Below are 57,671 nucleotides of genomic sequence, written 5' to 3'. Positions count from 1 at the left end.
ATCCAGGACGCCATAGGCCTCCTGCATGTCGTGGGCGATCCCCGAGCGCGGGCATTCCAGACCGATGGCTTTCATCGCTTTATCGAAACGCGAGCGGTCCTCAGCCTTGTCGATGGTGTCGGCATTGGCACCGATCATCTCGACGTTGTACTTCTCCAGCACGCCATGCTTTTCCAGATCCAGCGCGCAGTTCAGTGCCGTCTGCCCACCCATGGTCGGCAACACCGCATCCGGGCGCTCCTTCTCGATGATGCGCGCTACTGTCTGCCATTTGATCGGCTCAATGTAAGTGGCATCAGCCATCGCCGGATCGGTCATGATGGTCGCAGGGTTGGAGTTGACCAGAATGACCCGGAAGCCCTCTTCCTTCAGTGCCTTGCAAGCCTGGGCACCGGAGTAGTCAAACTCGCAGGCCTGGCCAATGACAATCGGACCAGCGCCGATAATCAGGATACTTTTGATATCTGTACGTTTTGGCATAGTCGTCTAAAAATCCTAAGTGAACCGGCGGCTTAGCGGCGTTTGGCCATGGTCTCGATGAAACGATCGAACAGCGGAGCCACATCGTGCGGGCCCGGGCTGGCTTCAGGATGACCCTGGAAACTGAACGCTTCTCTGTCCGTCAGCTCGATGCCCTGCAGCGTGCCGTCAAACAGGGACTTGTGTGTCGCCCGCACGTTGCTCGGCAGGGACGATTCATCCACCGCAAAGCCGTGGTTCTGGCTGGTGATCATCACTTCGCCGGTACGTAAATCCTGCACCGGATGGTTGGCGCCGTGGTGCCCGCTGGGCATCTTCACTGTGCGCGCGCCCACTGCAAGAGCCAGCAACTGGTGCCCAAGACAAATGCCCAGCATCGGCGTGTCGGTCTTCAGCAGCTGCTGAATCGCCTCGATTGCATAGTCGCAAGGTGCCGGATCACCCGGTCCATTGGCCAGCAGGATGCCATCGGGCTTCAAGGCAAGCGCATCCGCGGCAGTGGATTGAGCCGGCAGGACCGTCAAACGGCACCCGCGTGCCACCAGCATGCGCAGGATGTTGTATTTGATACCGTAATCGAAGGCCACTACGTGGTAAGGCAGCTCACTTGCTTCGATCTCTGCGTGACTATTGCTTTCCAGGCACCACACACTTGAGCGCCATTCGTAACCTTCCTTGACACTCACTTCCTTGGCCAGGTCCATGCCGTTCAGCCCCGGGAACTCACGAGCCAGCTTGAGCGCGCGCTCTTCAGTAGCGTCTTCGCCGGCAAGAATGCAGCCATTCTGCGCGCCCTTCTCTTGCAAAATGCGCGTGAGACGGCGCGTATCGATTCCGGCGATGGCGACTGTACCGTTCTCGACCAGATACGCGTCCAGCGGCTGGGTGTTACGCCAGTTACTGGCCAGAAGCGGCAGATCACGGATGACCAGGCCGGCGGCCCAGACCCTGAACGATTCGCTATCGTCCGCCACAGTCCCGGTGTTCCCGACGTGCGGATAGGTCAGCGTAACGATCTGGCGCGCATAGGAAGGATCAGTAAGGATCTCCTGATAACCGGTCATGGCTGTATTGAAAACAACCTCACCTACGGTCTGACCGTCGGCCCCGATGGACTCGCCACGGAAAATGCTGCCGTCGGCAAGGGCGAGAATGGCTGGCTTGGACAAGAAAACCTCCGAAAAGAGCGGACAAGTTTTACTAAACGCGGGCTGCACAAAAGCGGGAACGAGGTGTTGGACACTTCATCCCGTTTACATTTTGAGCATTGTCAGATGCGCGCTGGATAGACAGATTAGCCCGGCATTCTAAGGGATCGCTCGACATATATCCAGACCGAAGGATCGCAGCGTCCCTCAAGCCGGCACCGAACCGTCGATCTATTTCGCTCAGGACACATTGGCAATTTGTTCCATATGCTGTAGCAGTTGTGTTAAAACAACTGTGAACGGATACAGCCCAGCCACTGATGCTGTGAAGCGCAGGAGCTGTGACAATAAAAAAAGGACCGGAGAGACCCCATGATACCGCGCCTAAGACGCTATATGGTGTTGGCACTGCTCAGTGTCGCGCCCATGATACATGCAGCAGAACTTCAAGAACTGCAAGACCTCCACGAATTCCGCAGCGATGGGTATGTTACCGGCACCTACGTGCTGATCGACAATAACCTGTTCGAGCGCGTGCGCGAACCCGGCAATCGCGAGACCTACAACAACGCATTGAAGAACATGGATCAGCTGCTGCGCAAAATGGGCAACCCTACCGAGCTGCGCAGACCCTATGACGCACTGGTAGCCCTGATTCGTCAGCTTGAAGGCCAGTCAATCGAAGAAGCTCATTATCATCTGGCGACAGTCAACCAGATCATGATGGCCCACGCGGAACTGGACAAGGCCGTAGCGGCCGAATACGACTTGCTGGCCAAGGACGCTCCAGAGGACCTTCTCGCCCTGCACCGTCAGAGCCTGGAAACCAATCAGATTCTGCTGCTCTATCAGAACAGCATGTTCAGCTCCATCGGCGTCTATTTTGTTGAAGCCAAAGAAGGCCTGTTCAACGAAATGGATGCTCGCATTACCCAGCGCGCGAATGAATTGCGCGAGCTGTTTCCCGAGTTGAACGCCACCTTCGATCAACTGGAAAAACAGTACGAATTCATCAAGCCGCGACTACTGGATCACCGTGCGGACTGGGTGCCAACCATCGCTGCGTTCTATCTGCTACGTAACACCAGCACCCTCAACAACCTTTCCCGCGACGCCCTCAACCGCGACGCCTGAGACCGGTCGGTCCGGGTCCGGATGTAGCGCCTTGGCTCTTGCCGAGCACAGGCGCTACCAAAGCCTGCAGATGGATCAGTATCACGAGCCGTCCCGGCTCTATCTGCAGGCGGCGTCAATCACGCAGGGATAACACATCCTGCATGTCATATAGCCCGGCCTTCCGTCCGGCCAACCAGATAGCCGACCGCACCGCACCCTTGGCGAACGTCATCCGGCTTGAAGCCTTGTGCGTGATTTCCACGCGCTCGCCTTCGGTAGCGAACAGGACGGTATGGTCGCCCACCACATCACCGGCCCGGACCGTGGCAAAACCAATGGCCTGGGGATCCCGCGCTCCAGTTTGGCCTTCGCGCCCGTACACGGCCACTTTCTGCAAGTCACGACCGAGCGCCTTGGCGACGACTTCACCCATACCCAGGGCGGTACCGGAGGGTGCGTCAACCTTATGTCGATGATGTGCCTCAATAATCTCGATATCAGCTTCATCGCCCATGACCCGTGCAGCCATATCCAACAGCTTGAAGCACAGGTTGACCCCTACGCTGAAGTTCGGCGCAAAGACGATCGGAATATCCTGCGCCGCCTCGGCAATGACGGCCTTCTGCGCATCAGAGAACCCGGTAGTACCGATAATCATGGCCTTACCGGCATCACGGCATAGCGCCAGGTTAACCATAGTGCTGGTCGGATGAGTGAAATCGATCAGCACATCAAACTCATCGAGCACATCCTCTAACGCGCCACTTACCGCGATCCCCAACCGGCCTACGCCAGCCAGTTCGCCGGCGTCAGCGCCGATCAGCGAACTGCCGAGCCTTTCGATTGCGGCAGTCAGAACAGCCGCACCCTCGGCCTGACTGACCGCTTCGATCAGCGTTTTGCCCATGCGGCCGGCAGCACCGATTACCGCTACGCGCCTCATTTCTGCCCCAGTCAAAATTTCATGTCCTCGAAAAAGTTTTTCACCCCTTCAAACCAGCTTTTTGCCTTCGGAGACTGGTTGCTGCCTTCTTCTTCGAGACTGTCGCGCAGCTCTTCAAAAAGCTCGCGCTGGCGTCTGGTCAGATTCACAGGTGTCTCGACAACAACGCGACACAACAGGTCGCCGGCCGAACCACCGCGTACAGGCGTTACGCCCTTGCCGCGCAAACGGAACAGTTTGCCGGTCTGCGCGCCTTCCGGGATTTTCAGCTTGACGCGGCCATCCAGCGTCGGCACTTCCAGCTCACCGCCCAACGCGGCGTCAGCAAAATTGATCGGCACTTCGCAATACAGATTCTTGCCATCACGCTGGAAGATCTTGTGCTCGCGAACCGAGACCACAACATACAGATCGCCAGCAGGTCCGCCGTTGACACCCGCCTCGCCTTCACCTCCCAGCCGGATGCGATCGCCCGTGTCGACGCCCGCAGGAACCTTGACCGACAGCGTCTTCTGTTCTTCGACGCGGCCCTGGCCATGACAGTCATTACAGGGATCAGCAATCATCTGGCCCGTGCCATGGCAACGAGGGCAGGTCTGCTGCACCGAGAAGAAACCCTGCTGCATGCGCACCTGGCCATGGCCACCGCATGTAGTACAGGTTATCGGCTTAGTACCCTTCTTGGCGCCGCTGCCTTCACAGGTCTCGCATGCGACCAGAGTCGGCACACGGATAGTGACCGAAGTGCCCCGCACCGCCTCTTCCAGATCAAGCTCCAGCGTATAACGCAAGTCGCTGCCGCGCTGCACGTTGGAACGACCACGACCGCCTGCTGCGCCGCCGAAAATGTCGCCGAACACATCGCCAAAAATATCCGAGAAATTGGCACTGCCGCCGCCGAAGCCACCAGGCCCGCCACCCATGTTCGGATCAACCCCAGCGTGACCATACTGATCATAGGCTGCGCGCTTGTTGGCGTCGGTAAGAACTTCATAAGCCTCGTTGGCTTCCTTGAATTTCTCTTCTGCGGTCTGATCGTCCGGGTTACGGTCCGGATGGAATTTCATTGCCAGGCGGCGGTAAGCCTTCTTCAGCTCGGCATCGCTGGCGCCGCGCTCTACGCCCAGCACTTCGTAATAATCACGCTTGGCCATCGTTTTTACCCATTCCTTCATTCAAAGCTCTGTTGACGTTTCACAGCTGCAGGCTGCGAAACGTCAACAGACCCGAGGGTCCGTTACAAACAGCAACGCGGGAATAGCTCCCGCGTTGCCTGCAGTCAGTCGTCAAGCCGTTCGATCAAGGCCTTATTTCTTGTCCTTGACCTCTTCGAACTCGGCGTCAACCACATCATCCGCACCTTCCTGGCCGGCATCTGCTTCCGACTCGCCGCCCTGGGCAGCCTGCGCCTGCTCGGCGTACATCTTCTGCACCAGCGGACCGGACGCTTCGGACAGGGCATTGATCTTGGCTTCGATATCGGCCTTGTCATCGCCCTTGATTGCGGTTTCGAGATCAGCCAAAGCAGTCTCGATTGCAGTCTTCTCTTCCTCAGTGGCCTTGTCGCCGGCTTCGGTCAGCGTCTTACGCGTCGCGTGAACCAATTGATCAGCCTGGTTTCGGGTAGTGACCAGCTCCTCGAACTTGCGGTCTTCTTCGGCATTTGCCTCGGCGTCGCGCACCATCTGATCAATCTCGTCATCGCTCAGGCCCGAAGAAGCCTTGATGATAATCGACTGCTGCTTGCCGGTCGCTTTGTCCTTCGCGGACACGTTCAGAATACCGTTGGCGTCGATATCGAAGCTCACTTCGACCTGCGGCACGCCACGCGGAGCCGGCGGAATGTCTGCGAGATCGAAACGACCGAGCGATTTGTTCTGCGATGCCTGCTTACGCTCACCCTGCATCACGTGAATGGTAACCGCGGTCTGGTTATCATCAGCAGTCGAGAACACCTGCGACTTCTTGGTCGGGATGGTGGTGTTCTTCTCAATCAGCGTGGTCATCACGCCGCCCATTGTCTCGATACCCAGAGAGAGCGGCGTAACGTCCAGCAGCAGCACGTCCTTGACATCGCCAGCCAGTACCGCACCCTGAATCGCTGCACCTACGGCAACGGCTTCGTCCGGGTTTACATCCTTGCGCGGATCCTTGCCGAAGAACTCGGCAACGGTGCGCTGTACCAGCGGCATGCGCGTCTGACCACCGACCAGAATCACTTCATTGATGTCGGACACGTCCAGGCCGGCATCTTTCATCGCTACGCGGCAAGGTTCGATGCTGCGCTTGACCAACTCTTCTACCAGCGACTCCAGCTTGGCCCGGGTCACCTTGACATTGAGATGCTTGGGACCCGATGCGTCTGCGGTGATGTACGGCAGGTTAACGTCCGTCTGGTTGCTGGAAGACAGCTCGATCTTGGCTTTCTCGGCAGCTTCTTTCAGGCGCTGCAGGGCCAGTGGATCGTTGTGCAGATCAACACCGTTTTCTTTCTTGAACTCGTCGGCCAGATAGTCAATCAGGCGCATGTCGAAGTCTTCACCACCCAGGAACGTATCGCCATTGGTAGCCAGCACTTCGAACTGATGCTCACCGTCGACTTCGGCAATTTCGATTACCGAAATATCGAAGGTACCGCCGCCAAGGTCATACACCACGATAGTGGAATCGCCACGCGACTTGTCCATACCGTATGCCAGCGCAGCGGCAGTCGGCTCGTTGATGATCCGCTTGACGTCGAGGCCAGCAATACGACCCGCATCCTTGGTAGCCTGACGCTGACTGTCGTTAAAGTAAGCAGGCACGGTGATGACCGCTTCGGTCACCGGCTCGCCCAGGTAATCCTCGGCGGTTTTCTTCATCTTTTTCAGCACTTCGGCAGATACTTGCGGAGGCGCCATCTTCTCGCCCTTCACTTCAACCCAGGCGTCACCGTTGTCGGCCTTGACGATCTTGTAAGGGACCAGCTTGATGTCTTTCTGTACAACATCTTCTTCAAAACGGCGACCGATCAGACGCTTAACCGCGTTAAGCGTGTTCTGCGGGTTGGTTACCGACTGACGCTTCGCCGACTGGCCGACCAGAGTCTCGCCGTCGTTGGTATAGGCCACGATCGAAGGAGTGGTGCGACCGCCTTCAGCATTCTCGATTACCTTGGCCGTACCGTTTTCCATGATCGCTACGCAGGAGTTGGTAGTTCCCAGGTCGATACCGATTATCTTGCCCATCTAAATTCTCCGAATCTGTGTGCCGCGTGATACCCGCGGCGGGATTGTCTACTGATGAACCCTTAGTGGGGTCACTCGATTCAATTTCAAGCCTGTTCGTCGATCGAAGGCGATGCCGGCTTGTCAGCGGGAGCCTTGCTCACCACCACCATCGCCGGACGCAGAAGGCGACCACTGAGCGTGTAGCCTTTTTGAAACACCCGGACCACGGTGTTGGGCTCCATGCTGTCCCGCTCCTCTGTGGTCATTGCCTGATGGAGCTCGGGATCGAAGGGCTCACCTTCAGGGTGTACCGCTTCGATCTGATGGCGTCCCAGGGTGTCGGCAAACATTTTCAGTGTCAGCTCCATGCCTTCACGCATCGGCTTTAGCGCTTCATCACTGCGGTCAGACAATTCGATACCTCGCTCGAGACTGTCGAGCACCGGCAGCAAATCGTTGGCAAAACGTTCGAGTGCAAACTTGTGCGCTTTTTCCACTTCCTGCTCGGCGCGCCGGCGCGCGTTCTGCACATCAGCGGCCGCGCGCAAAGCCTGATCCTGCGCAGTAGCCAGCTGCTCTTCAAGGTTGGCCACCTTTGCAGCCAGGTCCTCCGCATCAGTGCCTTCCAGCACCTCTTCGACTTCGGGGTCCTGATCGTTCAGGTCCTGCTTCTGTTCGTCCGCCATGAATCTCTCCTGTCGATAAATAAGGGTACCTAGCCGGCCTGCTGACGCTGCGGAGCATTGTCGCTGCGATGCCGCATCAATAGACTTTCGTCTCTGATCCCATATATGGGGACAGCCGCCTGCGATTCAAGCCCCTCGATCTCGCCGATAAAAGGATCGCGGGAGGACTTGAACGTAAAAGACAGACTACTGTATAAATAACCAGACCTATTATCCGGGAGCACGGCGATGCTGGTACATCTTGCGGTGAACAATTACGCCATTGTCGATCACCTCGAACTGGAGCTGGCCAATGGCATGACGGTCATCACTGGCGAGACGGGGGCGGGCAAATCAATCATGCTCGATGCGCTGGCGCTGACCCTGGGTGATCGGGCAGATAGTGGCGCTGTGCGTCCCGGTGCCAGCAAGGCTGATTTACTGGCGACCTTTGATATCAGCGACATTCCAGAAGCTGTCGCCTGGCTGGAAGAGCGCGATCTCGCAGGCGAAGATCAGCACGTCATTTTGCGCCGCGTGGTAACAGCCGAAGGCCGCTCGCGTGGATATATCAACGGCAGCCCCTGCCCGCAGCAGCATCTCAAGGCGCTGGGCGAAATGCTAATTGATATTCACAGTCAGCATGAGCACCAGTCACTCCTCAAGACCGACACTCACCGCCGCTTGCTGGACAATTACGCGGGTGCCAGTGAACTGGCGCGCCAGGTGCAACTGGCTGCACAACGCTGCCGGCAAACCGAGCTGGCTCTTGTGAAGGCGAGCCAGCGTGGCGACGAACAAAGCTCGCGCCTGCAATTATTGACCTATCAGCTGGAAGAGCTGGATAACCTCAGCCTGCAGGACGGTGAACTCGATCAACTGGAAAATGACCAGCGGCAATTAGCCAACGCCGAACAGATCCTGCATTCATGCCAACAAGTGATCAACCTCTGCAGTGAAAACGACAGCGGTAGCGTGCTGCAGTCGCTGACCGCCAGCCTGCAACGCATGGGCAGTCTGCAGGCAAATCATCGCAGTCTGGAAGAAGTCAACACCTTACTTGCCAGTGCCCAGATCCAGGTGGAAGAGGCGGTTGGCGAACTGACCCGCTACCTGGACCATTTCGAAGCCGACCCGGTGCGTCAGCAGCAGATTGAAGAGCGCCTTGGCACCATTTATGAGCTGGCCCGCAAGCATAAAGTCAATCCGGACGAACTGCCGGCCCTGCAACAGACACTTATAGACGAACTCGAGAGCATCCAGCAAAGCCACGCCGATTCAGGCCAACTGGCCGAAGAGCTCGACGCCTTTCGTGTTCATTATCGGGAGCTCGCGGGTAAGCTCACAAAGGCGCGAAAGAAAGCCGCCGACAAACTGGCTCAAGCGGTCACCCGGGAGATTCAACAATTAGGCATGCCCGGCGGCCAGGTTGTGGTTCAGCTGATAGCAAACAAAGCGGACGAATACTCGCCCCACGGCCTGGAAGGCGTCGAGTTTCTGGTTAGCGCCAACCCCGGCCAGCCACCCAAGCCCTTGGCCAAAGTAGCTTCGGGCGGCGAGTTGTCTCGGATAAGCCTGGGCATTCAAGTCATTACCGCCCAGACCTCACGGGTGCCGACACTGGTATTCGATGAAGTGGATGTGGGTATTGGCGGGCCGACAGCTGAAATCGTCGGTCAACTGCTGCGTCAGCTCGGCGCGCGCGGCCAGGTTCTGACCGTGACGCATCTGCCCCAGGTAGCAGCGCAGGGGCATCAACATCTGTTTGTTCGCAAGGAGCAGTCACGCAAATCGACACGCACCTGCATCGACAACCTCAACCGTGACGGCCGCATCCATGAGGTGGCGCGCATGCTGGGCGGCATCGACATGACCGAGGAATCCCTCGCCCACGCGCGCAAGCTTCTGGTCAGCCCCGACTAAAACAGAGCAGCCCAAAACGACAAGCGCCCTTTCCTGCAACAGAAAGGGCGCTATGTTACTGCCACGCTAAAGCGTGCTTCAGACGCGTTTCTTTACGTACAGCACCAGATTGTGATCCACCAGCTCGTAGCCGTGCTCCTTGACGATCTCATGCTGACGACGTTCGATTTCCGGGTCGTAGAATTCAATTACTTCACCCGTATCCAGGCACACCATATGATCATGATGCTCGCCATCCGCCAGTTCGAACACGGCGTGCCCGCCATCGAAATTGTGGCGAACTACCAGACCCGCGGATTCGAACTGGGTCAGCACCCGATAAACGGTGGCAAGCCCGACATCCTCACCCGCTTCCATCAGCGATTTGTAGACATCTTCCGCGCTCATGTGGCGGTCTGGTGAGTTATCCAGCATTTGCAGGATCTTGACGCGGGGGAGCGTGACTTTCAGGCCAGCTTTCCGCAGTTCTTGATTTTCAACCATGGGTAGTTTCTCGTTCAGCGCTTCGCAGGGCGGGATCTGTCGGGTATGATTCAAGGCCATTCAGCCGACTCACGATAGTGGATGTTACCACGCGATGCCAAACAGTCTGAACCGAATCCTCTGTGTCCTTTTGTGTACCTCTGCCCTGAGCCTGGCCGGCTGCGGCTTTCCCGGCGTGTATAAGATCGATGTGCAGCAGGGCAATGTCGTCACACAGGAAATGATTGACCAGCTGCGCCCTGGCATGACCACGCGGCAAGTCCGGTTCATCATGGGCACCCCTCTGATCCAGGATACCTTTGCGCCGAACCGTTGGGATTATCTTTACAGCATGCGCGCCGGCCATGACACCCGCGAGCAGGAGCGCGTTAGCCTGACCTTCGAAAACGATCAACTGGTTGGCCTGGCAGGTGACTTCCAGCCTGGAACCAGCCGCGACGAAGCCATCATGCGTGGCCGTGCTCACGAGGCGCCAGCGACTGAAAGCTATCCGGTGGATCTCGGTGCACCATTGGGTACCGGCGAATAACACGCAAGCCCCTGCTCGAAAGGAGACAATGCTGAGCTCCTTTCACCCCGGCTATTACCCCTGCTTCGCCTCTTCCGCCTTCGCTTCCTTGGCCTTGGCAGCACGCTGTTTGCGAACCTCCTTCGGGTCCGCAATCAGCGCACGGTAGATCTCCACTCGCTCGCCGGCTTTAAGCTGCCGCTCTGCCGGCTTTGGCACCGTCTTGCCGAAAATGCCCATGGCACTGTTCTCGATATCCAGTCCGGGGAAGTGCTCACCCATCCGGGACAGCCGAGCCGCTTCCAGCGCACTGGTCCCTTCCGGCACCACCAGGCCGATTATCTTCTGTTTTTGCGGGAGTGCGTAGGCTACTTCCACCGCGATGGTTTTATCGACCACCGTAGAGCTCCTTGGCGCGCTGCGAAAACGCTTCCACCAGCGTATTGGCAGCATGGTTGAACAGTGGCCCCAGCGTAGCCTTGACCACCGGCCCCGAATAGCTGAACTGCAGGTCCAGGCTGATCTTGCAGGCGTGATCACTCAGCACGCGGAACTCCCAGACCCCATGCAGCGAATTGAATGGTCCGTTTTCCAGATGCATATCGATTCGGGAGCCAGGCTCCAGTTGATTGACCGTGGTGAATGACTGGTGAATGCCGGCCTTGCCTACCGTAAGCCTGGCCCGCATCTCATGCTCGCTCTCCTCGAGAACCTCTGCGGCTGAGCACCAAGGCAGAAACTCCGGATAGCGCTCGACACGGTTGACCAGCTCGTACAGGCTTTCCGCCGGATAAGGCAGCAATGCAGAACGTTGAATATGGGTCATGGACACTTCAATTGTAGAGTTCTGTGACAAATACGATCGTCACGCCAACAGGTGCCACATAGCGTAGCAACCAATACACCACCGGGAACAGCCGCGGATATTTAAGCCCCAGCTCGGCCTTGAATACATCCCGACCCAGCACCCAACCGGCAAACAGTGCAAACAACAGCCCGCCCAGCGGCAACATGATGCGGCTGGTCACGTAGTCGACTGTATCGAAAAAGGTCTTGCCGCCTTCAGCGCCCCATGCGAACAACCGCCAGCCTGAATCATCCAAAACAAAAAACCTGGCCTCAGCCAGCACGTTAAAGGACAACGCCGAGCCCAGGCCGACAACCCAGCAAATGCCGGCGATGACGGCGGTTATTCGAGCACGGCTTTTGCCGGATCGCTCGACCCAGAACGCCACCGCAGGCTCAAGCATGGAAATGGCCGAACTCCAGGCGGCAATAGCCACCAGCACAAAGAAGATCACGCCGAAAACCTGACCCATCATCACGTTGCCGAAGGCGATTGGCAGCGTAACGAACATCAGTCCCGGTCCGGCGCCGGGTTCCAGGCCGGCGGCAAATACGATGGGAAACAGCGCCAGCCCAGCGGTTAAGGCGACGACTGTATCAAGCAACGCAACCGTTACCACGGTGCCACCAATAGACGATCTCTTGGGCATGTACGAGCCGAACACCATGATGGAACCGACACCGATGCTCAGCGTAAAAAAAGCATGCCCCATCGCAGCGAGGATCCCCGCACGGGCCTGGGACAAATCAAAATGGAACAGAAACTCGACACCCTGCATGAAATAGCCGGTGGTAAGGCTATAACCCAACAGAACAACGAGCAGCACGAAAAGCATTGGCATCATGATACGCAGGCTACGTTCGAGCCCCGCTACCACACCCTTGGCAATGATATAAGCGGTGACAAGCATGAACAGCGTGTGCCAAAGGGTGAGCCGCCAGGGATCGGCAGTTAGCGAATCGAAGCGGGCGCCGGCTCCGGGACCGTCAATACCGGCAAACTCGCCCCGACCCATGCCGATGATGTAATCCAGGGACCAGCCCGCTACCACGCTATAAAAGGAAAGGATCAGCAAGGCCGCCGTCATGCCCATGGTCGCTGCCCACGACCAACGCGGCGATGCCCCGGACTGCAGGGCCAGGCTTCGCAAGGTATTGACCGGACTCTGACGCCCGCGCCTGCCGAGCACTGTCTCTGCCAGCATGATAGGCAGACCGATCAGCGCTATACACACCAGATACACAAGCACGAAGGCACCGCCACCGTAGGCACCTGCCATGTAGGGAAACTTCCAGATATTGCCCAGGCCCACTGCCGACCCGGTCGCCGCCAGGATAAAAACCCAACGGCTCGACCAGATTCCGTGTATCGATACGCTTTCGTTGGCCATATGAATGCCCGGTCCATATTGGAAAAGAACGGCATTGTCCAGATTCTGACCAGCCGCCACAAGAGCGGGCAATGACGGTGATAGCCGAACCGGTATTCAGCCCCTATAATACGCCGCCTATGAGCAACCAAAAGAAAACCCAGGCCAACAGCGGCACTATCGCGCTGAATAAAAAGGCCAAACACGAATATTTCATCGAAGATCGCTTCGAGGCGGGCGTTGCCCTGGCCGGGTGGGAAGTCAAAAGCCTGCGCGCCGGCAAGGTTCAGTTGGTCGACAGCTATATTTTGCTCAAGGATGGCGAAGCCTTTCTGCTTGGCGCCCACATCACGCCGCTGAAAACCGCCAGCACTCATGTGATTGCAGATCCGACCCGCACGCGTAAGCTGCTACTCAAAGCCCGAGAGCTGGACAAGCTGCTCACCGGCGTACAGCAGAAAGGCTTCAGCTGTGTCCCTATAGCACTGTACTGGAAGCGACACCTGGTGAAATGCGAGATCGCCCTGGTACGCGGCAAGAAGGATTTCGATAAGCGCGAAACCGAGAAAGACCGCGACTGGGCTCGTGACAAGGCAAGAATTCTCCGCGAGAACCACCGCTGACATTGCTGGGCGACGGCTCCTCGGCCTCGCCCGCTTTACAGCCGAGGGCGCGCCCTCGCCAACCCGCCTGTTAGGCGGAGTGTCCTCCGGCTACCCCGCCATGAATATTTTTGAAACAAACCCTCCTTGGTAAAGACCTGTGCTTACGTTACACTGCGCCCCGTACCAAGATGGTTTTGGGGCCGATTAGGATTCGACGACGGTTACAAAACTTGAGGGGCATGCCGAGTTGGTAACAGAACTCGTAAATAAACTGTTGCAAAACCTATAATTGCCAATGATGACAATTACGGTGCTCAACTAGCTGCGTAAGCAGCCTAGTCGCACTTCTGGTAGCTTCGGCTCCAGCAATCATTAGAGGATGTCTGTAAACTCGAAATGATTGTCATATAGAACAGAATCGCCGCCTAGTACGTTGTGGACGAAGCGGTTAAACATTACACAACTCGCTCCAAACACCCTGCCACTCGGGCGGTGAGGAGTTAACTCAGTAGAGCTGGCTAAGCATGTAGAACCGATAGCGGCGGACTGGCGGACGGGGGTTCAAATCCCCCCGGCTCCACCAAACAAACCAAAAAAGACGTCCTCGGACGTCTTTTTTTGTGCCTGGATTTCGGCTCATCCAGATGATTTCCCGAACCCTGTGCAGTGCCAAGCTCGAACGGTCCGTGGCATCAAAGCACAGGCGCAGGACTATATACCCTCGGCCCGCTACGGTGCGGAATATGGACAAGATTGAGCCCGTGCGTGCGCGCCCATTGAACACTCAGAGCTGTAGGCGCAGACAGGCAGACCAACGTCGATATCCGTCCGCGGACCGCTTTATGGATAAGCTCCAGACTGCAGCGACTTGTCACCACCGCGAAGCCATCGCTCGGGCCCAACGCGCTGCGATAAACGGCACCGATCAGTTTATCCAGGGCGTTGTGCCGGCCGATGTCTTCACGACAGAGCAGAATGTCGCCCGAGGTCCGGTCAACAAATACCGCAGCATGCAGCGCACCACTCTGCCGCGCGAGCAGCTGAGCAGCACTGATTCGATCGCGCATGCCCTCCAACAAGGATGAATCTGGCAGAGCTGCATGATCCAGCGATGCAAGTGTCGGCAATGCCTGATCGAGGGCCTCGACGCCACACAATCCACACCCGCTAGTACCTGCCAGATGGCGGCGCTGTTGTTTTATCGCCCAGAACGCCCGACTACTCACTTCCAGATCTGCTCGCCGCTGTTCGCCCTGGCCGCTCAAGCGAATGTCATATATATCTTCGGGAGAGGTCACCAATGCGCCGGTGAGACTGAAGCCGACGACAAAATCCTCAAGCGCGTCCGGAGAAACCATCATGACGGCCTGACTGATTCCGTTGTAACTCACCGCTAGCGCAACTTCCTCCGCAAGCGTTTGGCTTGCCTGCACTTGCCCGCCAAGCTCGACATACTCGAAAGGACGCGCTGTCTCGCACGACCAATGATCGTTTTCGGACCTATTCTCTGGCATGGGACTCTCCGGGCTGTACTGACTCGTCACCATAGGAATTTAAGCCGAGCAGGTAAAGGCCTTCGCATGACAAGCGTAAGCCACAGTGCAGCAGATCAAACTGCCATCATTGTGCTTGGCCTCAGTCATGGGAAACACACCATCTTGAGAGCGCGCCTGGTTTCGAATGAGCGCCAACGACGGAGCCCAGGCAAACGATGCCCACCGGGCATTAGATGATTTCGCCCTGCCGAACACCTGATCCATACTCGTCAACGCGACACATTGCGCAGCGGCACGCAATCCTGAAAAGACTGAGAAAACACCAGCCACTCAGCGACACAAATTTGGCGAAAAACCCCAAACCGCGCGGGATACGGCCCAACATGCTGATTCGCAAATGCTTTTCAGAAAGCCCTTTCTTCAACCGTTGCAGTTCGGATATTTTCTATCGAACAGATCCAGCAGAGCCGACCAATCCGAGGGAGCACCAGTCATCGAAAAGCATGGCTGGCAGAACAAAACTTTTGGAACTCTTCATTCAATGCTGAGTCTAGTCTTTCGGAGTGATTGAATCGGCTGATAGCGGTTTGATATCTCGACGATCAAGTGGCAGCAAACATGTTCGCGGTATGTGCCTCAAGGCTAGGAGGGCTTATGAACAACCATAGGGAAATGCCGGAAGTCGCCTGGTACCTCCTACAGCGCAAACCCCGACAGGTAGGCCGAGCGGGTGAGCATCGCGCTCATCAAGGCTTCGAGTGCTTGGAACCGAGCCTTCGGGTCGACGAGCTTCACGCTGGCAAAGTGAAGCGGATCGCGCAGCCCATGTTTCCCGGTTACCTCATCGCAAGAATAAAAGCCCAGGATAACTGGACTGCACTCCCTTTGACCCGTTGTGTTTCACGCGTCCTCAACACTCGCGGGCAATCCGTTCCCCTCAGAGCACGCCGTCGCGGTCTCGTTGCGTCAGCCACGCAGAGACACGGCGCCTCAGGCAGCACATTTGCCTGGACTGGGCAGCGTGCCGATGACAAACATGATCAACAGGATGGGCGCACATTTTGCAGCGTTTTGATTTGAGCGGTACCGAAGCAAGCATTCGCGACCATAACAGGGAAACCGGGTGGCGCATCAAATGCCATCTTGCGGTTGATGAACCCGCTGGATCAAAGGTGACTCCTTTGGGCGGTAGCGTGCCTGCTGGTTAGCAAGCGCACTTGAACAGGGCATGACCTGTAACTGGACGCACGGAGGGGCATCTTGCACTTTCGCGCATCTGTGACTGAGTCAACAACGCTACGGCGTCAGCATGGGTAGTCTATATCTACCAAGGAGATAGTTGATGATGAGGAAAACTTTGCTTGTGCCGCTTACGGCGCTTGCCATGTCCGGGATGGGCATCACAAGTCTGCCAGCTCTGGCGGCGGATGTTTGCGCGCGCTCTGCAGAGCACCAGCTTGAAAACGCCGCCAGCACCCGTCAGGAGATCACTGTCGCGGTTCAGCAACGCATCACGGAATGCAGCGAGGAAGCTGTCGACATCGTCACGCTTGCTATCGGGGTAGCCCCCGAGCTAGCCAGTGATATCACCCTGGCGGCTATCGATGCAGCGCCCGATCAGATTGCAGAGATTGTGGAAGCGGCGGTAGCAGCAGCACCCGATCAAGCCGAGGAAATTGTCAGTGCAGTGACTGACAGACTGCCCACCGCGTCCGGTGCGGCATCGTCCACCACCCCGGCGCCCGCCTCTCTGGGCGTGCCACGCGGCGGCTCAGGGGGCGGAACCGGCGGTGGAACCACTGCCAGCTCCAGCTGATCGCTACCGTTCACAGAACAACAATCTTTCATTTCCGAGAAGGAAGACTGCTTTATGAGGCTCTCCAAATTTCTTACCGCTTCGCTCGCGACCTCTGTATCTGCCTATAGCTGGGCAATCGAGCCGATGAGCATGGATATACGCGGCTTTCAGTTCACTCCGACCCTGTTTGTCTCCGAAAGCTACGACGACAACTATCGTGGTGTACGAGACAACGCTGCGGACTCGTGGATCACTACCATCGAGCCGACCTTTGCACTGAGCGCGGAAAACCGCAACAGCCAGCACGAGTTGAAGTACTCCTTCGACAGCGACATCTTTCATGATGATAGTGACGCATCCAACACCGATCATCACCTCACATTCAAGAGCGCGCTGGCGCTGACCTCGCGTCACCGGGTCCGGGGCAACATTGGTTACCACCGCATTGAAGACACCATCAACGATGACACCAGAAGTCGCACCGACGAACTCGCCGGCGACCTGGCCGGGCGCGACTTTTACAACGATCAGTACAGCCGTGCCGTAGCAGGTCTCGGCTATACCTTTGGCGCTGTGAGCGCCCAGAACCAGCTCGATTTCGCTACGAACTATGAACAACGCCGCTATCACAATAGCGGAGACATCAACGAAGACCAGGAGCGCGACAGCCTTGGCGTGAGCAGCACCTGGTTCCACCGCATCGGCGGCCGCACCCGTTCAATCGTTGAAGTGCGTCATACTCAACATGAATATGTTGAAGACCGCTACAACCGAGACGGGACCAACACGGCAGGCTTGATTGGTGCGACCTGGGAGGCGACCGCCAAGACTACAGGTACTGTTCGTGTAGGCGCTGAACGCAAGAAATTCGACAGTGACGCGCGCGAAGATTTCACCAGCCCCATGTGGGAAGTCGGCGTTGCCTGGGCACCGCGGACTTACTCAACCTTCGAGATCAACGCCCGCCGCGCCTTCGACGAGGGTGAGGATGACTCTTCCACAGTTGAAGACGTCACCACCGCGCTCAGCTGGACGCATGGCTGGACGCCGCGCATCAGCACTGAACTGGAATACCAGATCTCTGATCGGGAATACAAAGCCAGTGACCGTGAAGACGACCGGACCGCATACAGTGTCGGAGTTAGCTACGCGTTCGATCGCTGGGCGGACATCACATTGGGCTACCTGCGGTCAGAAAATGATTCGTCTCGTTACTTCAACAGCTACGAGCGGAACGTATACCTGTTAAGCCTTAACATGAGCCTTTAACGCTCAGCGTCCGGCTGAGCGCTGCTTCGATAACATTAACACCTGCCGTATTGCCTGAATCCGTTAAAGGATTCAGGCCAGGCTATGGGGATGACATCCCCCCAGCGCTGAAAAACAGCTAGATGGAGAGAGCAAACATGTCTATCCAACATATTTTAAGAACAGCAACGATATTTTTACTGCTCGGTCTGAGCTTTCAGGCTACAGCGAACACACAATACCGGCTCAGCTCAGGCGACGTACTGAGAATCAGCGTTTTCGGGGAACCTGATCTTACCTTTGAAGAGATTCGCCTGAACGATGCAGGGACTTTCTCATATCCGTTTCTCGGTGCAGTCGAAGCGAAGGGCAAGACTCCGCGGGAGATCGAAAACCTGATTACCGAATCTTTGAAGGACGGCTATCTGGTCGATCCGCGCGTCTCGGTAAGCGTGATCAACTACCGCGAATTTTATATCAGCGGTGAGGTCAAACAGCCCGGCGGATATCCTTACCAGCCAGGCCTGACGCTTGATCGTGCCATTGCTCTGGCAGGCGGACTCACGGAACGCGCCTCGACACGTCGCATTACTATTGTTCGCGGATCCGATGAGAATCGGGCTGCAGAACGGGCGTCACTGAGCACTATCGTTCAGCCAGGTGACACCATTACTATCGACCAAGGATTCTTTTGAGCATGAACAGCTCCATACGACCTGACCGCCAGTGGCAGCCTATGCAGTCCGAAGACGACGCTGACTATATCGACCTGAAAAAGATCTGGCACGCGCTATGGTCCCGTAAATGGAGCATTATCTCGCTGGTTCTGGTGGTTACGATGCTGGCCACCCTGGCTGTCATGCAAATGACGCCCATCTATCGCGCCAGCGTGACCATGATGATCGAATCCAAAGGCGATCAACTGGTCGACTTTCAGCGCGTTTACGACAATACAGGGCAGTTGAGCGAGTATCTGCAGACCCAGCTTGGCCTGATCAACAGCCGCGGCGTCGCTGAACGCGTAGTGCGCGAGTTGAACCTGACCGAGCACCCAGAATTTGACCCGCGCCAGCGCCCTGAGCCACTAGTCGATGTCAAAGGCATGGTGCGGCGCGCCAAGAGCATGATTCTGGGCGAAGATCCGTCAAAATCTGCCGCCCCGATGACCGAGGCAGAGATCATGGACGCAGTCACTCGCGATTTCATGACACGCACGGCTGCGGACGTCGAAGGTAAAAGCCAGTTGGTCAGAATCTCCGTCGAGATGGCCGACCGCTTGACCGCAGCCCAGGCGGCCAACTCATTGGCCAACAGTTATATTGAAGGCCAGCTGGAAGCTCAGATGGAAATGTCCATGGCGGCCACTACCTGGATGAACAGCCGTCTTGCGGAACTGCGCACTTCACTCAAGGAAGCAGAGGATCGCCTGCAACAATACCGCGAAGAAGAAGGCCTGGTTGATGTGGGCGGCGTAGGCACTGTCAGTGCCGACAACCTGTCGTTAACTGGCGACCGGATGATTGATGCCCGTCGCCAACGCGCCGAGGCAGAAAGCCAGTATCGCCAGGTTCAGGCGATGTCGGAACAGGGTTGGGAACGGATGGCAAGCGTGCCAGCCGTACTCGGCCACCCGCTCATCCAGCAATTTAAATCTGAGCAAGCTCGTGCCCGAGCCAAGGTAGAAGAGCTTTCGCGCCGCTACGGCGAGCGCTTCCCGGCCATGCAGGCGGCTCAGTCTGATTTGGCGGCAGCCACCGCCAGCCTGAAAGCCCAGGTCGAACAAGTAGTCGCAGGTATCGAGCGCAACTATCAGCTGGCAGTTGCAAACGAAAACTCGCTGCGCGCCTCCTTCGATCAGAACAAGGAAGAAATTCAGGATATTTCGCGTAAGGAATTCAGGGTTCGCGAACTCGAGCGTGACGTGGAGAGCAACCGGGAGCTGTACGAGACTTTCCAGAACCGTTTGCGCGAAACGACCGCCACACAGGATCTAAGCAGCACCAACGCCCGCATCGTCGACGAAGCGCTGCCCCCTGCTGTACCGGCCGCGCCTAATACCCGTCTGCTGATCATGCTGGCCAGCGTGCTGTCATTCATCGCCGGGGTTGCTATCGCGCTGATTGCCGACTTCCTCAACAATACATTCAAAAGCGCCGAAGACGTCGAGAACAATCTCAATCTGCCGGTACTCGGGATCGTGCCCCTGGTCGCCAAAAAACAGCAGAAGAAGGTCGCTCATCTGTTCGAGAAAGGCGACGACATGCGCTTTTGCGAGGCGATCCGGACCATTCGTACCAGCGTGATGCTGGCCGATATGAGCCGGCCACAAAAGGTCATCGTGGTCACTTCCTCCGTGCCCGCCGAAGGTAAGAGTTCGGTCGCGGCGAATATGGCGTTTGCCTTGAGTCAGCTACAGCGGGTATTGCTGATCGATGCCGACCTTCGGCGCCCGACACTGGCCAAGAACTTCGATTTCCCGGTGGGTACACCGGGTCTGGCCAACCTGATTGCAGGCACGGCAAAGGCAGAGGATTGCATCCAGACAGTCGACAATCAGCTGGACATGTTGACCGCTGGCGCGGTGCCGCCAAACCCGCTGGAGCTGCTGGCGTCACCTCGCTTCGCCAAGTTTCTGGAGCGCGCCAAGGAGCAATACGATCACATCCTTATCGATTCTCCCCCGACCCAGGCCGTCAGCGATTCGGTGTTGATGTCTACGTATGCCGACTCGGTTATATACGTAATCAAATCGGAACACACCTCCATCAATATGGCTCAAAAGGGTGTTGGTCAGCTGCTGCAGAGCGGCGCCTCCATCGTCGGTGTTGTACTCAACCAGGTCGACGTGAAGAAGGCGGCCAAAAAAGGCGAGTACAGCGGTTACTACGACCACTACGGCTACAGCGAGCAGAATGCATAAGTTTTACTGCTGATCCCTGAATGTAGCCAACCTTCCCTCCTACCCTACCGCCCGAGTGCCGCCCACCTAACAGTGGCGCGGCGCCACTCGCTTCACCCTCTCGCTTGGCTGTCCCGCGCTTAAACCGTTGTCAAACACGTTGATCGAGTCACACAGACGCGGACACGTAACCCCGCCTTTTTTTGATCCACATACCGGTAGCACATAAATGCGAAACGCATCGAATTTTTTAGGGAACACCAGGCGCAAAGCCTTGTCGTAGATACACCACGTCTCATCCCGCATGAGTGCGTGACGGATATTCAGAGGTTACTGACCGCGGACGGTCAGGAGTGTCATGCCAACTCGGCGAAGGACAAAGGCAAGGACGTTTGGAAATGACCATATCTGCTGTTAACGGCCCATATACAAAAAGCACGTCCCCCCGCCGCGCCTTAGCGCAGCCATTGATCGCGCAGAAGCTGGCTTGCCTTATCGCGCTACCGGTGTCTGTTGCATGCCTGGTGCTCTCTGTTCCAATGCTGTTTGCCGGGGTAGCGAGCGAGCACGCGGAATTGGCACTACGTTACTGGCAGCGCTCGGAGGCACCGCCTAGCGAGAGCTACTGGAACATGTCTCTCCAGCGAGCCGCGAGCGCCGTTGAACAGGCTCCGATTACCAACGCTGAATACCTTGACCGCCTTGGCAGGGTCTTGTTGTGGGGACCGCTGGTTGCGCCTGAAGGCTCCGGGAGCGAAGGGCAGAAACAAAGCGCGATCCAGGCCTTTCGCAAATCGGTTGAGGCACGCCCTGCCTGGCCCTGGTCATGGCTGAGACTGGCCTACGCAAAACAGGGCTTGCACCAGCTAGATGATGAATTCGACCTGGCGATGCGTCGCACTAACGAGCTCGGCGCAGGCCGGCCTGAACTGGACAGCGACCTCGCTGCACTGGGATTTTCGGCTTGGAGCGAACTCACTCCCAGCCAACGAACTATTACGCTCGAAGCAGCGAATCGCTCCGCCGCTTCGAGCAAAAAGGAAGCCTTACAGATGTATAACCTGGCAAAGGCCTCAGGCCTCGCTACCCCACTGTGCTGGAGTCTCGGCTCAGCGGTCAAAGCCGAACAGCAGATATGCAAGGAGGAAGGTTCACAATGATCGCTAAACGCACCAATCCCGCCGTGAATCGCCGGGGTCTTACATTTTGGGGCCAATGGCTGTGCGCTATGTTTCTGGTCAGCGGCCTGCTTTGCTATCTGGTTTATCAGCACGTCGGAGTCGTCTCGACGCAGTATCGACTGCTGATCGTCATCACCATTTTCGGCTCCGTTCCGGCGTATATGCTGATGCACGTCTACCACAAGCGGCACAGTTATCTATCCGGCATGGTTCACTTGATGGGTGGATGGGCACTCTTGCTGGCAGGCTTGATGGCCATCACCTACGCCAGCCAGAGCATGCATTTGTTTTCCTCCGAGATCTTCTTGCAATGGGCAGTGCTCGGCTATCTTGTCCAGGCAGCGACGTATATTCCTTTGCGCTACTTTGGCAATCTCCACTCCAGCAAGCTGCGCCTCGGTAGAACATCTGTAATCATCGGTTCCGGGCCCGCCGCCTACGAGCTGGCCAAGCGGCTGCATGGATCCAATCGTGTACCCCTGGTGGGCCTGATCACCTCCAAACCCGATACCCAGACGCTGGATGGTCGTTTCCCGGTCCTGGGTGACCTTTCCAAGGTTCGAGAGCTGGTAGACCAATACGGGATACGTCGTGTCTACATCGCGCTGAGCCTGGACGAAGTTGCCTATATCGAGAAACTCTACATCACCCTGCTCGACCTTAGTGTAGACGTGGTCTGGATTCCGGATTTTGGCCGGATGCCTCTGCTCAATCAGTCCATTTCACAAATCGAGCAATTGCCGGCCATATACCTGAATGAGACGCCGCTCAGCTCGCATCCTGCATCGGTATTCAGCAAAGAATTGCTCGACCGCGGCGTTGCGCTACTGGCAATCATCGCGCTCAGTCCACTGCTGATCGGCGCCGCCATCGCCGTCAAGATGTCTTCCCCCGGGCCGGTACTGTTCCGCCAGCCCCGGCATGGCTGGAACGGCGAGATCATACACGTGATGAAGTTCCGCTCGATGCGCGCGCATAACGACGACAAGATCGTCAAACAGGCTACCCGCGACGACCCCCGCGTCACACCGGTGGGCCGCATACTGCGCAGCACGTCCATCGACGAGCTTCCTCAGCTGTTCAATGTATTGCGCGGCGAAATGTCTCTGGTCGGGCCACGTCCGCACGCCGTGACGCATAACGATTATTACAGCGACAAGATCCTGGCCTATATGGCACGTCATCGCATTAAGCCGGGCATCACCGGGCTGGCCCAGGTCACAGGGCACCGCGGCGAGACGGAAACCATAGAAAAAATGCAGCAACGCGTTGAACAGGATCTGGCTTACATCAATAACTGGTCGCTGTGGCTGGACATCAAGATCCTGTTCCGCACCCCGTTTACGTTGTTCTCACGAGACGTGTACTGACTGCCACGGCCATTCGGCAATCAGCTGAAGCCCCACATATGAAACGCCCCCGGCGTACCGCCGGGGAGTGCAAGCAGATTTCGTTCAAATTTAAGGAAGCGCCATGAATATCACTGTTGTTGGAACTGGCTATGTCGGGCTCGTTACGGGCGCTTGCATCGCAGAAATGGGTAACACCGTTTACTGCGTTGATATTGACCCAGCGAAAATCGAGAACCTGAAAAAAGGCGTCTTGCCAATCTACGAGCCTGGCCTGGAAGACATTGTCGCTGACAACTTTTCTGCAGACCGCTTGCGCTTTACTACTTCGCTCAAGGACACCATTGAAGATTCCGAAGTCTTCTTCATCGCGGTAGGTACCCCGCCGGGCGAAGACGGCTCCGCCGATCTGAAATATGTCGTCGACGTAGCACGGGAAATCGGCAGTCTGATCACCCGTCCATCCGTGATCATCAACAAGTCCACTGTCCCCGTCGGCACTGCTGACCTGGTCCGCAGCACTGTAGCGGAGCAGCTGGAACAGCGCGGCCTGGATATCGAATACGACGTAGTCTCGAACCCCGAGTTTCTCAAGGAGGGTGCGGCGGTCGACGATTTCATGCACCCGGATCGCATTATCATCGGCACCGACAGCGACCGCGCGCGCAGCGTCATGAACGAACTCTACGCGCCTTTCATTCGCAACCATCCGCGAATGATGTTCATGGGCGTACGTGATGCTGAAATGACCAAATACGCAGCGAACGCCATGCTTGCGACCAAGATTTCGTTCATGAACGAGATTGCCAGCCTCTGCGAGCGGCTTGAGGTTGATGTGGAAAACGTACGCCTGGGTATCGGCTCTGATCAGCGAATCGGCTACCACTTTATTTATGCTGGCTGTGGTTACGGCGGTTCCTGCTTCCCCAAAGACGTTAAAGCACTGATCAGCATTGCGCACAAGAGCGACTTCGAACCCAAGCTGCTTCAGGCGGTAGAGGCGCGGAACGAGCTACAAAAGCAGTCGCTGTTCAACAAGGTCAATACGCATTTCGATGGCGACCTGGCCGGCAAAAGCTTCGCAGTCTGGGGCCTGGCATTCAAACCAGGCACCGACGATATGCGTGAAGCCCCAAGCGTGGTGCTGATCAACAGCCTGATCAGTGCCGGCGCGACAGTGAAAGCCTGCGACCCGGTAGCTTATGAGACTGCACGGCGCGAGTTTCCTGAAAAGTGGTTCGCTGACGGCAAGCTGGAGATCGTTGAAGGCCAGTATGAAGCCGCTATCGATGCAGACGCAGTGATCCTGGTGACAGAGTGGAAGCCCTACCGTCGGCCAGACCTCAAGGCACTGAAAAAACTGCTGAAGCAACCTCTGATCATCGATGGCCGCAACCAGTACGATCTGACCCAGATCAAGCGTGCCGGGTTTGACTATTACGGTATCGGCCGTACGAGCCTCAATGCCTAACGACGCGCCGACAGTGGAGGTCGACATCAACGCAAACGGAAAACCCGGATCCCGCTGGTCGAGGTATGGCGAACTGCTGCGTCAACAGATGCGCAGCAAACTGCTTCGCAATATTCTCACCGTCGTGTCCGGTACGGCCGGCGCCCAGATGCTGACGATGCTGTTCATGCCGGTCATAACCCGGCTGTACGGCCCCGAAAGCTATGGTGTGCTCGGGGTGTTCATGGGTGTGGTCATGATGATCGTGCCCGCCGCCGCGCTGTCCTATCCGATGGCTATTGTGCTGCCCAAAAGCAACACCGATGCGGGGGCGGTGGTCAGGCTGTCTTTGTTGATTGCTGTAGGCATGGCCGCTCTATCAGCCGTGCTGTTGTATGGATTCGGGGCGCCGCTGGTAGCGAAGATGGGCGTGGAGGAGATCACGCCTTTTCTGATGCTGCTGCCGCTGACCATGTTCTTCGGCGCTGCTCTGGAAATTGCGCAACAGTGGCTGATCCGTCATCAACTGTTTCGTATTACGGCCAAGGTGGCCATCGCGCATTCGCTGCTGCACAACCTCATTCGTAGCGCGGCGGGCTGGATCCATGCCTCGGCCGCTGTTCTGGTTTTCACAACTGCGCTCGGTCCGCTTCTACATGCGTTGATGTTGCTGTTTGGCATTCGACGTGGCAGCAAAACCGGCGGGGATGATGATTCGGCTGGCAAGCAGACAGGAGTGGACCAGACCCTTGCCGTAGCCAGGCGCTACAGCGACTTCCCGCTGTTCCGCGCGCCGCAGATGTTCATCAACACGGTTTCCCAGAACTTGCCGACGCTGGTTCTCGCGGCCTATTTCGGACCAGCCGCTGCGGGCTACTTCACGCTGTGCAAACAGGCGTTGAGCATGCCGACACATTTGATCGGCAAATCTGTGGCGGACGTTTATTACCCAAAAATCACCCAGGCCATTCACCGCCAAGAACCCATCACAGCGATGTTGATGAAGGCAGTGGCCGGGCTGGCAATCGTTGGGCTGGTTCCCTTTGGCATTGTGTTCTTTTTCGGACCATGGATGTTTGCGCTGGTGTTTGGTTCCGCCTGGGAATCAGCAGGTGAGTTTGCACGCTGGCTGGCGCTGGCCGAATACGCCATTTTTATCAGCCGACCATGCACTGTAGCCTTCCCCGCCCTGTCCATGCAGCGATTGTCTCTGGTGTTTGAAATTGTCAGCACCGCGCTGCGCATCGGTGCGCTATTTATTGGTGCCGCACTGCTGGAAGATTCGCTGAGCACGGTAATCGCCTTTACCTTTGCCAGTATTGCCATCTACCTGTGCCTGATTGCACTGACGGCTGTTGAATCGCGCCGAAGGTTTGCCCGGGGGTACCGCAATGCCTGATTGCCTCACCGGTTCACCTCTATCAATTTTCCTCAACTCTGGTTGTGAGACGTTATGCCTCTGAATTTGCCTACCATTATTGTCATCGGGTACAACCGCCCCAAGAGTCTGAGCCGATTGCTGAGCTCGCTGCGCAAGGCGCATTTTCCACCGGGCAACGTGCGGCTGGTCATCAGCCTGGATAACTCCGGTATGGAAGAACCGCGCGAGGTTGCGGAAGACTTCGATTGGCCTTTTGGCGAAAAGCGCATCATCGCTCACAAGACTCGCCTCGGACTACGACAGCATGTACTCAGCTGTGGCGATCTGACCGAGGAATACGGCGATGTCATCATCCTTGAGGATGATCTTTTCGCTTCGCCGTACTTCTACCAATACACTACGGCGGCCCTCAGCTCTTACGCGGATGACGCGAATATCGCCGGGATAAGCCTGTACAGCCAGCAGTTCAACCAGACCGCAAATCTTCCTTTTACGCCTGTCGATAACGGAAATGCCGACGTCTACTTCATGCAGCTAGCGGCATCCTGGGGGCAGGCCTGGTCGCGGTCACACTGGGTTGGCTTCCGCGCGTGGATGGAGAAAAACGGCACGGATATCGCTCACATCGACAACATCCCTGCGGATATCCGAAGCTGGCCTGAATCGTCGTGGTTGAAGCTCTACAACGCTTACATCATTTCGCGGAACAAGTTCTTCGTGTATCCGTACCGGTCGCTCACCACGAACTTTGGCGACCCGGGGCAGCATTTCAATATCGCGTCGTCGCGCTTCCAGGTGGCCATACAACAGCAGAACATTGATTACCAGTTCGCCCCTCTTGAAAGCAGCCTGGCCAAGTATGATGCGTTCTGCGAACTGCTCCCTGAAAGCGTGAAAAAACAGAATGAAAGGCTCGCCGCCTACGACTTCACCGTAAACCTCTACGGTTGCAAGGATTGCCGCAGCGGGTTGCAGCTGACTCGTACCGGTCAGAAAGGATTATTCAATTTCAGCTTATCTATGAAACCCATGGAGCTCAGCGTCATGCATGACATAGAGGGCGACGGCATTGCCCTGATCGATTCTGCCGAACTGAATAGCGCCAGCCTGACCACCCCGAAAACCGAATACGACATGTACCGCTTTTTCTACAAGTTTCCATCGGTGCAGGTCATTCTCTTCGGCTTTCGCGAGCGCGTTCAAATCCTGCTTCGCAGCGCCAGATCACGATAAACGACTACCCGATTCAAACGAATCCAACTCATTGCAATTACGACCGGAGTGTCAAATAAATGGAACGCAAAAAGGCTTTAATCACGGGTATCACCGGACAGGATGGCTCTTACCTTGCAGAGTTTCTGCTCGAGAAAGGCTATGAAGTCCACGGGATCAAGCGTCGGGCTTCGCTGTTCAACACCCAGCGCGTCGATCACATCTATCAGGACCCGCATGTCGAGAACAAGAACTTCGTGCTGCACTACGGCGACCTGTCTGACTCGTCCAACCTGACCCGCATCCTGCAGGAAGTGCAGCCCGATGAGGTCTACAACCTCGGCGCTCAGTCCCACGTAGCCGTCAGCTTCGAAGCGCCGGAATACACCGCCGATGTCGATGCCATGGGTACCCTGCGCATCCTCGAAGCCATCCGTCTGCTGGGCCTGGAAAAGAAGACCCGCTTTTATCAGGCGTCTACCTCAGAGCTCTATGGCCTGGTGCAAGAAACGCCGCAGAAGGAAACCACGCCTTTCTACCCGCGTTCGCCCTACGCTGTTGCCAAGCTGTATGCCTACTGGATCACCGTGAACTACCGCGAAGCCTATGGCATGTATGCCTGCAACGGCATCCTGTTCAATCATGAGTCGCCCCGCCGCGGCGAAACCTTCGTCACACGCAAGATCACCCGCGGCATGGCCAACATCGCCCAGGGCCTGGAAAGCTGCCTGTACATGGGTAACATCGATTCGCTACGTGACTGGGGTCATGCCAAGGACTACGTGCGTATGCAGTGGATGATGCTGCAGCAGGACCAACCCGAAGATTTCGTGATCGCCACTGGTGTGCAGTATTCAGTGCGCGAATTCATCAGCTGGTCCGCCGCCGAACTGGGCATCAAGCTGCGCTTCGAAGGCACCGGTGTGGACGAGCAGGCCATCGTCGAAAGCGTCGAAGGCGATCAAGCGCCGGGCGTCAAGGTGGGTGATGTGCTGATGCGTGTCGATCCGCGCTACTTCCGTCCGGCCGAAGTGGAGACCCTGCTGGGTGATCCGACCAAGGCCAAGACCAAGCTGGGCTGGACGCCTGAAATCACTGTTCAGGAAATGTGCGCCGAGATGGTCCGCGAAGATCTCAAGGTAGCCAAGCGTCACGCCCTGCTCAAGGAACATGGCCACGACATCCCGGTCACTGTGGAGGGTTGAGTATGCAACAGGATCTCGACCAGCGAGTCTTCGTGGCGGGACACCGGGGCATGGTCGGCTCAGCCATCGTGCGCCGGCTGGAGGCCCTCGGTTATCGCAACATCATCACCCGCAGCCGGCAGGAGCTAGATCTGCTCAGTCAGGCGGCGGTGAGTGCGTTCTTTGCGGAAGAACGCATCGACCAGGTCTACCTGGCTGCGGCCAAGGTCGGCGGCATTCACGCCAACAACAGCTATCCGGCAGAATTCATCTACGAGAATCTGATGATCGAAGCCAACATCATCCATGCCGCACATGCCAATGATGTTCAGCGGTTGCTGTTTCTCGGCTCGTCGTGCATCTATCCCAAGAATGCCGACCAGCCGATGCGCGAGGAAGCCCTGCTGACCGGTGTGCTGGAGCCGACCAACGAGCCCTACGCCATCGCCAAGATCGCCGGTATCAAACTCTGCGAAAGCTACAACCGTCAATACGGGCGTGACTACCGCAGCGTCATGCCGACCAACCTGTACGGCCCGCATGACAACTATCATCCGGAAAACAGCCACGTCATCCCCGCCCTGCTACGTCGCTTCCATGAAGCGACCCAGCGTGGTGATGAGGAAGTGGTGGTCTGGGGCAGCGGCACGCCGATGCGCGAGTTTCTGCATGTGGACGATATGGCCGCCGCCAGTGTCCACGTCATGAATCTGGATAACAGTGTCTACCAGCAGCATACCCAGCCCATGCTGTCGCACATCAATGTGGGCACCGGTCAGGACCGCACCATCCGCGAATTGGCTGAAACCATCAGCCAGGTGACCGGATTCCAGGGTCGCCTGACTTTTGATGCCAGCAAGCCCGACGGCACGCCGCGCAAGCTGATGGATGTGTCGCGCCTGGCAGCGCTGGGCTGGAACGCACAGATCGGGCTGGAAGATGGCCTGCGGGATGCGTACAGCTGGTTTGTAGAGCACATGGACGAGGCGCGTGGCTGATATGTTTCTCGAAGCGGACGCCTTTCGATCAATAGTTGCCAGCACGCCGCTGGTTTCGATTGACCTGATCGTGCAAAACCAGAGCGACGAGATCCTCCTGGGCCAGCGGTTGAACCGCCCGGCCCAGGGATGCTGGTTCGTTCCAGGCGGTCGTATCTACAAGAATGAAAATCTCGATGCCGCTTTCAGACGACTGACTGAAACCGAATTGGGACAGACATTCTGCCGTGAAAGCGCCACTCTGCTTGGCATATTCGAACATTTTTATAGCGACAGTGTGTTTGGTGACACTCCTGACACCCATTATGTAGTGGTAGCCTACGCCTTGAAATTGCCGTCCGGGAGCGAACTGCAGCCGCCAGCAATCCAACATGACCTTTACCGATGGTGGTCAAGGCCGGACATGCTGGCCTCGGATGAGGTTCATGTGCACACCAAGGCCTATCTATATAGCCTGATTCACTGATCCCGGCCGACATATGGCGGGGAACTTATTGCCGGCATCAGGGCCAAATTCTGTTGTCGAACGGCTGCTCGATCCCCGCAGCCGCGACCAGCCTCAACACAGAAAGGGAAATCGCCATTGCTCAAGCAATTGCTTGCATACAGGAACCTGCTTTTCATTCTTATTCTGTTGAACTCGGAAGTCTTTTTCCTGACTGACGATAAGAAAGCTGGCATCCCCTTTCTACGTGAACTGTATCTGCTCGGTGTTATCGCTGCTGCGGGCGCGCTGTTTGTAACCTGGCGGCGGGTCTATCAATCGAAAACCGCCCTCTGGATCGTGTTCCTCGGGCTGCTTTTACCCGTGTCGTCAGCCGTTCTCGCCAACCTCAACTACGGACAGCCTCTTGTCTACGGTCTGCTCGAAGAACGCCGCAGCTTCATGTGGTTGAGCTTTTTTGTCGCGTTGCTGCTGCTGATAAAGACGGCGCCTAGCCAGAAGCACCTTGAGAAGTATTTCCTGTACTCCGCGCTCTTCGCGACGTTCATCGGCTTCATGTACTACCTCAGCATCATCCCCGATAACGCGTCGGTTTCCTTCGCCAAGGATGAGGTTGACTGGGGTAACAATCCGCTACGACCCAACCGTTACCGTATAGGCTCGGGTTACGTCACAATCGCGGTATTCATGTTGCTGTATCAGCTCAAGGAAAAACTGTCGGTCGGTAAACTGGCGCTGGTTCTGTATTTTGCTGCCTATCTCTGGCTGGTGATCCAGACCCGCGGCACCATGGTTATCTGGGCGCTGGCGGCACTCTGGATCTTCCGCAACCGTATCGACTCGATGATCAAGGTCGGTGCGATGGCGGGGCTGATACTGGTCGCTTCGTTCTTCCTGATTCCTGAATTCTGGGCCGAGCAGATAGAGCGGTTCAACCTGCTGTTCGAGGAAGCGACCACCGGCCCTGGGGTACGGGACAACACCATCGCCACGATCCTGCAGGCGATCAAGGAGAATAACTACATCGGCAAGGGCGCGTTGTCGCTGCAGTGGAACGAAGGCTTCCACTCGCTATATAACCCGCATTTTTACCTGTCGGATGTCGGGATCGTCGGGGTCTACCATCGTTACGGCTTCCTGACTCCGTTTATTGCCGTCATCTTCTATGGCATGTACCTGCGCATAATGAGTCGCTGCAAGCACAAGGGCGATCTGCTCGCAGCCTTCCAGCTGAGCTTCATGTTCAGCATGTTCAATATGTTGCTGTCCAATTCCATCATGTACGGAGGGGATATGCTGGGCATTACAACCGCTTGCTTCCTCTATTACTCCAAGGTGCAAGCAACCGAAACTACGTCGCCTCGACAATTCAACCGGGTGAGCAATGGTCCACTTCAGTATCGTAACTATAAATTGGAATAACCTGGCTGGTCTCAAGGAGACCTATCAGAGTGTTGTCCGGCAGTCCCATCGAAACTTTACCTGGATCGTTATCGATGGTGCGTCCAATGATGGAGCGGTCGAATGGCTTGGACACATCAATGATCCGCAGGCGGATATCACATCCGAGCCGGACAAGGGTCTGTATGACGCCATGAACAAGGGACTGGTCAAAGGTTCGGCGCTGCCCGGCTATACGATCTTCCTGAACAGCGGTGACATGCTGTATGACGAAACCGTACTGGAGAAGGTTGCCGCAGCCGTCGAACAAGCAGAAGTCCGTCCTAAATTCATCTATGGCGACTTCTATCTGCGCACCGGTAGCCGCAAGCTCATCAAATCGTTAGCCAAACCGATCGACAAGCTGTTTATCGGCATGCCCTCGAGCCACCAGGCAATGTATTTCGAAAATGAGCATCTGAGTACCGTACGTTTTCGCGACGATTACAAACTGTCGGCTGACTACTGCATGATCATTGAATTCACCAACGGTATCGAGAAGCCGCGCGAAGTGTTGCAGCTTGCCGAGCCGTTGTGCATCTTCGATTTGACTGGCGTTTCCGAACAGCGGCGGTTTGCGGCCATCAAAGAGGATGTGCACATCCGCAGGCGCTTCCTCAAGCTGTCCTCGTTCAAAAACTACGTTCTGTATGGATTGCATTACATCCATGCCCACATCAAGTCGATCAAGGCCGCATTGGACAAGCGGGCGGCCTGAACGCAGTACATTCACAGAATGCGCATTTGTAGGCTGTTTTCAGATGCCAGGGAGGTTGCATTGAAAGCTTTTGATATTGAATTCTACGAAGGCTCCGAGGAACAGCTGGTCGACGAAATCCGGACGACCAGCCAGGAAGACTTCAGTTATATCGTCACCCCCAATGTCAATCATGTCGTTCAACTCAAGGATGACAGGCAACTGCGCGCCGCCTATGACCAGGCCAGCCATCGAATATGCGATAGCCGCGTCCTGCTCCCGTTCCTGAAGATCTGCAATCTGGATCTCCAGGAGGCCATACCTGGCAGTACGCTGACCGCGCGTCTCATACACCTGGCCGACCAGCTGAACTGGAAGGTCTGCGTGGTCGGCTGTGAAGCAAATAACATGATGCTACTTCGGGAAAAATTTCCCGGTATCACTTTTTATCACCACTACCCTCCCATGGGCTTCATCAAGGACGAACAGGCTACTGCGGCCTGTCTGGATTTTATCGTTGATCACCCAGCACAACTGGTGGTGTTCGCGCTGGGTTGCCCAACCCAGGAAATATTGGCGCAGAAAGTTTTCCAAACTGGCAGGGCCAAGGGCGTTGGTCTCTGTGTTGGCGGCTCGCTTAACTTCCTGTCCGGAGCGGTGCCACGAGCACCCGAATGGGTTCAGAAGCTTTACCTCGAATGGCTGCACCGCATATGCAGCGAACCGCGCCGACTGACCGGGCGTTACGCACGCGACGGCGTCCGGTTTATTCCGATACTCGTCAAGCAGCTCAGAACCAAACAGCCGCTATCATATAAAGGAGCTTAGAAATGATCCCCATCATCATGTCGGGCGGCACCGGCTCACGCCTTTGGCCGCTCTCGCGCCAGCTGAATCCCAAGCAGTTCTTGCCGCTCGCGGATGCCTCGCTGTCAATGCTGCAAGCCACGATCAACCGCCTGGATGGCCTTGATATCCAGCTGCCAAGACTGATCTGTAACGAAGAACATCGATTCCTTGCCGCAGAACAGATGCGCAAGTTGAAGATGGAAGAGGCGCCCATCCTGCTCGAGCCGGTCGGTCGCAATACCGCCCCGGCAGTAGCGCTTGCGGCATTGCAAGCGGTTGCCGATGGTGATGATCCAGTGCTCCTGATTCTGGCCGCTGATCACCTGATTCAGGACGAGGCGGGCTTTCGTGAGCGTATCGGCGTCGCTTTGCCACTTGCCGAAGCGGGCAAATTGGTCAGCTTTGGTGTGGTGCCCACGCACCCGGAAACAGGCTATGGCTATGTACAGAAAGGCGCGCCTGAGGGGGATGGGGGCTACAAGGTGGCCAAGTTCGTCGAGAAACCGGACCTCGATACCGCCAAGGACTACCTGTTATCGGGCGATTTCTACTGGAACAGCGGCATGTTCATGTTCCGTGCCAGCCGGTATCTGGAAGAGCTGGAAAAATTCCGTCCCGATATCCTCGCCGCCTGTCGCAAGGCCATCAGCGCCAGCAGCCAGGACATGATTTTCACGCGTATCGACAAGGAAGCGTTCATCGCCTGCCCTGAAGATTCTATCGACTACGCCGTCATGGAGAAAACCGCCGACGCAGTGGTGGTCCCGCTGGATGTAGGCTGGAGCGACATTGGTTCCTGGTCCGCGTTGTGGGAAGTCAGCTCGAAGGACGAACAAGGCAACGTCTTCAAAGGTGATGTGCTCAGCGATAACACTCAGGGAACCTACGTACACGCCGAACACCGGCTAGTGGCGACCGTAGGCGTCGAGGATCTGGTGATCGTCGAAACCAAGGATGCGGTAATGGTCGCTCACAAGAGCCAGACCCAGGAAGTCAAACGCATCGTCGAACAGCTCAAGCGCGACGATCGCTGCGAGTATCTCAACCACCGGGAAGTGTATCGGCCCTGGGGTGTGTATGACTCCATTGACAATGGCCAACGCTATCAGGTCAAGCGCATCACCGTGAAGCCGGGCGCCAAACTGTCGGTGCAGATGCACCACCACCGCGCCGAGCACTGGATCGTGGTATGCGGTACAGCCCGTGTTACCAATGGTGAAGAGACTTACATGGTCACTGAAAACCAGTCGACCTATATTCCGATCGGTCAGGTGCATTCACTGGAAAATCCCGGTGTGATTCCGCTTGAACTTATCGAAGTGCAGTCGGGCTCCTATCTCGGGGAAGACGACATCATCCGCTTTGCTGACAATTACGGACGCGTGACGGAAGCCGAGACAAAGTCATCCGCTACCTAATCTGGATTCGATAACCCCCGGGCTGCGAATAACAACGCCGGGGGGACCAAGGAGCAACTCCAATGAACTATCGAAGTGTCAGCGACCTGGCGAATCTGACTAACAAATACGCAAGCAAGGTGCCTCACGATGTCGATCTTGTTGTAGGGATTCCACGCAGCGGTATGCTGGTAGCCAGTATCATTTCTTTGAAGCTGAATCTGCCGCTTACCGACCTTTATTCGTTTCATCGCAACGATGAACTGAAAAAAGGCAATACACGCACTTACAAGCACGCGCATCTGGCGCATCCCTGGGATGCAAAAAAAATCCTGCTGGTGGATGACAGTATTGCCTCTGGCAATTCCATGCTGGCTGCGGCTGAAATGGTCAAGTCGGTGTATCAGGGCGCGGTGATTACCATGGCGGCCTTCGCCCAGAAGGAGAACACCGGCAATGTTGATCTGTATTTCGAAACGGTCGAACAGCCGAGGCTATTCGAGTGGAATATTCTGCACCACAACCTGATGAGGCACGCTTGCCTGGATATTGATGGCGTGTTGTACGTGCAGCCAGCCGCAGCCGATGTGCACGATAATGAAAGCTGCGCCGCATTTGTCGAAAACGCAACGCCACTATTTACCCCATCGGTACCCGTTGCGCATTTGATTACCTGTCGACCGGAGAAATACCGAGCGCAAACGGAGCAATGGCTCGAACGTCATGGTGTCGAATATGGTCAGCTTCACATGCTGAATAGCGCCGGTGAGACAGGTGCGAAGGATGACGCCATAACCGCGTTCAAGGCTGATATCTATAATCAGGACCCCCACGCGATATTATTCATCGAGAATGATGAATATACCGCCATGGATATCATGCGGCTGACCAGCAAACCGGTTTTCTGCATCCAGTCCAATCAGATGTATGCACCGGGTATGAGTCTTCCGGCATTGAAGACACAGGTAATGCGTAAAAGTCTGACCTTCAGGCGCAAGGCACTCGGCAAACTACGGCGTCTTATGTCTGGGTCCCACCTGCCGACCGAGCCCTGACAGCTGTTCAGGCCGGCGGTGCATGGTGCATTACCGCCAGCCTATCCCAGCCATGCATCTAACCTTTTTTGGGACCGAAATCAGAGCAGTCGTCCTTGGCTGCATACTTTTTCAAGAGCGCTACCTGCGGTCGTTTTTCACCGTTCTTGGGCTCTATCGAGAGCTTGTAATTGCCCCAGGAAGGCCCGGCCGCCCAATAGTTGATCGGGATGCAATTCTCATTGAGGTAGGCCAACAGTTTATCCATGGCATCCAGCCAACGCTCATCGTCGTTGGGAATGCCGAACTCGCCGATATGTCCTCTCTTGCCGTGCTCTTTCAGCCAATCGACGAAGGGCTCAACGCGGTTCACACCGATCATCGGCTCAAAATCCTTGCCTGGCCCTTTCTTATAACTGCCGCTGGCGTCTTCATCGATATACACATGGGCGGAAAACACCATATTGTCGGCCGGGTCCTTGAGCTTCAATAATTCGTCAGCGTAGCGTGGCCAGCGAGCGGCGCTCGACCACGACGCCCCCTCGATCAACAGCGGCCGCTTCTTGTCGTGCTTGCGCACACCATCGATTCCCGCCTGTGCCGCTTCAGGCCACAGCTCGTCAGCCGAACCATAGGGCTCGTTCATGATGTCATAGGCGAAGAGCGCGTCATGACCATGCCAACGCTTGGCAATACGCTCCATCAAATCCTGGTAGGCACTCACTGGGACCTCGTCGGTCCCGATCACCTTCTTGCGGTAGCGTGCGTAATTGTGCACGTCCAGAATGACCTTGATGTCATGTTCCTTTGCCTGGTCGAGCATGTCGTCGACCAGCGAGGCGTACACGCTGTCCAGCTCGGCATTCAGGCTTGGCTGCAGACGCTCCCACTTCAGCGGAAACCGCACGGTGCGTATGCCCTGCTCGCTCCAGTATTCAAAGTAGCCCTCCGGCGGGAAAAAATAATGCGTGCCGTGCTTGCCCGGCAGCTTGCCCCCGGTGAACTCGGCACCCGCAACGTTGATACCGATCATATCAACCGCCGCATGCGTCACTGTTGCGCCAGCTGATAGCAGGCTAAACGTGCCGAACATCAGCCATTTACGAACTGTCTTCAGGCCTGGTTGTCTCATTGTGTAGATCCTCCTGATGGGTTTTTCGATGGCCGCCCGGATAGTGCGAGGCCATGACAATTTCTCCGAATTCGACGACTCAGCTGAATGGCTATCCCTATCGAGTCATCCGACAACCTGTGTACCAGGAATCAATTCCAGGACCTGAATTGAACCAATAACCGTCGAAACGTACTCATATGAACCATTGTGTAATACGAGGTCCTCGATGACTAACTCTCTGCTCAAGCGTCACGACCCCCTGATCAACAAACTGCTGCTGATCGACGAGAATCAATCTGATGCGCTGTTGCAGAAGCTCGCTGCCATTGACTCTCCCACGACGCTGGCGTTCCTTAATCAGCACGCCTATAACCTCGCGCAGCAGAATTTGCCAATGCGGCGTCGTTTTTCCCAGATGTCCTATCTGTTGCGCGACGGCATCGGCGTCAAGATCGCCTGCAAGCTGAATGGAAGAGCTCCCCTGGCAAACATGAACGGCTCGGACTTCATCCCCAAGGTGGTGGACTACCTTATCCGCACCGATGCCGACCGTTATCAGTTTTTCGCGCTGGGAACCCGTGAGCCTTGGCTATCCAAGGGCGCCCGTCGCCTCTTCCAGGGTCATCCTTTTCATGCCATGGACGGATTCCAGCCCGAAGAAAGCTATGCGCAATACGTTGAGAGGCATTGTGATAGCAATAAAGTTCCCGTGATTGTGCTGGCAATGGGCATGCCTAAGCAGGAGGAAGTGGCTATCAGGATCAAACGTGAACTGGACATGCCCGCGCTGTTGATCTGTGGCGGCGCGATCCTGGACTTTTCTGCGGAGCGCTTTACCCGTGCACCGCTGATATTCCGCAAGACCGGCCTGGAGTGGGCGTACCGCCTTGGCAAGGAACCAAAGCGGCTATTCAAGCGTTATGTAATAGGCATTCCTCAGTTCTTCTATTACGTCGGCCGCAACGGGTTTGGAAGTGCGCCACGCGACGCCAAGCATCAGGTAATAGAGTAACCCACTGGCCCTGTCTGTTTGGTGGGGTCCAGATCCGCGGCCGCCGTTCCCCCTTCGCTGTCTCGCTTTTTCTTGCTGCGTCCCGATCCGACTTTGTGCGTATTGGCCAGCACGGCAATGGCGCAGAGCACCACGTAGGTCGCTGCGTTGGAGGGTATCTGCAGATTGAAGTCCGTCAATGAATGCAGCATCAACGCCACTATCCCGAGCACCGCGCCACAACCGACACCGCTTCGATAGAGCGAGCGCTGCTGAGTCATTGCTTTCAGCGCATAGAACAGCGAAACCAGCACGAACAGCACCAGCGGCAGGCTTCCAACCACGCCGTATTCGATGAAGAACTGCAAAAAATCGTTATGCGCATGATCATAATGCAGCGGTAAACCACCAGCGTAGGGTGGGAACACTGTCTCGAAGCTCCCCGCTCCCTGGCCGACCCAGGGCCGGTCGGCTGCCAGCGGAAGCGCCTGATTGAATACGGTGCCGCGCAACTCATTGGCTTGCTCAACCACCGCACCGTCGACCACTACGTCGGTCAGCCGCGTATTGACCAGCCGTTCCTTAAGCCGATCCAGACCGAAGTACTGACTGACTATCAATATGTCGATCAGCAAAATGCTCGCCAACAGCAGCCCGTTACGCAGCCGGTGCTCCTTGTCGAACAGCAGAAATAACCCGCCCGCCAGCAGCAGGCTCGAGAAGAAGGCGGTGTTGCCCATGCGCGAATGGGTCATGACCAAACCAATAACCATAATGATCAAGGCCAGGCGCAGCCGCATCTTGGGCCCCATCATGGTTTCAAACAGCCCCGCCCAACGGAACCTGCCAACCTGCCGCAGGGCCAGCAACAGCCCAACACCTGCCGCCAGGGTCAACTCAAGATAACCCGCCAGATGATTGCGGTTAACGAAGGTGCCGGTCGCATGGCCTACATGATGGTCCTTAGGCCCGATAATCAGCCATTCAAGTCCTGAAAGCGTCATGATGGTTCCGTAGAACGCTTGCAGAACACCACTGACTACCAGGACACCGAGTAAGACCGACAGCCGCTTGCGCGTCCGGAACAGGCCAATCACGAGCATATAGAGCAGACAATACGCCAGCCCCAGCATCAGATACTGAAAGGTCGCGGTCGAATCACGGGTCAGTTCGGCCCCCAGCTGGAGTCCCACCCAAGCCTGGGCCGCAACCAGCAGCCCCAGCGGCAACAGGGCTTTTCTGAACCCCGAGCCCAGAGAAAGGTTCTGTAGCATCTGCAGAATCAGCCAGACACAGGCAAGACTGCCCACAGCGAAGATCAGCAGTGCGGCTGACCAGTCCCGATTACTGCCGAGCGGTAAAGGTAACCAGACGAGCAAACAGAGCAGCCCGGCGAGCACAAGGCGTTCAGCGGTCTTGAAATAGCGGGTCATTCAGGCGCTTCCTACGACTTTGAAAAGGAATACTTCCGCCCTGCCAGGCGTACCAATTGTGTGGCTTTGTTAAGTCCATTGTCGAGGTCAGATGATGGCCATCTGCATAAAACCTGCATCCTTGGCCGACAGCTGGTTTACGCACCTGTACGCGGTTACTACACTCGGGCAAAGACAGGCTCCCGGGTTGCCGATTGGCGGGTAGTTCGGCATGGTCTGCTCCACACCCCGACAAAGGATAGCGGCATGCAGGTCGAATTCATCGAAATACGCGATCACCTTAGCCGCTTTCCGCCGTTCGATGGGCTGGACGAGGACGTGCTCAATGACGTCGCCCCTCAGATCGAAATCAGTTACGTCCGCGCGGGCACGGACATTTTGCAGTTCGGCGAGGACAGCCATTATCTCTATTACGTGCGCAGCGGAGCAGTCGAGATCTATCGCCGCAACGGCGATCTGTATAACCGGCTGACCGAGGGCGACATTTTTGGACACTTTGGTCTATTACGCGATAATAAGGTGCGCTTTCCAGCCAGGGCAATCGAAGACAGCCTGCTCTATCTGATCCCCGACAGACTGTTCAAACAGTTATGCGATGAGCACGACAGCTTCGCAGATTTTGTCGAGGCCGAAGGCCAGTCCCGGCTGAAAACGGCCGTGGATACCCAGGCCAAGGCCAGCGAGCTGATGAAGATCAAAGTGCGCAAGCTGGTGTCGCGTACGCCAGTGACCGCGCCGATGACAGCGACTATACGCGAGGCAGCCGGCATCATGACCCAGGAGAGCGTGTCGTCTCTGGTCATCGTCGACCCTGAATCCGGCCCCGCCGAAACCAGCAGCGGACCGGCACCTGCCGCACAGCAGGTCATGGTCGGGATCATCACTGATCGGGATTTTCGTACCCGCGTGGTGGCCGAAGGACTTCCAGCGCAAACCCCGGTCAGCGAAGTCATGACCGGGCATCCGATCACCATGCAGGCTGATGACTCGGTGTTCGAGGCCATGCTGTGCATGTTGCGCAACAATATCCATCACCTGCCGGTCGTTCATCGGCGACGCCCGATCGGGGTTATCAACCTGTCCGACATCATCAAGTACGAATCCCAGAGCAGCCTGTATCTGGTCAACAACATATTCAACAAGCAGAGCATCAAGGATCTGACCAGATTGCTGCCGGACGTGCGCGCCACCTTTGTCCGGATGGTCAACGAGGAGGCCAGCGCGCAAATGGTCGGCAGCGCGATGTCGAGTATTGGCCGCAACTTTACCCAGCGCCTGCTCGAACTTGCCGAAGGGCAACTGGGCCCGCCGCCCGTGCCCTATTGTTTCATGGCGCTAGGCTCGATGGCGCGGGACGAGCAGCTGATCGTCTCGGATCAGGACAACGCGTTGATCCTGGATGATAGTTTCGTGCCCGAGCAGCATGACGCCTACTTTCTGCAGCTGGCAACGCTGGTCAGTGATGGCCTGGCTGCCTGCGGCTACACCTACTGCAAGGGCGGGATCATGGCCACCAACAGCAAATGGCGGCAGCCGCTCAAGGTATGGAAGAATTACTTCAACAACTGGATCGAGCGGCCCAACCCCGAAACGCTGCTGAACAGCTCGATCTTTTTCGATCTGGATAGCGTGTATGGCGAAGCCGAGATGGTCGAGTCGTTGAGGGATCTGCTGGCTGAGAAAGCCAGCCGCAACGAACCCTTCCTCGCTGCGATGGCGCGCAATGCGCTGAACCGCACGCCGCCCCTGGGGTTTTTTCGCACCTTTGTCATGGAAAAGGACGGCGAGCAGAAGAACGTAATCAACCTCAAACGCCGCGGTACTGCCCCGCTGACCGATCTGATCCGCGTGCATGCGTTGGCCTGTGGTACCAAGGCGCAGAATTCCTTTGAGCGTCTCGATGCTATCGCGAAAACCAAGCTCATGCCTCCTGAGGCAATAACCCGGCTGCGCTACGCCCTTGAATTCTTGACCAGCGTGCGCATCCGCCACCAGGCAATGGATATCGATCAGGATCGCGAGCCGGACAACAACATCGAACCGGAAATGGTCACGACGGCTGAACGACACAATCTCAAGGAAGCCTTCCAGATTCTCAGCAACGCGCAGAAATTTCTGCGTTACCGCTATCCCAGCCTGCAATCGACGCGGGCGCTATGACGGAACGCCAGCGCCGGTCCGCCCAGGCCGAACACACGCCAGACTGGCGCACGCTGTTCGCCAGCCTGGCCCGTACCGCTCGCCATCCGCATCTGGTTAAGTATTACCAGAGCGGTGCGGTCGCCGCCGATACGCCATTGGACGAAGTGCCATTGATGGCCCTGGATATGGAAACCACCGGCCTCGACCCGAAGAAACACGCCATTCTCAGTATCGGTCTGGTACCGATGAATCTCGAACGGATTCGCTGCCAGGGCTCGCTCTACCGGGTCGTCAAGCCGCCATCGGAGCTAAGCAGTGAATCCGTAGCGTTCCACCGCATCACCCATTCGGATATCGAGGCTGCGCCGCCTCTCGCCGAAGTGCTGGAAGAGCTGCTCGATGCCATGGCCGGAAAGGTGATGGTGGTGCACTACCGCAATATAGAACGAGCGTTCCTCGATCGGGCGTTGCAGCACTATCTCGGTGAGGGCATCCATTTTCCGGTAATTGACACCATGGATCTGGAAGCACGCATCCATCCCAGGCAGAAAACCGGGCTGCTCAACTGGCTGCTGCGCCGGCCACCGGAATCCATTCGCCTGGCAGACAGTCGCCGCCGTTATGGTCTGCCGCAATACCAGTCCCACCATGCGTTAACGGACGCGTTGGCGACAGCCGAGCTGTTACAGGCCCAGGTCGCCACGCATTTCCGGACGGACATTGCTGTGTGCGAGTTATGGCGCTAGGGTCTGTTCCCGTTTCATCGCGGCCGCGACGGAGGGCCGTTTGGTGCAGAACAAGGCGCGAGGAGCGAAGTTTGGTTGTTCCAAATAAGCAACGAGTAACGCAGTGCTGCGCTAAACGGGCCCCGTCCCTTCGGGTTGCGTGGCAAATGACGCCATGCGGCGTTGCGGGACTTGGGAAGGGAATAACCATTACCTGCGTCCCGCGCCTTGCCTGGCGCCATTTGACACAGCAACGCGGCTCGCGATGAAACGGGAACAGACCCTAGTCAGCATCCGGTGACCGCGCATTAAAAAAGGCGCGACCTTGCGGACGCGCCTTCTCTTCCCACTTTGCGTTATCGTGGCTCGGAGCGTAGCCCCTTGATGATCGCCACACACCCGACCAGCAGCACAACGGTGAATGGCAGCCCGGTGGATACGGCCATCGCCTGCAGCGCGACCAGACCGCCGCCAAGCAGCAAGGCGATAGCTATCACCCCTTCGATGATGACCCAGAACACCCGTTGCGGAGCCGGGGCATTGATCTTGCCACCCGCGGTAATCGCATCAATCACCAGTGAGCCGGAGTCCGAGGACGTGATGAAAAACACGACCACCAGGATGATGCCGATAAAGGAGGTAATCGCTGCCAGGGGTAGCTCGCTCAGCATGACGAACAGCTGAAGCTCAAGGGCGGCGTCCTGCACGCCGGTAAACCCTGCAGTCAACTGACTGATACCCGTCCCGCCAAAGGCGGTCATCCACAACACCGATACCAGCGTCGGCACCAGCAGAACCGAAATCAGAAACTCACGCACCGTGCGGCCGCGGCTGACGCGCGCGATAAACATCCCGACAAAGGGCGACCAGCTGATCCACCAGGCCCAGTAGAAGGCAGTCCAACCCTGACTGAAGTTGGCATCCTCTCGTCCTATCGGATTGGACAGCGCAGGCAGATGCATGAGATACGAGCCGAGGTTATCGAAAAACCCGGTCAGAATGGCCAGTGTCGGCCCCATGATAATGATGAAGCCCAGCAGCAGGATGGCGAGCCCCATGTTCAGCTCTGATAACCGCTTGACGCCCTTGTCCAGCCCAGCCAGGACCGATACCAGCGCGACCGCTGTAATGGCGACGATCAACAGTACCTTGACGGCGTTGGTCGAGGTGATACCAAACAGATAGTCGATACCGCCCGCGGCCTGCTCGGCGCCCAGGCCCAATGACGTGGCAAGACCAAACAGCGTGGCGAATACCGCGAGCACATCGATAACGTGTCCGGGCCACCCCCACACGCGCTCACCGAGTATTGGATAGAATATCGAGCGGATGCTCATCGGCAGGCCCTTGTTGTATGAAAACAAGGCCAGCGCCAGCGCCACGATGGCGTAAATAGCCCAGGGGTGCAGGCCCCAATGGAAGATGGTTGCAGCCATACCCAGCCGGGCCGCAGCTTCCACATCACCCTCAGCCCCACCCAACGGCGCCCAATCCGTGCGCGCGCCGCCTTCGGCAACTTCCGTTCCACCCATCGCAGCGGAATAATGCGACATGGGCTCGGAAACCCCATAGAACATCAAACCGATCCCCATGCCCGCGGCGAACAGCATGGAAAACCAGCCGAGATAAGAGTGGTCCGGCACGGCTTCCTTGCCACCCAGGCGAACCTTGCCCAGTGGGGAGACGATGAGGAACAGGCAAAGGATGACGAACACGTTGGCTGACGCGATGAAGAACCAGCTCAAATGTCCTGTAAGCCAGTCTCGAATCGCGTTGAATATCGGCGCCACTTCATTCTGCAATGCCAGGGTCAACATTACGAAGACGAGGATGGTCAACGACGAGATCAAAAAGACCTTGCCGTGGATATCCAGCGATAGGGAAAACTCCCCGGTGATATTGTCCTGACCGATCACGTAATCGGTATCGATCAGATTGGTTTCTCCACTGGGCGCCGGAATGCCTTCCAGGTTTTCTGGGGCTGGCTGGTCGGAGGGCCGTTCTTTATCCATGTATGGATACTCCTGAAAAAGCGGCCGCGCTTACCACGGCACATAAAGCGAAGACGTCTGTAAGTGCCTGGACCATAGTTCAGCCCGGACCCTCTGACAAGCGCCATACGGGGGCTAGAGAGATCTGCGAGCTCAGATCGAGTCGGTGATAACTGCCGACTCCTGGCAAACGGACACGCCGACCAAGGGGTAGCTAGCCCAATCGGGTGCACATGATATAGGTCTGGGATCCCATGGGATATCAACATCCATCCGCCGGGTCAGATAATCCACCGTCGCCAGCGGTCATTCATCGAACGTAACACCTCAGGCTTGAGCAGGTGCCGAGCGGAGAATGGCCAGCACAGTGCGCGCCGGCATGTTGTAGTCTTTCATCAAGGTCTTGAGTTCGTCGTTGAAAGCGAGTTCGCTTTGCAGTTGGGAGTCCTTTTGCAAGGCTTCCAGATGAGCCAGTTGCTCGGCGAGCTTGCGCTCGGCGGCTCGGAACTCTGCGAGTTTCGTCATATCCTGCCTGTTAGATATTAGATGGTGAGCCGACAATTCTACACCAACTAACATCGCTGTAGACGCCCAGCTCATCAGCTACTAGCCTCGTTTGCATGTTCAGATCACTCTTCTATACACCGCTTGTATACAAAACGTCGGCTATTGCCCTGATCGGCGTGGCACTTACCATTCTATCAGGCTGCTCGGGCAGCGATCCCGCCACAACCCTGCGCACAGAACAACCTGTCGAACAGCGAATGGCGACTCGGCATATGGTTTCTGCCGCCCACCCCGCAGCGGTTGAAGCCGGACTGGAAATGTTGCGTCGCGGCGGGCATGCAGTGGACGCAGCCATTGCCGTGCAGATGGTGCTAGGTTTTATCGAGGCGCCCGAGACCGGCATTGGCGGCGGCGGCTTCCTGTTGCTGCATGACGAGAAAAACCAGCGCACCCTGGTGTATGACGGACGCGAAACTGCCCCCGAGGCGGCTCAACCAGAGCGTTTCATGACATTCGGCATCAGCCACCCAAGGGCACTGACTATCCCGAGTGGATCCTCGGTCGGTGTGCCGGGTCTGATCGCCATGCTCGGCGCAGCCCACCGCCAACATGGCCGGCTCTCCTGGGCCGAGCTTTTCGAGCCAGCCATCACGCTGGCCAAACAGGGGCTGCCCATGCCTCCTCGGCTGCAAGAGCAGATCGAGTGGGACTGGTCCCTGCGTTTATTTGCCGACACGCGCGATTATTTTCGCGAACAGATCGGCGACAGCGAGCCGACGCTGCGCAACCCGCAACTGGCCGACACGCTGAGGCAACTGGCTGATCAGGGTCCCGAGGCGTTTTATCAGGGCGAGATTGCCGAGCGCTTGGTCGAGCGGATTAATGACGCGCGCTGGGGCAAGGCTGACATGGCCACCGAGGATTTCGCTGACTACCGTCCAATCGAGCGCGAAGCAGTCTGCGCTCCTTACCGGCAATGGACAGTATGCAGTGCCGGTCCGCCCACCGCCGGCGGTCTGATTGTGCAGCAGGCGCTTGGCATGCTTGAGCATTCCCCGATCGCTGATATGGCGCCTGACGCGCCCGCCACTGTGCATTTGATAGCCGAAGCCAGCCGGCTGGCATTTGCCGACCGTAACCATTACGTCGGCGATCCGGATTTCGTGGAGGTGCCGGTAGATCAGCTACTGGACCGCCAGTATCTGCGCCAGCGTGCGGCGTTGATCGATTCGGACCAGGCCATGGATATTGCCCGACCGGGCGAACCGGGCCAACGGCCGGAAATGCCTGTCACCCCCAAGCCCGAGCCGGAGGAACAGGGAACCTCTCATTTCAGCGTGGTCGATGCTGACGGCAACCTGGTTGCGCTGACCAGCTCCAACGAGGCGCCCTTCGGCAGCCGCATGCTCAGCCAGGGCTTCGTGATCAACAATCAGCTCAGCGACTTCACCTTCGATCCGCAGCTCAATGAGCACACGCATCCTAACGCGGTGGGCCCCGGTAAGCGTCCGCGCAGCTCCATGGCGCCGCTGTTCGTGTTCGATCAACAGAACAACATCCGACTGGTGATCGGATCGCGGGGCGGCAGCCGCATCCCCGGATACGTGCTCAAGACGCTGATTGGCGTGCTGGACTGGAACATGGATATTCAGGATGCCATGGCCCTGCCCAACATCGTCGAGCGGGGCCTGGGCATCGAGCTTGAAGCCGGCACCGATCTTGAAACGCTGAGTGAGGAACTGGAGCAACTTGGACACGAGGTCAGAATCGTTCCCATGACCAGCGGCCTGCATGGCATGGAACGCATCAACGGAACCTGGCGCGGCGGGGCTGATCCACGGCTGGATGGCGTTGCTTTGGGAGACTGAGCCCGGTTTCGCTGTCACACCTTGAAGACAGACTTTTACGCATCCAGGGAGCCCTGCATGACCACATCGGATACTGCTTTTCCGTTGCCGCCGTGGCGGACCAATGCCGAAGGCAACCTGCGCCGGGTCGGTGTCGAGCTGGAAATGAACGGCCTGGATATTGATCGCCTGGCAGCTGTTGCGGCCAACTTTCTCAACTGCCAGGTCGAGCCGAGTAGCCGCTATGAACGCACCTTGCGTGGCGATCCAGCGGGCGATTGGGTGGTGGAACTGGATTTTCGCCTGCTCAAGAACATGGGCCGCGAACAGCGCATGGAGGAGGACCTGGGCGATGAGCTTAAATCCTCGGCCGAAGACCTGCTGAAATGGGTCGCAGACAGCCTGGTCCCGCTGGAGCTGGTCAGCCCACCACTGCCCATGGATCGTCTCGGCGAGGTCAACAAACTGATCGTTGAGCTACGCGAAGCCGGGGCCAAGGGCACTGCTGATCGGGTGGCGAATGCTTTCGGCATGCAGTTCAACCCGGAAATGCCTGACACTGAAGCCGAAACCATCTGCGCCTACCTCAAGGCCTTCATGTGCCTCTATGATTGGCTGAATGCCCGCGCCAATATCAACATGACCCGCAAGCTTACCTCGTATGTCGATCCGTTCCCGGCGGTGTACGTGCGCCAGGTGATCAATCCCGCCTACCGGCCGAATCTGCCGACGCTGATCAGTGATTATCTACGCGATAACCCCACGCGCAACCGGGCGCTGGACATGTTGCCGCTGTTCAAGCATCTGGATCCCCACCGGGTCGCCGCGCATACCGGTGATAAATTGATCAAGTCGCGTCCAACGCTGCATTACCGCCTGCCCGATTGCCGAATCGATCAACCGGGATGGGGCATGCATCTGGCGTGGAATGACTGGCTTGAAGTGGAATACCTGGCAGCCGACGCGCCCCGTCTCGAGGCTTGCTGCAGAGCCTATTCGCAACATCTTGAGCGTGGCGTCGGCCGCCTGCTGTCGCGCTGGGCCGAAGAAACCCGCAGGCACTGGTTGCGCAAAACTGAATGAGCAAACCGATTATCGCGATTACCGGGCCCACACGGGGCGCGTTTGGCCCACGTTTTCTGGTTGCCATGGCGGTGCGTCTGTATGGCGGACAACCGCTGCAGGTGCGGCCGGGCGATCCGATTACAGCGTTGAATTATGATGGCGTGGTGGTCACCGGCGGGCACGATATCGATCCGGTGCTTTATGCCGCGGAACCCGAGGTGCAACCCAAATACGACTCGGAACGTGATGCGCTGGAAATCGTCGTGATTGACGACGCACTCAAGCGCCACCTCCCGTTATTGGGGATCTGCCGAGGAGCTCAGCTGCTCAACGCGCGTCGCGGTGGCAACCTGTTCCAGGAGTTGAAATCACATCGCAAGATGACCTCGAACCGCTGGACCATACTGCCGCTGAAAACGCTGCTGCTTGAACCCCAAACATTCGTCAGCCGGCTGCTTCGCACTCACCGATGCAAGATCAACAGTCTGCACAATCAGGCTATCGACCGCGTCGGTGTAGATTTGCAGGTGACCGGGCGCGATCTCGACGGCATCGTCCAGGCTATCGAGGATCCGGGCCATCCCTTCCTGCTCGGTGTGCAATGGCACCCGGAGTTTCTGCTGTTTATCAGCCGCCAACGGCGCATCTTCAAGGCGCTGCTGGCAGCGTGCAAGGGGCAGCAACCGGTCGTCTGATCAGGTTGTGCTCATGTTCAACCCGCTGATACGCCGTACCGGCTGCGCCACCGCTGCCTCGAAGATGCCCTGCCGCGTTTCCATCAGCGTAAATTGCTGGCTGGCGCGGGTAATGCCGGTGTAGACCAGCTCCTTGGTCAATACCGGGCTGCGGGTTTCGGGCAGGATCAGCACCGTGTGCGCGAATTCCGAACCCTGGGATTTGTGCACAGTCATGGCAAACACGGTTTCTACCTCGGTCAACCGGCTCGGCAGGATGAAGCGCAAACTGCCGGAACCATCGTTGCGCGGGAAAGCGACCCGCAGCACCAGCCGCTCCGGCTCGCCCTCGCGCAGGGGTTTGTCCTTGACCTGCATGGCGATGCCGATATCACCATTCATCAATCCCAGGTTGTAATCGTTGCGCGTGACCAGCACCGGCCGCCCCTCATACCAGACCTGACGGGTATCAAGCAGACCGCGGCGCTGCAGAATCTCCGCGATGCGCCGGTTCAGGCTCTCAATGCCCCACGGGCCCTTGCGCACCGCGCAAAGCACCTGAAATGCATCGAATGACGTTAGCACCGACCGCGCCCAGTTTTCCCAGGCGGGGCTGGCTGCCGGGGTCTCGGCGGCGGGACGTTCGGTAGCCAATCTGTTGAGATACTGCGCGTAGCCAGGCAAGCCCTCGCCCAGCGTGCCGAGCATCAACGTACTCAACGCGGCGTCTTCGACCGAGCCGAGCAGCCGGCTGCGAATGTCCGGATATCCTGCGTTCAATACGCTACGCGCGGCCTGCGGGTCGCTGCTATTCACCGCCCGTGCCAGCTCGCCAATGCCGCTCTGGGCACCGAAGCGATGCGAATGCCGCAGCATGACCGTCTGCTGCGCCAATGGGTGCTGCTGCGAATCGCCGGTCTCCAGGCCCGCCGGCGCCAGCAATTGACCGCCGACCTGTTCCAGCCATTGGCGGGATTCCGGGGAATAGCGCCCCGCTTCGGCATCGCGGCACAGGTCGCCCAGCACCGCGCCGGCCTCCACCGAGGCCAGCTGATCCTTGTCGCCGAGCAGCACCAGTCGTGCATGGGCGGGCAAGGCACCCAACAGGTTGGCCATCATTTCCAGATCGATCATCGAGGCTTCATCCACCACCAGTACGTCCAGTGGCAGCGGATTGCCCGCATGATGACGGAAATGGCGGGTGTCCGGTCGGCTGCCCAGCAGGCGGTGAACCGTCGTCACTGCGGTGGGAATTTCTTCGAGTACCGCAGGGCTGAGAGTCAGCTGCCCGACCTGCCTGCCAATCGACTCGGTCAAACGCGCTGCGGCCTTGCCGGTGGGCGCAGCCAGACGAATGCGCAATGGTCGTCCTGCCTGGACGGCCGGCTCCTGCAATAGCGCCAGCAGCCGTACCACAGTGGTGGTCTTGCCGGTTCCCGGCCCGCCGGTGATGATGCTGAAAGCGCCGCGCGCCGCCACGGCGCAGGCCAGCTTCTGCCAATCCGGCTGCGTCTGGCTGCTGGCGAACAACCGCTCCAGCCCTGCCTGAAAACCCTCCGGCAATACCAATGGTCGACTCAGCCGCTGGCGCAGCGAATCCATCACCTGGCGTTCGTACCGCCAGTAGCGGCGCAGGTAAAGCCGTGCCCCGCGCAGCACCAGCGGCTCCCCGCCACCCCCGCCGGCTTCGCTGTCGACCACGCCGCTGGCCGCGAGTATCGCCAGCCAATCCGCCGCCTGCACCGCAGCAAGCACCTGCGAGGGAAGCGCTACGCCGAGGGCTGCTTCGTCACCCTCCGGGGGCAAGGACAGGGCAAAATCAGGCGCGCGCAGTGTTTCCCCGACGTCCAGACAAACATGTCCATGGCCAAGCTGATGGCTGGTCAATGCGGCGGCCATCAGCGTCAACGGCGCGCTATCGGCGTCCAGCTCGAGCATGAAGGCGGCCAGCGCACGGTCAAGTGCGCGCAACCAGCCAAGCTCGACCCACCGATCAAGCAACGCCAGCGTGGCCGGAATATCCCCCAGAGCACCCTGGTCCGGCCCGTTTTCAGGCGGCGCCTGGTTGGGATCGACTTCGGGACTGCTGAGCAGATCAAGTTGTTCGACAGTCATGACACCACCTCATCCAGCACCAGAGATTCACCGGCGAACAACCTGTCCAGCGACTCGATAAGCTCGCGTGGCGGACGGCAATGCCAGATGCCGGCATTCTCCGCAGCGCCGCCCCGCACAAACCAGTACACCGCGCCACCCACGTGCTGGTCGTAGTCATAACCTGGCAGGCGGGCCTTGAGCTGGCGGTGTAGCGCCAGCAGATAAAACACGAACTGGAGATCGTAGCGGTGCTCAAGCACAGCCGACTCCATTGCCGCCTCGGTATAGGCCGTTTCGTCCTGGCCCAGCCAATTGGACTTGTAATCGACCACGTAATAGCGCGACTCATGCTCGCACACCAGATCGATGTAGCCCTTGAACAAGCCGTTGAGCCGCTCCGGCGCCAGCGGTGCGCGCGGCTGGCCGGGCAGCACCTGGGCCTGCACCAACGCATCCAGCTGCTGGCCATCAACCCGGCTGGCAGCGAACAGAAACTCCATCTCGGCCTGATATTGCTCGGGCTCCAGCCCCGCCAGGCTCAGCTTCTCGGTTCCCGCCAATGGCCAGGGCCGGTTGATCAAGCCGCTCAGCCACTCAGCCAGCGGCGTAACCCACTGCTCCCAGCCGCGGCGAACGCAGCGCGGGCGCAGCAATTGCTCACAGGCGCTTGCGGTTGCCAGTTTGCTGAAACCTTCCATACCGGCCAGCTCAAGCAAACCATGCAGAAAGGTGCCGGGGCCTGGGCCACGGGGGAAGCGGTGAATGGTGGCCAGCTCGCCCGCACGCAGCGGCACGAAGATCGAGTGGCGCTCATCATCCGTGGCTTTTTGCGCCGCCGGGCTATCCGGCGCGGCATCGTCCGAGCGGGTGCGCTGCAGCACTCTGTCGTCGGGGCGCAAGGCACTGTACGAGGCTATCCACCAGTGCTCGGCCGCGCGCCGTTGCGTATGTCGGGCATGCAATTCTGGCACGGGACCGGTTACTGGCTGGAAGCATTCGTCGGAGGAATCGGGCACTGGCTGCGCCTCGACGATGCCTGGCGCGGACCACTGCGCCAGCAGGCCCGGCAGCACCGCGGAAGACGTCAACGCTTGCCCACCGCTCAACAGTTGCCCCACAGCCGAGCGGTGCAGAATTGAAGCCTTGCCGTTGCCGTGCTTGATGTCGGCCATGCCCAACCAGCAGGCGTGCCGCGCACGGGTCAGGGCGACATATAAAAGCCGCAAGTCCTCGGCGAGCCGTTCGGCGTCCGCCTGGGCCACTTCGTCTTCGGTCGGCTCGAGTACCAGTCTTGCGGTTTCGCCATCATGCAGGCGGACCGGGGCATCCTTGTTGACCGGCCTGACGCCACAGATAAAGGGCAGAAATACCAGCGGGTATTCCAGGCCCTTGGATTTGTGAATGGTCACTACCTTGACCAGCGCTGCATCGCTTTCCAGACGCAGGATTTGTTCATCCGAAGCACTGGCAGAAGGGTTTGCCAGCAGCTCGGCCAGATGGCGCACCAGTGCCTGCTCACCGTCCAGCTCGCGCGAGGCTTGTTGTAACAGCTCGGCGAGATGCAGCAGATTGGTCAGGCGGCGCTCACCATCACTTTGCGCCAGCAGGCGCGCCGGCAAATCGAAGTCATGGATGAATTTGCGCAGCATGGGCAGCACACCCTGACGTAGCCAGACCCGGCGGTAGTCGCGGAACTGGAATACCCGCTGTTCCCAGATGCGCTCGTCCTGGTTTAGCTCATCCAGCACCGTCCAGGCCAGGCCGAGTGTGGCGCTGGCCAGGGCCGCCCGCAGCAGGCGGTCGTTATCCGGCTCGGCGCAGGCACGCAACCAGCGCAGCACATCCGCTGCCTCGCCAGTGGTCAGCACCGAGTCCTTGTCCGAGAGATAGACGCTGCGCACGCCCCGCGCTGCCAGTTCGCTGCGTATCGCCTGCGCCTCACGGAAACCGCGCACCAGCACCGCCATGTCTGCCGGGCGCACCCCGCGCATACCATGTTGCGGATCCAGGAAACCCGCCTGATTCTGCTGACCAAGGTTGAGCAGGCGCACCATTTCGCTGGCGCAGCGGGCGGCCATTTCCTGCTGATAGACGCCGCCCGCCAGCGGCTCTTCGCTGGACAAATGCCAGGCGGTCAGCGCTGGCGGAGTCTGCTCCTCCACGGTCCAGACTTCCGGTCGCCCCTTGGCAGCGACTTCGATAAAGGGCAAGGGCCGCTCATCGCCGTTGGCAAACAGAAAGGCGCCGCGGCCATCCGGACGTTTCTCGGCAAGGTCAAACACCCGGTTGACCGCTTTCACCATGGAATGGCTGGAGCGGAAGTTGGTGTCCAGGTTCTCGTGGCGTCCGGCGGTGGCCTTCTTGGCCTGCAGATAGGTATGGATATCCGCGCCGCGGAAGGCATAGATCGCCTGCTTGGGATCACCAATCAGAAACAATCCGTACTCGGGATCGTTTTCCGTCACCCGATACACGCGGTCGAAGATCCGGTACTGCAGCGGATCGGTGTCCTGGAATTCGTCGATCAGGGCTACCGGAAACTGCCGGCGAATGACGTCCGCCAGCCGCTCACCGTTTGCGCCGTGCAAGGCAACGTCGAGCCGGGCAAGCATGTCATCGAACCCCATTTCGGCGCGGCGGCGTTTTTCCTGCTCGAAACGCTGACGGATCCAACCAGCCGCATGCCGCAGCGCGGCCTGGCGGGGATTGGGTAATGCCTGAAGATCGGCCTGCAATGTGGCCAGCGCATCCAGCGCAGCATGTGAAGGCACGTCGCCGGTCTTCCAGGCTTCGGCGAGCCCGTCATGACACAGGCGTTTCCAGGCTGCGTCCGGCAAGTCGAGCAATTGCACAGGCGGGTCACCGGCCCAACTGCGCAACTTCTCGCACCAGGGCGCGTAGTAGCGTTTTTGCACCTTGCGCTTGTCCACATGGCCGACCTCTACGGCCCTGTCAAGCAGCGACTCCAACTCATCAACCCAGGCAGCCCACGGCGCTTTGAGTTGCGCCAGGCGCTCTTCGGCCTGGGCCAGCACCGGCACAATCAGCTCGTCCAGCGATTGCCCGGGATGCTCCAGCGACTCCTGAAAGAGAGCCTTGACCTGGGAAATCAGGCGATCCGGCTCGCCCCAGCTCTCGCGCACCCATAACAACCCACCGGCGCTGAGGCTATAGCACTGTTGACGCCAGTAGTCGCGCACCACTTCGGCCAGCAATTCGCTGTGATCGGTCTCCAGCTGCTGAGTGAAGAGGCTACCGCTATCGAAGGCATGTTCGCGCAACATGCGCTGGCACCAGCTATGGATAGTCGAGACGGCGGCCTGGTCCATCCATTGCGCAGCGATATCCAGTCGACGCGCGCAGGCCGGCCAATCCGCCGCGTCGTAATCATCCAGCAGGCTCTGCAAGACGGTGTCGGCATTAGCCAGCTCACCGCGAAACGCCTGAGCTGCTTCCACCAGCCGGGCACGAATGCGGTCGCGCAACTCGCGCGTCGCCGCATCGGTAAAGGTCACCACCAGAATTTCCGGCGGTAACAACTCCCTTCCCAGCCCGGCTTCACTTCCGCCGTGCCCTAGCACCAGCCGTAAGTACAGCGCGGAGATGGTAAAGGTCTTGCCTGTCCCGGCGCTGGCCTCGATCAGCCGACTTCCACGCAAGGGGAAACGCAGCGCCAGGGGGCGCGCATCCGTGCTCATACTGTTTCCTCCAGAGGCTGGTAAATCACCACCAACTCGTCGAGGCTGGCGTGCACCAGCGGTGCGTAGAGTCGGTCACAATACAGCGCGAATTCGCCGCTCAGGCTGAGGCTGGCGAAATCGGGATATTGCCGCTGCAGTACCGCGCTTTTACCCACCTCCCCGCCGGCGTTCCAGTTACCTTCATAGGCCTTGATAGCTTCCGCTTCGGCGTGCGCTTCGTCCTTTTTGGCCAGGCCCTTGAGCCAGGCAAAGGCGGCCTCAGGTGCGCAGGGCAAGGGACGTTCCAGCCCCGATTGATAATCTTCAAGCCAGGTACAAAGCATCTCGTCGGCCTGCTCCTGCGGCACGGGTTTGAAGTGCATGGGGACATCCCCCGCTACCACGTAGCTATGCAGTTCATACCCGCTGGCGCAGGCCACCACATGGGTCGTCCAGTCGGCCAGCAGCTTGCGCCAGTTCGGACTACCCGTTTTTTTGTCGAGAATCTTCCCCGGCGCCAGACGAATCCGCGCCAGCGCGTTGCCATGCAGAGCAGTGCGCAGCCCGCTTAACCAACTCGCCAGATGTAATGCGCCGTACTGACCCTGCAACGGGAGGGGCGTCTCTTGTATCGCACCCCAGCTTGCGCACAGGCTCTGATAGTTACGCAGCTGATCACCCAGTGGCGAGAGCAATTCGTTGGCCGCCATCTCACCAAAACCGGCCAACGGAAACTGCCCCTGGCCTTTGAGCCGGGTCGCAAAGCCTTGCAGCGCCTGGTCGATATCCATATCGGGTTCGAGACGCTGGCCACTTTCGAGAATGGTCTGGCTCAGGTGATAGGTCTGTAGCCCGTCCAGAGCGAAGGGCTCGTGATCAATCAGGTTCTCGATGCGGTCATCGAGATAGACCTTGAGCCGTGCGCTGAAAAAGTGCGCCACCGGGTTGCGCAGAAAGCGCTGCAGCGCTTCCAGCTCGATCGGCGCCTCCGGGGGCATTGCCGGCAATGCCTTATCCGCCTGGACGTCAGCGGGAGTGGCGTGCATCGGCAGCCACTCCCCTGCATAGCTGAACAGCTCACCGCCGCCCTGAAAGTAGCGCTTGCTGAAGGGTTGCAGGGGATGCTCGATGGTCAGAGCATCCAGCAAATCGCTCTGGTCGGCCAGGTGCCAGCCCGACTGTAGATGATCGCGCAACTGCCCGACCAGCACCGAGGCCGGACGCTCGCTGTTGTCACGAATGCTGTGTCCGATCCAGCTTATGTACAGCCGCTCGCGCGCGGACAGTAGCGCCTCAAGCAGCAGGTAGCGGTCGTCCTCACGACGCGAACGGTCACCGGGCCGGTAGTCGCGTCCCATCAGATCGAAATCCAGCGGCGGTTGCGCGCGCGGATAATCGCCATCATTCATGCCCAGCAGGCAGATACGCCGGAACGGGATCGCGCGCATGGGCATCAGCGTACAGAAGTTGACGGCACCCGCCAGAAAACGCTGGCTGAGCTGGTTCTGTTCGACTGCGCCGAGCCAGGCTTCACGCGCTACATTCAGCGGCAAGGCATCTTCCAACGCCACGCTCTCACAGAGTTCCAGCCAGCCGTCGAGCCCTTCCTGCAACTGGGTCAGCAGACGCTCGTCGCGCTCGGTATCGACCCGGAAAAAGGCTTGCAGCAGATGACGGAAACGTTCGCCCCACACCGCGCAGCTGGCCTGCCCGGCCAGCTCGGTGCAGCTGTGATCCAGCGTATCCAGCAGCTTTACCAGCGGGCCGATCAGCGCGGCGTCCAGCCCGCCAATTTCGTCATAGGGCTCGATGTCGCCACAGGGCTCGCCGGTGCCAACCGCATAGCCAAGCAACATCCGCCGCAGCCCGAAGCGCCAGGTGTTGGCATGCAAACCCGCCGGCAGGCCGAGCTCGGCACGGCGTTCGGCGTCGAGACCCCAACGGATACCAGAGCCTTCAATCCAGCGGCGCAGCGTCGGCAGGTCGCTCTCATGAATACCGAAGCGCTGGCGTAGCGCCGGCACGTCGAGCAGATCAAGCACTTCGCTGACCGGCAGCCGGCTATCGGGCAAACGAAGCAGATGCTCCAGCGCAATCAGCAGCGGATTGATCCCCCGCTGCCCCTGATCCGCCAGCGTGAAAGGAATAAAGCGTTCGTCCTCGGCGCCATATTGGCCAAAGACTGCCAGGATGTGCGGTGCATAGGTATTCACATCCGGAACCATGACGATAATGTCGCGCGGACGCAGGCTGGGGTCAGCGTTGAACCAGGCAAGCAACTGGTCATGCAGTATCTCGACCTCGCGCTGCGGACTGTGACCCAGGTGAAAGCGCAGGGACTGGTCGTTAACCGGATCGACGGCGGGCCATAGCTCGCGTGTTTCGGCCAAAGGCCGTAGGTCGAGAATGTCATCCTGCAGCTGGCCAAGCAGATGGCTGGTATCAGGTGCGTCAAACAGGTCGATGCGACCACCATTGAGACCAGCAAACTGCGCTTCATAGCTGGCGCGGTCATCATGACTATCGAGCAGATTGATGTAATCCCGGCCCTGTTTGCCCCAGGCAGCGAGCAGCGGATGGGCATGTTGATGCAGGCTGTATTCGTCCAGCTGCGCCGGGGTACCGGGACGCCGCTGCTGGCGCTGGTATTGATGGCGTAGCAGATCCTGATCGCCGACGATATCGCCCCAGTGATGCTGGCAGGGGTTGAGTACACACAGCAGCACCTGGCTGAAGCGCCCGACCGCTGCCAGCGCTTCCAGATATTGCGCCGGCAGTGATGAGATTCCAAACACGATGACCCGGCGCGGCAACCCGGCGGGCCGTTCCGTTGCGCTCTGCAGTGCCTCGACAAAGCGCGGATGAATACCCGCGCGACTGTCGGCCAGACGCGCCGCACCGACATCTTCAAGCAGGGCGCGCCATAGCGCCGGCTGCCAGCGATCCGCCGGCTCAAGCTGTTTTATGCCGTCGCGCGCATGGCGGACCTGATCCCGTCCGGCCGCCCAGTCGGTCAGCCAGTCGGCGCGGTATACCTGGTATTGGTCAAACAGGTCGGCCAACCGCTCTGAGAGCTGGTATCGCTTGCGACAATCATCATCGTCTGCCAGAAAACGCTGCAACGGCTCGAAGTCGGGCTGGTCCATCAGCGCTGGCAGCAGGCGCATGAGTCGCCAGGTCAGCGGTGCTTTATCCAGTGGCGAGGTAGTGGGCACGGCTTCAGCGCCCAGCACGCTGCGGTACGCCTGCCACAGAAAACGCGCCGGTAGCTGCACATCGAACGCCGCGGCGATTCCGCAGCCGCTGGTGTCGTCGTCAGTCACGTCCGCGGCCAGCGCCTGCTTGAGCCATTGCGCAATACCGTTGCTCTGCACCAGCACCACTTCGTTTTCCAGCGGTCGCAGCGGGTGGCCTGCCACCCAGCTGACCACCAGTTGGCGAAGCGACTCCAGGCGATTGCCATGGATGATCATCAGTCCTGGTACCAGGGGCTCGGTTTGCTGCATGAATGCTCCGTAACAGACTGGACGACCGGGCGAAGCTGCACGGCCGCGTTGCAATGTGTGAATAGTATCAGGCCCGACCACGACATTTGGCGTCGCAGCCACTCAGCGGAACTAACAGGCGTATTCAGCTGTCAGTTCCGGGTGATCCGATGCATTCAGCGACCGCTTTACCTAACTCAGCCAGACCATGCCAGACCTCAATGCAACGAACTTTTCGCGGCCCCGCTCCATCCGGAGCATGATGTGGGTGAGCCCGACGTCCCAGGAATGTTTCGCCAAAGGATATAGCCTCATGTTTCGCTACGCCGTGTTGACCCTTTTGCTTGTTACTGCGCCGATGTGCGCTGTCGCCAAATCGCCTGATCACCCCCTTCTGAGCCGCTTTCCGGAAGCCCGGGCAACCAGTTATCAGCAGGTAAGTTTCGAGCGCTTTGCCTTGCCGACCGGCTTGCCACCCGAAGAAGCCAGCATGACCTTTCCCGAGCTCAAGCTGATCGGCGACATGACCCGGCATACCTACCGCATTCGCAACACATCAACCCTGA

Annotated in this window: 46 protein-coding genes, 1 other RNA gene and 1 pseudogene (2 of these 48 cut by a window edge); 30 read left to right on the top strand and 18 right to left on the bottom strand. The window is 58.1% G+C overall.

The annotated features are described in order from the left end of the window. Both carB and carA read right to left on the bottom strand, forming a co-directional pair. Nucleotides 1-480 carry the 5' end (the start) of a carbamoyl-phosphate synthase large subunit gene (gene carB / locus G3M63_RS06970; RefSeq protein ID WP_163982290.1) on the bottom strand. The gene continues 2,736 nt to the left of window position 1, outside the view, so 480 of the gene's 3,216 nt are visible here — the first part of the coding sequence; the start codon lies at nucleotides 478-480; the stop codon falls past the left edge of the window. Nucleotides 481-512: 32 nt separating this feature from the next. Beyond that, entirely contained in the window at nucleotides 513-1,649 is a 1,137-nt protein-coding gene (gene carA / locus G3M63_RS06965; protein ID WP_163982288.1) for a glutamine-hydrolyzing carbamoyl-phosphate synthase small subunit, read from the bottom strand. Nucleotides 1,650-2,000: 351 nt separating this feature from the next. Between carA and G3M63_RS06960 the strand changes: the two genes are divergently transcribed. After that, a complete protein-coding gene (locus G3M63_RS06960; protein ID WP_163982286.1) occupies nucleotides 2,001-2,762 on the top strand; it encodes a hypothetical protein in 762 nt (253 codons plus the stop codon). A 115-nt stretch (nucleotides 2,763-2,877) separates the two neighbouring features. On the opposite strand, the gene dapB is transcribed toward G3M63_RS06960, so the two are convergent. The 4 genes from dapB to grpE all read right to left on the bottom strand — a co-directional run bounded on the left by dapB (nucleotide 2,878) and on the right by grpE (nucleotide 7,582). Further along, nucleotides 2,878-3,687, bottom strand: coding sequence for a 4-hydroxy-tetrahydrodipicolinate reductase (gene dapB / locus G3M63_RS06955; RefSeq protein ID WP_163982284.1), 810 nt, complete (start codon nucleotides 3,685-3,687; stop codon nucleotides 2,878-2,880). 11 nt (nucleotides 3,688-3,698) lie between these two features. After that, nucleotides 3,699-4,841, bottom strand: coding sequence for a molecular chaperone DnaJ (dnaJ, locus tag G3M63_RS06950; protein ID WP_150301546.1), 1,143 nt, complete (start codon nucleotides 4,839-4,841; stop codon nucleotides 3,699-3,701). 153 nt (nucleotides 4,842-4,994) lie between these two features. Further along, nucleotides 4,995-6,914 (bottom strand): molecular chaperone DnaK, encoded by a 1,920-nt coding sequence (dnaK, locus tag G3M63_RS06945; RefSeq protein ID WP_150301452.1) that lies wholly within the window; start codon nucleotides 6,912-6,914, stop codon nucleotides 4,995-4,997. 86 nt (nucleotides 6,915-7,000) lie between these two features. Further along, on the bottom strand, nucleotides 7,001-7,582 hold the full coding sequence (gene grpE, locus G3M63_RS06940; protein WP_150301453.1) for a nucleotide exchange factor GrpE: 582 nt from the start codon (nucleotides 7,580-7,582) through the stop codon (nucleotides 7,001-7,003). 228 nt (nucleotides 7,583-7,810) lie between these two features. On the opposite strand from grpE, the gene recN reads away from it, so the two are divergent. Then, entirely contained in the window at nucleotides 7,811-9,484 is a 1,674-nt protein-coding gene (gene recN, locus G3M63_RS06935; RefSeq protein ID WP_150301454.1) for a DNA repair protein RecN, read from the top strand. Nucleotides 9,485-9,562: 78 nt separating this feature from the next. On the opposite strand, the gene fur is transcribed toward recN, so the two are convergent. Next, nucleotides 9,563-9,967 carry a ferric iron uptake transcriptional regulator gene (fur, locus tag G3M63_RS06930; protein WP_150301547.1) on the bottom strand — a complete coding sequence of 135 codons (405 nt, stop codon included), beginning with the start codon at nucleotides 9,965-9,967 and terminating at the stop codon, nucleotides 9,563-9,565. Nucleotides 9,968-10,061: 94 nt separating this feature from the next. Here fur and G3M63_RS06925 point away from each other — a divergent pair. Continuing rightward, a pseudogene (locus G3M63_RS06925) lies at nucleotides 10,062-10,445 on the top strand (outer membrane protein assembly factor BamE); the annotation flags it as partial. 105 nt (nucleotides 10,446-10,550) lie between these two features. Here G3M63_RS06925 and G3M63_RS06920 read toward each other — a convergent pair. Genes G3M63_RS06920 through G3M63_RS06910 form a run of 3 tightly spaced genes read right to left on the bottom strand, consistent with a single transcriptional unit; the run spans nucleotide 10,551 to nucleotide 12,712 of the window. After that, entirely contained in the window at nucleotides 10,551-10,874 is a 324-nt protein-coding gene (locus G3M63_RS06920) for an RnfH family protein (RefSeq protein WP_256669970.1), read from the bottom strand. Further along, nucleotides 10,864-11,301: a type II toxin-antitoxin system RatA family toxin gene (locus G3M63_RS06915; RefSeq protein ID WP_150301457.1), complete on the bottom strand. Its 438-nt coding sequence runs from the start codon at nucleotides 11,299-11,301 to the stop codon at nucleotides 10,864-10,866. Before G3M63_RS06915 ends, G3M63_RS06920 begins: the two co-directional genes overlap by 11 nt. A gap of 7 nt (nucleotides 11,302-11,308) precedes the next feature. Further along, nucleotides 11,309-12,712 carry a sodium-dependent transporter gene (locus G3M63_RS06910; protein WP_163982279.1) on the bottom strand — a complete coding sequence of 468 codons (1,404 nt, stop codon included), beginning with the start codon at nucleotides 12,710-12,712 and terminating at the stop codon, nucleotides 11,309-11,311. Nucleotides 12,713-12,831: 119 nt separating this feature from the next. Between G3M63_RS06910 and smpB the strand changes: the two genes are divergently transcribed. Then, nucleotides 12,832-13,314: an SsrA-binding protein SmpB gene (gene smpB, locus G3M63_RS06905; protein WP_150301548.1), complete on the top strand. Its 483-nt coding sequence runs from the start codon at nucleotides 12,832-12,834 to the stop codon at nucleotides 13,312-13,314. 178 nt (nucleotides 13,315-13,492) lie between these two features. Next, nucleotides 13,493-13,879: a transfer-messenger RNA gene (gene ssrA / locus G3M63_RS06900) on the top strand. A 109-nt stretch (nucleotides 13,880-13,988) separates the two neighbouring features. On the opposite strand, the gene fdhD is transcribed toward ssrA, so the two are convergent. Further along, nucleotides 13,989-14,810 (bottom strand): formate dehydrogenase accessory sulfurtransferase FdhD, encoded by an 822-nt coding sequence (gene fdhD, locus G3M63_RS06895; protein WP_163982277.1) that lies wholly within the window; start codon nucleotides 14,808-14,810, stop codon nucleotides 13,989-13,991. A 600-nt stretch (nucleotides 14,811-15,410) separates the two neighbouring features. Here fdhD and G3M63_RS19715 point away from each other — a divergent pair. The 18 genes from G3M63_RS19715 to G3M63_RS06805 all read left to right on the top strand — a co-directional run bounded on the left by G3M63_RS19715 (nucleotide 15,411) and on the right by G3M63_RS06805 (nucleotide 35,375). Beyond that, nucleotides 15,411-15,872 carry a transcription termination/antitermination NusG family protein gene (locus G3M63_RS19715; RefSeq protein ID WP_371923577.1) on the top strand — a complete coding sequence of 154 codons (462 nt, stop codon included), beginning with the start codon at nucleotides 15,411-15,413 and terminating at the stop codon, nucleotides 15,870-15,872. Between the two features lie 262 nt (nucleotides 15,873-16,134). Beyond that, on the top strand, nucleotides 16,135-16,608 hold the full coding sequence (locus tag G3M63_RS06885; RefSeq protein WP_163982273.1) for a hypothetical protein: 474 nt from the start codon (nucleotides 16,135-16,137) through the stop codon (nucleotides 16,606-16,608). A 54-nt stretch (nucleotides 16,609-16,662) separates the two neighbouring features. Next, complete coding sequence (locus G3M63_RS06880) at nucleotides 16,663-17,859, top strand: outer membrane beta-barrel protein (protein WP_163982271.1); 1,197 nt, start codon at nucleotides 16,663-16,665, stop codon at nucleotides 17,857-17,859. Nucleotides 17,860-17,996: 137 nt separating this feature from the next. Next, nucleotides 17,997-18,533 carry a polysaccharide biosynthesis/export family protein gene (locus tag G3M63_RS06875; RefSeq protein ID WP_150301463.1) on the top strand — a complete coding sequence of 179 codons (537 nt, stop codon included), beginning with the start codon at nucleotides 17,997-17,999 and terminating at the stop codon, nucleotides 18,531-18,533. Nucleotides 18,534-18,535: 2 nt separating this feature from the next. Further along, nucleotides 18,536-20,758, top strand: coding sequence for a polysaccharide biosynthesis tyrosine autokinase (locus tag G3M63_RS06870; protein ID WP_163982269.1), 2,223 nt, complete (start codon nucleotides 18,536-18,538; stop codon nucleotides 20,756-20,758). A 377-nt stretch (nucleotides 20,759-21,135) separates the two neighbouring features. After that, nucleotides 21,136-21,897, top strand: coding sequence for a hypothetical protein (locus tag G3M63_RS06865; protein ID WP_163982267.1), 762 nt, complete (start codon nucleotides 21,136-21,138; stop codon nucleotides 21,895-21,897). Continuing rightward, entirely contained in the window at nucleotides 21,894-23,288 is a 1,395-nt protein-coding gene (locus G3M63_RS06860; RefSeq protein ID WP_163982265.1) for an undecaprenyl-phosphate glucose phosphotransferase, read from the top strand. The genes G3M63_RS06865 and G3M63_RS06860 overlap by 4 nt, the downstream gene beginning before the upstream one ends. 103 nt (nucleotides 23,289-23,391) lie before the next feature. After that, the gene (locus tag G3M63_RS06855; RefSeq protein ID WP_163982263.1) at nucleotides 23,392-24,738 is read left to right on the top strand and encodes a UDP-glucose/GDP-mannose dehydrogenase family protein; all 1,347 of its coding nucleotides are present in this window, start codon (nucleotides 23,392-23,394) and stop codon (nucleotides 24,736-24,738) included. After that, entirely contained in the window at nucleotides 24,731-26,116 is a 1,386-nt protein-coding gene (locus tag G3M63_RS06850) for a lipopolysaccharide biosynthesis protein (protein WP_150301467.1), read from the top strand. The genes G3M63_RS06855 and G3M63_RS06850 overlap by 8 nt, the downstream gene beginning before the upstream one ends. A gap of 54 nt (nucleotides 26,117-26,170) precedes the next feature. Beyond that, on the top strand, nucleotides 26,171-27,331 hold the full coding sequence (locus G3M63_RS06845) for a glycosyltransferase (protein WP_163982261.1): 1,161 nt from the start codon (nucleotides 26,171-26,173) through the stop codon (nucleotides 27,329-27,331). Nucleotides 27,332-27,390: 59 nt separating this feature from the next. Beyond that, a complete protein-coding gene (gene gmd, locus G3M63_RS06840) occupies nucleotides 27,391-28,515 on the top strand; it encodes a GDP-mannose 4,6-dehydratase (RefSeq protein ID WP_150301469.1) in 1,125 nt (374 codons plus the stop codon). A gap of 2 nt (nucleotides 28,516-28,517) precedes the next feature. After that, a complete protein-coding gene (locus G3M63_RS06835) occupies nucleotides 28,518-29,492 on the top strand; it encodes a GDP-L-fucose synthase (RefSeq protein WP_163982259.1) in 975 nt (324 codons plus the stop codon). 1 nt (nucleotide 29,493) lies between these two features. Next, nucleotides 29,494-29,958: a GDP-mannose mannosyl hydrolase gene (locus G3M63_RS06830; protein ID WP_163984201.1), complete on the top strand. Its 465-nt coding sequence runs from the start codon at nucleotides 29,494-29,496 to the stop codon at nucleotides 29,956-29,958. Nucleotides 29,959-30,075: 117 nt separating this feature from the next. Next, a complete protein-coding gene (locus tag G3M63_RS06825) occupies nucleotides 30,076-31,359 on the top strand; it encodes a hypothetical protein (protein ID WP_150301471.1) in 1,284 nt (427 codons plus the stop codon). Continuing rightward, nucleotides 31,322-32,095 carry a glycosyltransferase gene (locus tag G3M63_RS06820; protein WP_150301472.1) on the top strand — a complete coding sequence of 258 codons (774 nt, stop codon included), beginning with the start codon at nucleotides 31,322-31,324 and terminating at the stop codon, nucleotides 32,093-32,095. Before G3M63_RS06825 ends, G3M63_RS06820 begins: the two co-directional genes overlap by 38 nt. Before the next feature lie 60 nt (nucleotides 32,096-32,155). Beyond that, on the top strand, nucleotides 32,156-32,902 hold the full coding sequence (locus tag G3M63_RS06815; protein WP_223825073.1) for a WecB/TagA/CpsF family glycosyltransferase: 747 nt from the start codon (nucleotides 32,156-32,158) through the stop codon (nucleotides 32,900-32,902). A gap of 2 nt (nucleotides 32,903-32,904) precedes the next feature. Next, a complete protein-coding gene (locus tag G3M63_RS06810; RefSeq protein WP_163982257.1) occupies nucleotides 32,905-34,341 on the top strand; it encodes a mannose-1-phosphate guanylyltransferase/mannose-6-phosphate isomerase in 1,437 nt (478 codons plus the stop codon). Nucleotides 34,342-34,403: 62 nt separating this feature from the next. Beyond that, nucleotides 34,404-35,375, top strand: coding sequence for a phosphoribosyltransferase family protein (locus tag G3M63_RS06805; RefSeq protein WP_150301475.1), 972 nt, complete (start codon nucleotides 34,404-34,406; stop codon nucleotides 35,373-35,375). 58 nt (nucleotides 35,376-35,433) lie between these two features. Here G3M63_RS06805 and G3M63_RS06800 read toward each other — a convergent pair whose 3' ends face one another. Next, nucleotides 35,434-36,486, bottom strand: coding sequence for a glycoside hydrolase family 5 protein (locus tag G3M63_RS06800; RefSeq protein ID WP_163982255.1), 1,053 nt, complete (start codon nucleotides 36,484-36,486; stop codon nucleotides 35,434-35,436). A gap of 208 nt (nucleotides 36,487-36,694) precedes the next feature. Here G3M63_RS06800 and G3M63_RS06795 point away from each other — a divergent pair, with 208 nt between their 5' ends. Further along, nucleotides 36,695-37,480 carry a WecB/TagA/CpsF family glycosyltransferase gene (locus tag G3M63_RS06795; protein ID WP_150301477.1) on the top strand — a complete coding sequence of 262 codons (786 nt, stop codon included), beginning with the start codon at nucleotides 36,695-36,697 and terminating at the stop codon, nucleotides 37,478-37,480. Here G3M63_RS06795 and G3M63_RS06790 read toward each other — a convergent pair. Continuing rightward, a complete protein-coding gene (locus G3M63_RS06790; RefSeq protein WP_163982254.1) occupies nucleotides 37,465-38,892 on the bottom strand; it encodes an O-antigen ligase in 1,428 nt (475 codons plus the stop codon). The genes G3M63_RS06795 and G3M63_RS06790 overlap by 16 nt on opposite strands. 246 nt (nucleotides 38,893-39,138) lie before the next feature. On the opposite strand from G3M63_RS06790, the gene G3M63_RS06785 reads away from it, so the two are divergent. After that, on the top strand, nucleotides 39,139-41,052 hold the full coding sequence (locus tag G3M63_RS06785; RefSeq protein WP_150301479.1) for a DUF294 nucleotidyltransferase-like domain-containing protein: 1,914 nt from the start codon (nucleotides 39,139-39,141) through the stop codon (nucleotides 41,050-41,052). Beyond that, nucleotides 41,049-41,780, top strand: a complete 732-nt coding sequence (locus tag G3M63_RS06780; protein WP_150301480.1) for a 3'-5' exonuclease — start codon at nucleotides 41,049-41,051, stop codon at nucleotides 41,778-41,780. Before G3M63_RS06785 ends, G3M63_RS06780 begins: the two co-directional genes overlap by 4 nt. Before the next feature lie 335 nt (nucleotides 41,781-42,115). On the opposite strand, the gene G3M63_RS06775 is transcribed toward G3M63_RS06780, so the two are convergent. Further along, entirely contained in the window at nucleotides 42,116-43,771 is a 1,656-nt protein-coding gene (locus G3M63_RS06775) for a BCCT family transporter (protein WP_150301481.1), read from the bottom strand. A 306-nt stretch (nucleotides 43,772-44,077) separates the two neighbouring features. Beyond that, complete coding sequence (locus tag G3M63_RS06770) at nucleotides 44,078-44,275, bottom strand: hypothetical protein (protein WP_150301482.1); 198 nt, start codon at nucleotides 44,273-44,275, stop codon at nucleotides 44,078-44,080. A gap of 254 nt (nucleotides 44,276-44,529) precedes the next feature. Here G3M63_RS06770 and ggt point away from each other — a divergent pair, with 254 nt between their 5' ends. Genes ggt through G3M63_RS06755 form a run of 3 tightly spaced genes read left to right on the top strand, consistent with a single transcriptional unit; the run spans nucleotide 44,530 to nucleotide 47,864 of the window. After that, on the top strand, nucleotides 44,530-46,125 hold the full coding sequence (gene ggt / locus G3M63_RS06765) for a gamma-glutamyltransferase (protein ID WP_218573663.1): 1,596 nt from the start codon (nucleotides 44,530-44,532) through the stop codon (nucleotides 46,123-46,125). A 57-nt stretch (nucleotides 46,126-46,182) separates the two neighbouring features. After that, complete coding sequence (locus G3M63_RS06760) at nucleotides 46,183-47,187, top strand: amidoligase family protein (protein WP_150301484.1); 1,005 nt, start codon at nucleotides 46,183-46,185, stop codon at nucleotides 47,185-47,187. Further along, complete coding sequence (locus tag G3M63_RS06755; RefSeq protein ID WP_150301485.1) at nucleotides 47,184-47,864, top strand: gamma-glutamyl-gamma-aminobutyrate hydrolase family protein; 681 nt, start codon at nucleotides 47,184-47,186, stop codon at nucleotides 47,862-47,864. The genes G3M63_RS06760 and G3M63_RS06755 overlap by 4 nt, the downstream gene beginning before the upstream one ends. Here the strand turns inward: G3M63_RS06755 and recD are convergent, their stop codons facing one another. From recD to recC, 3 genes are read right to left on the bottom strand one after another with little or no spacing between them, the layout of a single operon-like run. Then, nucleotides 47,865-49,958 (bottom strand): exodeoxyribonuclease V subunit alpha, encoded by a 2,094-nt coding sequence (recD, locus tag G3M63_RS06750; protein WP_163982250.1) that lies wholly within the window; start codon nucleotides 49,956-49,958, stop codon nucleotides 47,865-47,867. After that, entirely contained in the window at nucleotides 49,955-53,638 is a 3,684-nt protein-coding gene (gene recB / locus G3M63_RS06745; protein WP_163982248.1) for an exodeoxyribonuclease V subunit beta, read from the bottom strand. The genes recD and recB overlap by 4 nt, the downstream gene beginning before the upstream one ends. Beyond that, nucleotides 53,635-57,126, bottom strand: coding sequence for an exodeoxyribonuclease V subunit gamma (recC, locus tag G3M63_RS06740; protein WP_163982246.1), 3,492 nt, complete (start codon nucleotides 57,124-57,126; stop codon nucleotides 53,635-53,637). The genes recB and recC overlap by 4 nt, the downstream gene beginning before the upstream one ends. Before the next feature lie 292 nt (nucleotides 57,127-57,418). Between recC and G3M63_RS06735 the strand changes: the two genes are divergently transcribed. After that, nucleotides 57,419-57,671, top strand: the 5' end (the start) of a protein-coding gene (locus G3M63_RS06735) for an OmpA family protein (RefSeq protein WP_163982244.1). It continues 1,223 nt past the right edge of the window; only the first 253 of its 1,476 coding nucleotides appear in the window; it begins with the start codon at nucleotides 57,419-57,421; its stop codon lies beyond the right edge, outside the window.

It is taken from the genome of Pseudomonas sp. OIL-1 (assembly GCF_010669185.1).
Classification (GTDB): Bacteria; Pseudomonadota; Gammaproteobacteria; order Pseudomonadales; family Pseudomonadaceae; genus Halopseudomonas; species Halopseudomonas profundi.
The sequence above is the reverse complement of the archived record's forward strand: the minus strand, read 5'-3'. Positions and strand labels throughout refer to the sequence as shown.

Bases quoted from the DNA above. Each gene is read 5' to 3' on its own strand.
- G3M63_RS06875 (WP_150301463.1), top strand. From the start codon at position 17,997: ATGTCTATCCAACATATTTTAAGAACAGCAACGATATTTTTACTGCTC.
- G3M63_RS19715 (WP_371923577.1), top strand. From the start codon at position 15,411: ATGTTCGCGGTATGTGCCTCAAGGCTAGGAGGGCTTATGAACAACCAT.
- G3M63_RS06755 (WP_150301485.1), top strand. From the start codon at position 47,184: ATGAGCAAACCGATTATCGCGATTACCGGGCCCACACGGGGCGCGTTT.
- G3M63_RS06855 (WP_163982263.1), top strand. From the start codon at position 23,392: ATGAATATCACTGTTGTTGGAACTGGCTATGTCGGGCTCGTTACGGGC.
- G3M63_RS06775 (WP_150301481.1), bottom strand. From the start codon at position 43,771: ATGGATAAAGAACGGCCCTCCGACCAGCCAGCCCCAGAAAACCTGGAA.
- G3M63_RS06880 (WP_163982271.1), top strand. From the start codon at position 16,663: ATGAGGCTCTCCAAATTTCTTACCGCTTCGCTCGCGACCTCTGTATCT.
- recC (WP_163982246.1), bottom strand. From the start codon at position 57,126: ATGCAGCAAACCGAGCCCCTGGTACCAGGACTGATGATCATCCATGGC.
- recN (WP_150301454.1), top strand. From the start codon at position 7,811: ATGCTGGTACATCTTGCGGTGAACAATTACGCCATTGTCGATCACCTC.
- G3M63_RS06760 (WP_150301484.1), top strand. From the start codon at position 46,183: ATGACCACATCGGATACTGCTTTTCCGTTGCCGCCGTGGCGGACCAAT.
- fur (WP_150301547.1), bottom strand. From the start codon at position 9,967: ATGGTTGAAAATCAAGAACTGCGGAAAGCTGGCCTGAAAGTCACGCTC.
- G3M63_RS06845 (WP_163982261.1), top strand. From the start codon at position 26,171: ATGCCTCTGAATTTGCCTACCATTATTGTCATCGGGTACAACCGCCCC.
- fdhD (WP_163982277.1), bottom strand. From the start codon at position 14,810: ATGCCAGAGAATAGGTCCGAAAACGATCATTGGTCGTGCGAGACAGCG.
- G3M63_RS06770 (WP_150301482.1), bottom strand. From the start codon at position 44,275: ATGACGAAACTCGCAGAGTTCCGAGCCGCCGAGCGCAAGCTCGCCGAG.
- dnaK (WP_150301452.1), bottom strand. From the start codon at position 6,914: ATGGGCAAGATAATCGGTATCGACCTGGGAACTACCAACTCCTGCGTA.
- G3M63_RS06800 (WP_163982255.1), bottom strand. From the start codon at position 36,486: ATGAGACAACCAGGCCTGAAGACAGTTCGTAAATGGCTGATGTTCGGC.
- G3M63_RS06835 (WP_163982259.1), top strand. From the start codon at position 28,518: ATGCAACAGGATCTCGACCAGCGAGTCTTCGTGGCGGGACACCGGGGC.
- G3M63_RS06850 (WP_150301467.1), top strand. From the start codon at position 24,731: ATGCCTAACGACGCGCCGACAGTGGAGGTCGACATCAACGCAAACGGA.
- recB (WP_163982248.1), bottom strand. From the start codon at position 53,638: ATGAGCACGGATGCGCGCCCCCTGGCGCTGCGTTTCCCCTTGCGTGGA.
- grpE (WP_150301453.1), bottom strand. From the start codon at position 7,582: ATGGCGGACGAACAGAAGCAGGACCTGAACGATCAGGACCCCGAAGTC.
- G3M63_RS06860 (WP_163982265.1), top strand. From the start codon at position 21,894: ATGATCGCTAAACGCACCAATCCCGCCGTGAATCGCCGGGGTCTTACA.
- dapB (WP_163982284.1), bottom strand. From the start codon at position 3,687: ATGAGGCGCGTAGCGGTAATCGGTGCTGCCGGCCGCATGGGCAAAACG.
- G3M63_RS06830 (WP_163984201.1), top strand. From the start codon at position 29,494: ATGTTTCTCGAAGCGGACGCCTTTCGATCAATAGTTGCCAGCACGCCG.
- recD (WP_163982250.1), bottom strand. From the start codon at position 49,958: ATGACTGTCGAACAACTTGATCTGCTCAGCAGTCCCGAAGTCGATCCC.
- G3M63_RS06785 (WP_150301479.1), top strand. From the start codon at position 39,139: ATGCAGGTCGAATTCATCGAAATACGCGATCACCTTAGCCGCTTTCCG.
- G3M63_RS06870 (WP_163982269.1), top strand. From the start codon at position 18,536: ATGAACAGCTCCATACGACCTGACCGCCAGTGGCAGCCTATGCAGTCC.
- G3M63_RS06915 (WP_150301457.1), bottom strand. From the start codon at position 11,301: ATGACCCATATTCAACGTTCTGCATTGCTGCCTTATCCGGCGGAAAGC.
- G3M63_RS06805 (WP_150301475.1), top strand. From the start codon at position 34,404: ATGAACTATCGAAGTGTCAGCGACCTGGCGAATCTGACTAACAAATAC.
- G3M63_RS06810 (WP_163982257.1), top strand. From the start codon at position 32,905: ATGATCCCCATCATCATGTCGGGCGGCACCGGCTCACGCCTTTGGCCG.
- gmd (WP_150301469.1), top strand. From the start codon at position 27,391: ATGGAACGCAAAAAGGCTTTAATCACGGGTATCACCGGACAGGATGGC.
- G3M63_RS06960 (WP_163982286.1), top strand. From the start codon at position 2,001: ATGATACCGCGCCTAAGACGCTATATGGTGTTGGCACTGCTCAGTGTC.
- G3M63_RS06790 (WP_163982254.1), bottom strand. From the start codon at position 38,892: ATGACCCGCTATTTCAAGACCGCTGAACGCCTTGTGCTCGCCGGGCTG.
- ggt (WP_218573663.1), top strand. From the start codon at position 44,530: ATGGTTTCTGCCGCCCACCCCGCAGCGGTTGAAGCCGGACTGGAAATG.
- G3M63_RS06910 (WP_163982279.1), bottom strand. From the start codon at position 12,712: ATGGCCAACGAAAGCGTATCGATACACGGAATCTGGTCGAGCCGTTGG.
- G3M63_RS06795 (WP_150301477.1), top strand. From the start codon at position 36,695: ATGACTAACTCTCTGCTCAAGCGTCACGACCCCCTGATCAACAAACTG.
- G3M63_RS06865 (WP_163982267.1), top strand. From the start codon at position 21,136: ATGACCATATCTGCTGTTAACGGCCCATATACAAAAAGCACGTCCCCC.
- G3M63_RS06780 (WP_150301480.1), top strand. From the start codon at position 41,049: ATGACGGAACGCCAGCGCCGGTCCGCCCAGGCCGAACACACGCCAGAC.
- G3M63_RS06885 (WP_163982273.1), top strand. From the start codon at position 16,135: ATGATGAGGAAAACTTTGCTTGTGCCGCTTACGGCGCTTGCCATGTCC.
- dnaJ (WP_150301546.1), bottom strand. From the start codon at position 4,841: ATGGCCAAGCGTGATTATTACGAAGTGCTGGGCGTAGAGCGCGGCGCC.
- smpB (WP_150301548.1), top strand. From the start codon at position 12,832: ATGAGCAACCAAAAGAAAACCCAGGCCAACAGCGGCACTATCGCGCTG.
- G3M63_RS06820 (WP_150301472.1), top strand. From the start codon at position 31,322: ATGGTCCACTTCAGTATCGTAACTATAAATTGGAATAACCTGGCTGGT.